This is a genomic window from Robertmurraya mangrovi (genome assembly GCF_034427655.1).
Taxonomy (GTDB): Bacteria; Bacillota; Bacilli; order Bacillales; family Cytobacillaceae; genus Robertmurraya_A; species Robertmurraya_A mangrovi.
Window position 1 is genome coordinate 1 of sequence record NZ_JAXOFX010000019.1, and the last position, 57,671, is coordinate 57,671.

At 36.6% G+C, this 57,671-nt stretch carries 60 protein-coding genes and 1 riboswitch; of the genes, 6 read left to right on the forward strand and 54 right to left on the reverse strand.

Features of this window, described 5'->3' with window-relative positions:
- Nucleotides 1-332: 332 nt before the first annotated feature.
- From abc-f to safA, 10 genes are all read right to left on the reverse strand, one after another.
- A complete protein-coding gene (gene abc-f / locus SM124_RS19980; protein ID WP_322448307.1) occupies nt 333-2,228 on the reverse strand; it encodes a ribosomal protection-like ABC-F family protein in 1,896 nt (631 codons plus the stop codon).
- 185 nt (nt 2,229-2,413) lie between these two features.
- Entirely contained in the window at nt 2,414-2,560 is a 147-nt protein-coding gene (locus SM124_RS19985; protein WP_322448308.1) for an RAxF-45 family protein, read from the reverse strand.
- 70 nt (nt 2,561-2,630) lie between these two features.
- Complete coding sequence (locus SM124_RS19990) at nt 2,631-3,023, reverse strand: (deoxy)nucleoside triphosphate pyrophosphohydrolase (RefSeq protein WP_322448309.1); 393 nt, start codon at nt 3,021-3,023, stop codon at nt 2,631-2,633.
- 155 nt (nt 3,024-3,178) lie between these two features.
- Complete coding sequence (locus tag SM124_RS19995) at nt 3,179-3,811, reverse strand: response regulator transcription factor (protein WP_322448310.1); 633 nt, start codon at nt 3,809-3,811, stop codon at nt 3,179-3,181.
- Nucleotides 3,804-4,850: a sensor histidine kinase gene (locus SM124_RS20000; RefSeq protein WP_322448311.1), complete on the reverse strand. Its 1,047-nt coding sequence runs from the start codon at nt 4,848-4,850 to the stop codon at nt 3,804-3,806. The genes SM124_RS19995 and SM124_RS20000 overlap by 8 nt, the downstream gene beginning before the upstream one ends.
- Nucleotides 4,847-5,584 carry a cell wall-active antibiotics response protein LiaF gene (liaF, locus tag SM124_RS20005; protein WP_322448312.1) on the reverse strand — a complete coding sequence of 246 codons (738 nt, stop codon included), beginning with the start codon at nt 5,582-5,584 and terminating at the stop codon, nt 4,847-4,849. Before liaF ends, SM124_RS20000 begins: the two co-directional genes overlap by 4 nt.
- Nucleotides 5,585-5,724: 140 nt before the next feature.
- Complete coding sequence (locus SM124_RS20010; RefSeq protein ID WP_322448313.1) at nt 5,725-6,372, reverse strand: PspA/IM30 family protein; 648 nt, start codon at nt 6,370-6,372, stop codon at nt 5,725-5,727.
- A 269-nt stretch (nt 6,373-6,641) separates the two neighbouring features.
- A complete protein-coding gene (locus tag SM124_RS20015; protein ID WP_322448314.1) occupies nt 6,642-6,986 on the reverse strand; it encodes a lmo0954 family membrane protein in 345 nt (114 codons plus the stop codon).
- Between the two features lie 490 nt (nt 6,987-7,476).
- Complete coding sequence (locus tag SM124_RS20020) at nt 7,477-8,028, reverse strand: glutathione peroxidase (RefSeq protein ID WP_322448315.1); 552 nt, start codon at nt 8,026-8,028, stop codon at nt 7,477-7,479.
- A gap of 167 nt (nt 8,029-8,195) precedes the next feature.
- The gene (gene safA, locus SM124_RS20025) at nt 8,196-8,807 is read right to left on the reverse strand and encodes a SafA/ExsA family spore coat assembly protein (RefSeq protein WP_322448316.1); all 612 of its coding nucleotides are present in this window, start codon (nt 8,805-8,807) and stop codon (nt 8,196-8,198) included.
- A gap of 147 nt (nt 8,808-8,954) precedes the next feature.
- On the opposite strand from safA, the gene SM124_RS20030 reads away from it, so the two are divergent.
- Nucleotides 8,955-9,905 carry a glycerophosphodiester phosphodiesterase family protein gene (locus SM124_RS20030; RefSeq protein ID WP_322448317.1) on the forward strand — a complete coding sequence of 317 codons (951 nt, stop codon included), beginning with the start codon at nt 8,955-8,957 and terminating at the stop codon, nt 9,903-9,905.
- A gap of 47 nt (nt 9,906-9,952) precedes the next feature.
- On the opposite strand, the gene rraA is transcribed toward SM124_RS20030, so the two are convergent.
- Nucleotides 9,953-10,429, reverse strand: a complete 477-nt coding sequence (gene rraA, locus SM124_RS20035) for a ribonuclease E activity regulator RraA (protein ID WP_322448318.1) — start codon at nt 10,427-10,429, stop codon at nt 9,953-9,955.
- Between the two features lie 173 nt (nt 10,430-10,602).
- Here rraA and SM124_RS20040 point away from each other — a divergent pair, with 173 nt between their 5' ends.
- Complete coding sequence (locus SM124_RS20040; protein WP_322448388.1) at nt 10,603-10,752, forward strand: hypothetical protein; 150 nt, start codon at nt 10,603-10,605, stop codon at nt 10,750-10,752.
- Nucleotides 10,753-10,797: 45 nt separating this feature from the next.
- Here the strand turns inward: SM124_RS20040 and SM124_RS20045 are convergent, their stop codons facing one another.
- Both SM124_RS20045 and SM124_RS20050 read right to left on the reverse strand, forming a co-directional pair.
- Complete coding sequence (locus tag SM124_RS20045) at nt 10,798-11,610, reverse strand: Fpg/Nei family DNA glycosylase (RefSeq protein ID WP_322448385.1); 813 nt, start codon at nt 11,608-11,610, stop codon at nt 10,798-10,800.
- Nucleotides 11,611-11,687: 77 nt separating this feature from the next.
- Nucleotides 11,688-12,371 carry a hypothetical protein gene (locus SM124_RS20050; protein WP_322448319.1) on the reverse strand — a complete coding sequence of 228 codons (684 nt, stop codon included), beginning with the start codon at nt 12,369-12,371 and terminating at the stop codon, nt 11,688-11,690.
- Nucleotides 12,372-12,508: 137 nt separating this feature from the next.
- Between SM124_RS20050 and SM124_RS20055 the strand changes: the two genes are divergently transcribed.
- Nucleotides 12,509-14,035, forward strand: coding sequence for an FAD-dependent oxidoreductase (locus SM124_RS20055; RefSeq protein WP_322448320.1), 1,527 nt, complete (start codon nt 12,509-12,511; stop codon nt 14,033-14,035).
- A gap of 69 nt (nt 14,036-14,104) precedes the next feature.
- On the opposite strand, the gene SM124_RS20060 is transcribed toward SM124_RS20055, so the two are convergent.
- Nucleotides 14,105-15,124: a serine hydrolase domain-containing protein gene (locus tag SM124_RS20060; protein WP_322448321.1), complete on the reverse strand. Its 1,020-nt coding sequence runs from the start codon at nt 15,122-15,124 to the stop codon at nt 14,105-14,107.
- A 244-nt stretch (nt 15,125-15,368) separates the two neighbouring features.
- Here SM124_RS20060 and SM124_RS20065 point away from each other — a divergent pair, with 244 nt between their 5' ends.
- Nucleotides 15,369-16,952, forward strand: a complete 1,584-nt coding sequence (locus SM124_RS20065; protein WP_322448386.1) for a bifunctional metallophosphatase/5'-nucleotidase — start codon at nt 15,369-15,371, stop codon at nt 16,950-16,952.
- Nucleotides 16,953-16,992: 40 nt separating this feature from the next.
- On the opposite strand, the gene SM124_RS20070 is transcribed toward SM124_RS20065, so the two are convergent.
- The 16 genes from SM124_RS20070 to SM124_RS20145 all read right to left on the reverse strand — a co-directional run bounded on the left by SM124_RS20070 (nt 16,993) and on the right by SM124_RS20145 (nt 34,215).
- Nucleotides 16,993-17,946: a DUF4097 family beta strand repeat-containing protein gene (locus SM124_RS20070; RefSeq protein ID WP_322448322.1), complete on the reverse strand. Its 954-nt coding sequence runs from the start codon at nt 17,944-17,946 to the stop codon at nt 16,993-16,995.
- Nucleotides 17,943-18,707 carry an HAAS signaling domain-containing protein gene (locus SM124_RS20075; RefSeq protein WP_322448323.1) on the reverse strand — a complete coding sequence of 255 codons (765 nt, stop codon included), beginning with the start codon at nt 18,705-18,707 and terminating at the stop codon, nt 17,943-17,945. The genes SM124_RS20070 and SM124_RS20075 overlap by 4 nt, the downstream gene beginning before the upstream one ends.
- Nucleotides 18,700-19,023, reverse strand: a complete 324-nt coding sequence (locus SM124_RS20080; protein WP_322448324.1) for a PadR family transcriptional regulator — start codon at nt 19,021-19,023, stop codon at nt 18,700-18,702. Before SM124_RS20080 ends, SM124_RS20075 begins: the two co-directional genes overlap by 8 nt.
- Nucleotides 19,024-19,213: 190 nt before the next feature.
- Nucleotides 19,214-20,104, reverse strand: coding sequence for an amidase (locus SM124_RS20085; protein ID WP_322448325.1), 891 nt, complete (start codon nt 20,102-20,104; stop codon nt 19,214-19,216).
- 43 nt (nt 20,105-20,147) lie between these two features.
- A riboswitch (cyclic di-GMP riboswitch) is annotated at nt 20,148-20,238 on the reverse strand.
- Nucleotides 20,239-20,634: 396 nt separating this feature from the next.
- Nucleotides 20,635-20,772 (reverse strand): protein YpzF, encoded by a 138-nt coding sequence (gene ypzF, locus SM124_RS20090; RefSeq protein WP_322448326.1) that lies wholly within the window; start codon nt 20,770-20,772, stop codon nt 20,635-20,637.
- A gap of 88 nt (nt 20,773-20,860) precedes the next feature.
- The gene (locus tag SM124_RS20095) at nt 20,861-22,327 is read right to left on the reverse strand and encodes an amidase family protein (RefSeq protein WP_322448327.1); all 1,467 of its coding nucleotides are present in this window, start codon (nt 22,325-22,327) and stop codon (nt 20,861-20,863) included.
- Nucleotides 22,328-22,465: 138 nt separating this feature from the next.
- Nucleotides 22,466-23,413 carry a carbohydrate kinase family protein gene (locus SM124_RS20100; RefSeq protein ID WP_322448328.1) on the reverse strand — a complete coding sequence of 316 codons (948 nt, stop codon included), beginning with the start codon at nt 23,411-23,413 and terminating at the stop codon, nt 22,466-22,468.
- Nucleotides 23,414-23,554: 141 nt separating this feature from the next.
- The gene (locus tag SM124_RS20105) at nt 23,555-24,691 is read right to left on the reverse strand and encodes a DEAD/DEAH box helicase (RefSeq protein WP_322448329.1); all 1,137 of its coding nucleotides are present in this window, start codon (nt 24,689-24,691) and stop codon (nt 23,555-23,557) included.
- Between the two features lie 109 nt (nt 24,692-24,800).
- The gene (locus SM124_RS20110) at nt 24,801-26,021 is read right to left on the reverse strand and encodes a Ger(x)C family spore germination protein (protein ID WP_322448330.1); all 1,221 of its coding nucleotides are present in this window, start codon (nt 26,019-26,021) and stop codon (nt 24,801-24,803) included.
- Between the two features lie 4 nt (nt 26,022-26,025).
- Nucleotides 26,026-27,603, reverse strand: a complete 1,578-nt coding sequence (locus SM124_RS20115; RefSeq protein WP_322448331.1) for a spore germination protein — start codon at nt 27,601-27,603, stop codon at nt 26,026-26,028.
- Nucleotides 27,600-28,715, reverse strand: coding sequence for a GerAB/ArcD/ProY family transporter (locus SM124_RS20120; protein ID WP_322448332.1), 1,116 nt, complete (start codon nt 28,713-28,715; stop codon nt 27,600-27,602). Before SM124_RS20120 ends, SM124_RS20115 begins: the two co-directional genes overlap by 4 nt.
- 1 nt (nt 28,716) lies before the next feature.
- Entirely contained in the window at nt 28,717-28,947 is a 231-nt protein-coding gene (locus SM124_RS20125) for a hypothetical protein (RefSeq protein WP_322448333.1), read from the reverse strand.
- A 256-nt stretch (nt 28,948-29,203) separates the two neighbouring features.
- A complete protein-coding gene (locus tag SM124_RS20130) occupies nt 29,204-30,142 on the reverse strand; it encodes a hypothetical protein (protein WP_322448334.1) in 939 nt (312 codons plus the stop codon).
- A gap of 154 nt (nt 30,143-30,296) precedes the next feature.
- On the reverse strand, nt 30,297-31,256 hold the full coding sequence (locus SM124_RS20135; protein ID WP_322448335.1) for a nuclease-related domain-containing protein: 960 nt from the start codon (nt 31,254-31,256) through the stop codon (nt 30,297-30,299).
- A gap of 244 nt (nt 31,257-31,500) precedes the next feature.
- On the reverse strand, nt 31,501-32,805 hold the full coding sequence (locus SM124_RS20140) for a methyl-accepting chemotaxis protein (protein WP_322448336.1): 1,305 nt from the start codon (nt 32,803-32,805) through the stop codon (nt 31,501-31,503).
- 144 nt (nt 32,806-32,949) lie between these two features.
- Nucleotides 32,950-34,215 carry an MFS transporter gene (locus tag SM124_RS20145; RefSeq protein ID WP_322448337.1) on the reverse strand — a complete coding sequence of 422 codons (1,266 nt, stop codon included), beginning with the start codon at nt 34,213-34,215 and terminating at the stop codon, nt 32,950-32,952.
- 109 nt (nt 34,216-34,324) lie between these two features.
- On the opposite strand from SM124_RS20145, the gene SM124_RS20150 reads away from it, so the two are divergent.
- Entirely contained in the window at nt 34,325-35,137 is an 813-nt protein-coding gene (locus SM124_RS20150) for an AraC family transcriptional regulator (protein WP_322448338.1), read from the forward strand.
- A gap of 14 nt (nt 35,138-35,151) precedes the next feature.
- Here SM124_RS20150 and tatC read toward each other — a convergent pair whose 3' ends face one another.
- The 19 genes from tatC to SM124_RS20245 form a co-directional block, all read right to left on the reverse strand.
- Complete coding sequence (tatC, locus tag SM124_RS20155) at nt 35,152-35,889, reverse strand: twin-arginine translocase subunit TatC (RefSeq protein WP_322448339.1); 738 nt, start codon at nt 35,887-35,889, stop codon at nt 35,152-35,154.
- A gap of 71 nt (nt 35,890-35,960) precedes the next feature.
- A complete protein-coding gene (locus tag SM124_RS20160; protein ID WP_322448340.1) occupies nt 35,961-36,143 on the reverse strand; it encodes a twin-arginine translocase TatA/TatE family subunit in 183 nt (60 codons plus the stop codon).
- Between the two features lie 9 nt (nt 36,144-36,152).
- On the reverse strand, nt 36,153-37,805 hold the full coding sequence (locus SM124_RS20165; RefSeq protein ID WP_322448341.1) for a PhoX family protein: 1,653 nt from the start codon (nt 37,803-37,805) through the stop codon (nt 36,153-36,155).
- Between the two features lie 300 nt (nt 37,806-38,105).
- Complete coding sequence (locus SM124_RS20170) at nt 38,106-38,264, reverse strand: DUF1540 domain-containing protein (protein WP_322448342.1); 159 nt, start codon at nt 38,262-38,264, stop codon at nt 38,106-38,108.
- A gap of 129 nt (nt 38,265-38,393) precedes the next feature.
- Nucleotides 38,394-38,837, reverse strand: a complete 444-nt coding sequence (locus tag SM124_RS20175) for a threonine/serine exporter family protein (RefSeq protein ID WP_322448343.1) — start codon at nt 38,835-38,837, stop codon at nt 38,394-38,396.
- Between the two features lie 29 nt (nt 38,838-38,866).
- The gene (locus tag SM124_RS20180) at nt 38,867-39,628 is read right to left on the reverse strand and encodes a threonine/serine exporter family protein (protein WP_322448344.1); all 762 of its coding nucleotides are present in this window, start codon (nt 39,626-39,628) and stop codon (nt 38,867-38,869) included.
- Between the two features lie 191 nt (nt 39,629-39,819).
- Nucleotides 39,820-41,649: a M6 family metalloprotease domain-containing protein gene (locus SM124_RS20185; RefSeq protein ID WP_407691431.1), complete on the reverse strand. Its 1,830-nt coding sequence runs from the start codon at nt 41,647-41,649 to the stop codon at nt 39,820-39,822.
- Nucleotides 41,650-42,043: 394 nt separating this feature from the next.
- Nucleotides 42,044-42,772 (reverse strand): CoA-transferase subunit beta, encoded by a 729-nt coding sequence (locus SM124_RS20190; RefSeq protein WP_322448346.1) that lies wholly within the window; start codon nt 42,770-42,772, stop codon nt 42,044-42,046.
- Nucleotides 42,769-43,602, reverse strand: a complete 834-nt coding sequence (locus tag SM124_RS20195; protein WP_322448347.1) for a CoA transferase subunit A — start codon at nt 43,600-43,602, stop codon at nt 42,769-42,771. The genes SM124_RS20190 and SM124_RS20195 overlap by 4 nt, the downstream gene beginning before the upstream one ends.
- A 29-nt stretch (nt 43,603-43,631) precedes the next feature.
- Nucleotides 43,632-44,963: a CoA-disulfide reductase gene (locus SM124_RS20200; protein WP_322448348.1), complete on the reverse strand. Its 1,332-nt coding sequence runs from the start codon at nt 44,961-44,963 to the stop codon at nt 43,632-43,634.
- A gap of 48 nt (nt 44,964-45,011) precedes the next feature.
- A complete protein-coding gene (locus tag SM124_RS20205) occupies nt 45,012-45,272 on the reverse strand; it encodes a EutN/CcmL family microcompartment protein (RefSeq protein ID WP_322448349.1) in 261 nt (86 codons plus the stop codon).
- 15 nt (nt 45,273-45,287) lie between these two features.
- The gene (gene pduL / locus SM124_RS20210; protein ID WP_407691432.1) at nt 45,288-45,905 is read right to left on the reverse strand and encodes a phosphate propanoyltransferase; all 618 of its coding nucleotides are present in this window, start codon (nt 45,903-45,905) and stop codon (nt 45,288-45,290) included.
- Nucleotides 45,906-45,988: 83 nt separating this feature from the next.
- Nucleotides 45,989-46,264: a BMC domain-containing protein gene (locus SM124_RS20215; RefSeq protein ID WP_322448350.1), complete on the reverse strand. Its 276-nt coding sequence runs from the start codon at nt 46,262-46,264 to the stop codon at nt 45,989-45,991.
- Nucleotides 46,265-46,304: 40 nt separating this feature from the next.
- Nucleotides 46,305-46,577, reverse strand: coding sequence for a BMC domain-containing protein (locus tag SM124_RS20220; protein ID WP_322448351.1), 273 nt, complete (start codon nt 46,575-46,577; stop codon nt 46,305-46,307).
- Nucleotides 46,570-46,926, reverse strand: coding sequence for a BMC domain-containing protein (locus tag SM124_RS20225; RefSeq protein ID WP_322448352.1), 357 nt, complete (start codon nt 46,924-46,926; stop codon nt 46,570-46,572). Before SM124_RS20225 ends, SM124_RS20220 begins: the two co-directional genes overlap by 8 nt.
- Complete coding sequence (locus SM124_RS20230; protein WP_322448353.1) at nt 46,926-47,213, reverse strand: BMC domain-containing protein; 288 nt, start codon at nt 47,211-47,213, stop codon at nt 46,926-46,928. The genes SM124_RS20225 and SM124_RS20230 overlap by 1 nt, the downstream gene beginning before the upstream one ends.
- Nucleotides 47,214-47,534, reverse strand: coding sequence for a BMC domain-containing protein (locus tag SM124_RS20235; RefSeq protein ID WP_322448354.1), 321 nt, complete (start codon nt 47,532-47,534; stop codon nt 47,214-47,216).
- 9 nt (nt 47,535-47,543) lie between these two features.
- Nucleotides 47,544-49,082, reverse strand: coding sequence for an aldehyde dehydrogenase family protein (locus SM124_RS20240; RefSeq protein ID WP_322448355.1), 1,539 nt, complete (start codon nt 49,080-49,082; stop codon nt 47,544-47,546).
- Nucleotides 49,083-49,115: 33 nt separating this feature from the next.
- Nucleotides 49,116-49,940 (reverse strand): class II aldolase/adducin family protein, encoded by an 825-nt coding sequence (locus tag SM124_RS20245; RefSeq protein WP_322448356.1) that lies wholly within the window; start codon nt 49,938-49,940, stop codon nt 49,116-49,118.
- Between the two features lie 357 nt (nt 49,941-50,297).
- On the opposite strand from SM124_RS20245, the gene SM124_RS20250 reads away from it, so the two are divergent.
- The gene (locus SM124_RS20250) at nt 50,298-51,059 is read left to right on the forward strand and encodes a DeoR/GlpR family DNA-binding transcription regulator (RefSeq protein ID WP_322448357.1); all 762 of its coding nucleotides are present in this window, start codon (nt 50,298-50,300) and stop codon (nt 51,057-51,059) included.
- Nucleotides 51,060-51,126: 67 nt separating this feature from the next.
- Here the strand turns inward: SM124_RS20250 and mtnA are convergent, their stop codons facing one another.
- The 5 genes from mtnA to SM124_RS20275 all read right to left on the reverse strand — a co-directional run bounded on the left by mtnA (nt 51,127) and on the right by SM124_RS20275 (nt 57,223).
- On the reverse strand, nt 51,127-52,191 hold the full coding sequence (gene mtnA, locus SM124_RS20255; protein WP_322448358.1) for an S-methyl-5-thioribose-1-phosphate isomerase: 1,065 nt from the start codon (nt 52,189-52,191) through the stop codon (nt 51,127-51,129).
- Nucleotides 52,192-52,204: 13 nt separating this feature from the next.
- Complete coding sequence (gene mtnK / locus SM124_RS20260) at nt 52,205-53,422, reverse strand: S-methyl-5-thioribose kinase (RefSeq protein ID WP_322448359.1); 1,218 nt, start codon at nt 53,420-53,422, stop codon at nt 52,205-52,207.
- 13 nt (nt 53,423-53,435) lie between these two features.
- Entirely contained in the window at nt 53,436-54,440 is a 1,005-nt protein-coding gene (locus tag SM124_RS20265; RefSeq protein WP_322448360.1) for an ABC transporter permease, read from the reverse strand.
- Between the two features lies 1 nt (nt 54,441).
- Complete coding sequence (locus SM124_RS20270; protein WP_322448361.1) at nt 54,442-55,947, reverse strand: sugar ABC transporter ATP-binding protein; 1,506 nt, start codon at nt 55,945-55,947, stop codon at nt 54,442-54,444.
- 157 nt (nt 55,948-56,104) lie between these two features.
- A complete protein-coding gene (locus SM124_RS20275) occupies nt 56,105-57,223 on the reverse strand; it encodes a sugar ABC transporter substrate-binding protein (RefSeq protein ID WP_322448362.1) in 1,119 nt (372 codons plus the stop codon).
- Nucleotides 57,224-57,671 lie beyond the last annotated feature (448 nt).

Sequence of the window (57,671 nt, forward strand, 5' to 3'; positions counted from 1 at the left end):
ACAAAAAAAGGGAACAAATATCAATCTTATTTGTAGATTGTCTTTTTTGCTCCCACAGCAAAATATAGATGTAAAATTTTTACTTAAATTCAAATTGATTTACAACTTTGCAAAGCCAGTGGGTCTCCCCAGCCCCGTGCTCCCGCAGGAGTCTTCGTGCCTTCCACTCCAATCAACATAGTGCACAATATAAAGATGGAACTTTAAAGGAGTATTTTTTATAAAGGCTCTTTTCTAAACTTTGTTGTTCCATACGTGTATTAATCTACCTATAAGAAATACATCTTCTATAAGGACTCCTTTATTTTAGGTACCTATCGGATAGCCCCTTTTTATTCCGCCAACAATTCTAAATCTGTGTAAAGTTCTTCCCACCGTGATTCTAAAGTTTCTTTTTCTTGAAACAGGTTTTGTAGTATTTCTAACTCTTTTTCAACGCTAAGGAGTGTATCTAATTGGGTTATTCTTTCTTCAATTTCATCTATTAGTTTTTGGAGTTCCTTTATTCGATGGTTGTTTTTAGGTTTAGGGTCTTTTTGAATAGGAACTTCCTTTATTTCTTTTGTTACTATTATTTCTACTTCTTGCTTTTTGCTATTTTTATGTTGAATCAGCTTTTCTTTTGCCCAGTTATAGTTTCCCTCAAAAGAATGTACCTCTTTAGAATCAATCCAATAGATTCTTTCAAATAACTTGTTTAAGAAGTATCGGTCATGGGATACGGCTAGTATCGTTCCATTGAATTCCTCGAGAGCTTCTTCCAAAACTTCTCTAGATTCAATATCGAGATGGTTGGTTGGTTCATCTAAAATTAACAGGTTAATGTCCTGATGCATGAGCTGTGCTAGTTTTAGACGCATTTTTTCTCCACCACTTAGTTGAGATACTTTTCTAAAAACCGTATGTCCGTAAAAAAGGAATCTGGCTAAAATGTGGCGTGCTTCCCCTTCTGTTACTCTTATTTCATTTCTAAAAGCTTCGATCATCGTCTCATTTCCAATGTCAGAAAACACATGCTGTGATAGATAGCCTACCTTGACATTACTTCCTAATTTTACCGTTCCAGTATCAGGTTCAACCTGTTTTAGCATCATTTTAATTAAAGTTGATTTCCCAGTACCGTTTTCTCCAACGATTGCGACTCGCTGCTTATAAAAAATATCCATATTCACATTAGCAAACAAGGTTTGATTGCCATATTGTTTCGAAACCTCTTTTAAAATAATGACATCATTTCCACTTCGATCAGCAGAGTCTATTTCTAAATTCATTTTCTTTCGATTAAGAATCGGGCGATTTAGCTTCTCCATTCTTTCAAGGGCTCTTTCCATATTTCTTGCTCTTTTATGAAGACCTTCATTTGGCGGATTTGCCCGATTAGCCCACTCTCTTAGTCTCTTTATGGCTTCTTTCATTTTCTTAATTTTTTTCTGTTGCTCTTCATAGGCCTGGAATTCTCTTAAGAGCTTTTCTTCTTTTTCCTTCACGAATCCAGAGAAATTTGTATGATACGTGTGAATTTCACCATCTTCTAAATCTAAGATTTTGTTAGCGACCTCATCTAAGAAATGACGATCATGGGAAACAACTACAACAGTACCCGAATAATCTTTTAAAAAACTTCCCAACCACTCTACTGCCATTAAATCTAAATGGTTCGTAGGTTCATCTAAAAGAAGAAAGGCTGGGTTTTTCAGTAAAATGAGCGCAAGACCAACCTTTGTCTTCTCTCCTCCACTTAATTCCTCAAAAAGCTTTTCTAATAGAGGTTTTATATTTAATCCATGAACGATTTTTTCAATGTTCGCTTCAATTTCATATCCACCTTTTAAAGTAAATTGATCTTGAAGATTCCCATATTCTTCAATCAGCTTGGATAATACATCCGTGTCCAGTTCCGATCCCATTTCGATTTCAAGCTCTTTCATTCTACTTTCAAGAGTTAGTAGAGGAGTAAAGGCTGTTCTTAAGACCTCTTTTGTTTTCAGGTCACTAGGAAACTTAGGGATTTGAGCTAAATAACCAATTTCTAAACCTTTTTTCCAATGGATTTGTCCGGAATCTGGCGTTTCTTCTCCTGCTAATAATCTAAATAAGGTCGTCTTACCTCCACCATTGCGGCCAACTAATCCTACACAATCTTGCTCTTGGATTTCAAAAGACAAGTTTTCAAATATTAAATTGCTTCCATACATTTTCCCGATTTTATTTACACTACATGCGATCATTTTATATTCCTCCGATATTCATTACTTGTTTTAGTACGCAAAAAAGCCATGGGAAACATAACAGTCCCATGGCACTTTTTAAATGTGGTTCAGTAGAAATTTAGTTTTATAGCACATTACCAACTAAATTCCATAAAAAAAGAGAGCACGAAAAGCCCCCTTTTAACCGTCCTTATAAAATGTGGTTAAGAGATGTTTTCACCGTTTTCATTTGCTATTAAGTTGTTAAAAAAGGGCAGACTTATCCCGTTAACAACTAAAAATGCAAATTTATCACGGAAAATATATAAGAATTCTTCCCAAAATCCGTGTAAAAAAACAGTGTTATTCATCTCTCTCCACCTCCGTTTCCATATAGTTATTTTTATTCTATAACTTTGTAAAAGGCTTATCAAGTTATTTTTACCAATTGTCGACTATTTTCTTTACAGTTGGCAAATCGGCTGGGGCCCAGTCTAAACGAGATAATTCCTGCTTTGTGACCCATTTCAGTTCTTGATGTTCCTTAGCCCTTGGTTCACCTTGAACTATTTCTGCTTTATATGTCAGTAAGTTGATGATGAATTTTTCTTTAGCAAACTTACTGTCTTCTATTTGCTCATACACTTTAATTGCGCAGCCTAATTCCTCTTGAATTTCTCTTATTAAGGCCTCTTCAGGAGATTCCCCCTTTTCAATCTTCCCCCCTGGAAACTCCCATACATTGGGTGAGGACATTTTAGGAGATCTTAGGGCACAGAGAATTTCCCCTCTTTCATACGTGATAACTGCACCTACTACTTTAATTGTTTTCATAGAATCACCTATATATTTATTAACCACTTTAAAAAGTATCTCCAAACATAATAAAAAATAAATGGCTGACCCAAGAAGTCGTTTTTAAACAACCTGTTGGGCCAGCCTTAGAGTCTAAATAAACACAAACATCCCTTAATCAAAGGGAATTTTATTTATTCAACTAATGAATGTTTAAAAGCATAGATAACTGCTTGGGTGCGGTCCTGTACTTGTAGCTTGCTTAGAATATTACTTACGTGAGTTTTTACCGTTTTTAAAGCAATAAACAACTCATCGGCGATTTCTTGATTTGTTTTCCCTTGTGCCATCAGGAGTAAAATTTCCATCTCCCTAGAAGTTAGTTCTTCATGGGGCTCTACATGGTTTCCTTGGCGCATTTTCATCATCATTTTGCCGGTTACCTCAGGTTCCAAAACCGATTGACCATGGTATGTTGCACGAACAGCATCAGCAATTTCGCTTGCCTTTGATGTTTTTAACATATAGCTTGTTGCACCTGCTTCTAGGGCAGGATATACTTTTTCATCGTCTAGGAAGCTCGTTACTATGATGATTTTTGCTTCGGGCCACTTTTCAATTATATTTCTTGTTGATTCTATTCCGTCCATTTCCTTCATAACTAAGTCCATTAATATAATATCTGGTCGTAGCTCTAATGCCATATCAATTGCTGTTCTACCGTTATCAGCCTCTCCTACTACATCAATATCCGGCTGAGCAGAAAGGTAGGAGGAAACCCCGATCCTTACCATCTCATGGTCATCAACAAACAGAACTTTAATCATTCTCTTCACCCTTTTCCATCATCATAGGAACTTTAACTTCTAAACGAGTTCCTTTATTTTTTACACTAACGATTTTGAACGTTCCGCCAATTTCAACTGCTCGTTCATACATATTTTGCATTCCGTATGAACCAGCTTTAGCCTCCTCAGCATCAAACCCTACCCCATCATCTACGACTCTTAAAATGATTAAGCCATCACGTTGGATTAATCGTACCTCGAGTTGTGTAGATTTCGAATGACGTAATGTGTTAGACACAGACTCTTGTAAAATTCTAAAAAGATGGTCTTCTACCCCTTTATCAAGTGGGAATTCTTCCACCTTCCAGTTAATCTTCATCGTTACTTTCTGCTGTAATTCGATTAATAACTCTTCAATTCCTTCTTGTAGAGTCTTACCTTTTAAAGCTGCAGGTCTTAGATGTAATAGAAGGGCTCTCATTTCCAATTGGGATTGGTGAATCATTGATTCTACCATTCCTAGTTGTTTTTTCTCCCGTTCGCTGTTCAGAGTTACGGTTTCATTAATTGCCGACATTAGCATAGATGCAGCAAATAACTGCTGACTGACTGAGTCATGAAGCTCCCTAGCTAATCGGTTACGTTCTTGTGAAATAATTTCCTGGATCCGATTTTCCTGGTCTTCTGCCTTTTCGTTTGCCAGTTTCTGTGAGAGCATGGCTTGGTCTGTAATCTGTTTAGATATTTTTAGAGCGCGGTTAGCAATAGATTTCATGTCATTAGTTGCACTAATTTCTTTTACATCAAGAGTTCTTCCTTCTTCTATTTCATGTAAAAGGTGATCAATAGAATGTAATTGTTTACGCCAATACAGTCCTGAACCAAATCCAAATATAATTCCTATTGCAAGACTCACACTAGGTACAAAGAAGATAAATGGAATATCCATTAACTCACGGTTCCATAGTTCTTCCCAATTATTTAAATGAAAGACCGTTATAAAGGATGCTGTGATTAAGATAAAGACAACGAGTGATAAAACGGTTCCCCAAATAATTTGACGCTGTACTATACTCATACTCGTTTCACCTCTAAATCTCCAACTAGAAACGAGGTGAATATTTTTACCTTTTGTTCTGCCTTCTCATATTCTTCTGTTTGAAAATGGATGGCTTGGTTAAATACTCTTCCATCTTCATGTCCAAGTATGTTCGCTGTTCCTGCCATGACAGAGTGACTTACATTTACTTCAATATCATACGGAATGAGTACCTTTACATTTCCAACAAAATTTCGAACGAAAATCACCGTTTCCCCTTTAGGTAATACGGTATAACTAAGATCAATGACTGTATCCCCTATTCCCGCTTGGATATTGATATCATTCCATTCGTAAACGTGCTCTGGAGTCCTTTGTTCACCAAATAAAACATTTTCAAAAAGCGGCTGTTTTCTTATGACAGGTGTTTTCGGATTTGGATCAATCACTTTTTCTTTTACAATTGGGCGAATTCGATCAGGATTTTTCTTCGATTTCGCAAACTGAATGAGAAGATGAATGAGAAGAGCTAGCAAAAAGAACTTCAATGTCATCATATTAACGATACTTATGAAAAAGGTGAGAACTCCTCCCCAAAAGAGGACCTTACCTGACGTTAAAGGCATTCTTTTTCGCCCGATATACATCATCCCAGTGGACACAAGTAATGAGAAGATTAGACCCCTATTGAAAAAAGAAACTTCAAGCAATAAGAATATAATTCCAAACAATAGAGCCCAACTAATAAAATCACTATTAATTCTAGATTTCATATTTATTCCTCCTCTCCTGTGACAAATGGGGCAATGTACATCCCAATACACAAAAATATTACTATGAAAAAGATTAATAGAATGAGCTTAAATGAATGAGAAACATTACAGGTAATATTCACCTGTAATGTTCTTTACTATTATAGATTAGTATTTGTTTCCTCTTTTTTCAATTGTTTTTCCAAGATGGCAATACGAGAATCAATGGTATTGCGGTAGTAAGAACTATTAACTTGGTGTTCTAAACGATCTAAGTAGGATTCAATTTCCTGGAATCTTGAATATGACTTATCTGAATATGTCTGATTATCTAGCACTTTGCTAATTTGATGGTTGGCACGAGACACATTTTCTCTTCCCATAAGTTCCATTCGACGAATATGCATATCCTTTAATTTGTGCTTCATTTCTTCATACTTACTTTCTAGTTCTGTTAATTGTTTTGTTGCTTCGTTTAAAACTTCCTTTAGGCGGACCGCACGTTCCTCGTACTGACTTTGCTCTTGCATAGCAAAGTTATACAGTTCCATTTCTCCAGCTTTTGAAGCAACTTCTGCTTGACGTTTACGCTTTTCAGCTAAATCATTTGCTTGGTAGAATTCACGTGTGAACTCTTCTTTTAAAGAATATTGTCTTTCTAATAACTTGCGAACTTTTTCTGTTTCTTGCTCACACTGACGTAAATATTGATTTAGCATCGCGATTGGATTTTTCTTTTCTTTCACATCTAAAGTTTCGTTAATGTCTGCTACCACCATATCTTTAATACGAGTAAATAAGTTTGCCATGTTTTTTTCTCTCCTTTAATTAACTTTTAGTTTTTTAAAAATTATGTTTGTTACTCTAAAAGATGGTTATTTTTTTGTATATTTCCCGTTCCTTTCCGCTCCGGGCACTTGCTTTCCGCAAGGAGGAAGTCGAGCCTCCTCGCCGTTCCGGCTGTGGGGTCTCGACCTTTCCTCTATTTCTTGCTGGAGTCAAGTGCCCTCCGCTACAATCCACTCAATGCTTCAAATGCTGTTAAAAGCAACAACCTTTGCGGAAAGAATCAAAGTTATTAATTTTTTAATTGAGACCATTGTTTTTCAAAGTTTTGGAATGGGTCATTGTCTTCTTTTACTACTGCTGTTTTTTCTTCGTTCCATTTTTTATAGACTACATATAGAATGTAAGCTGCTGCTACTCCGATGATGGCTGGTACATTAGATGCTGTAGCCATCAGTAGGATGAACCCTAGAATTCCTAATCCAATTTTTAGACCAAGTGAATCTGTTTTTAAGAACTGTTTGAAGACGAAGTAGAGAATCACCATGCTCACTACTAGCCCCACTAGTGGTCCAAGATTTGATAATAAAACTAATGCTGAAATGCCTCCTATTAAAAGCAACCCGAATTTTTTCATTTTTCGTTGCCTCCTTTCTTGATTTCATCTTACCTAGAATTTGAACTTCTCATAACGAGCCAGAGCTTTATTTTTCATTAAGACCTGAGGCTTAGAAGGTGTTAGGACTGGGCTGTAGTGGGCATCTTTAAGTTGTTTTTTACACAGAACTATACCTTACTTAAGATTTATTTTATTGAGGGCTAATTGGAATTCGACAATTTTTTCACATGAAACGACAAAAAACACGTTCCTTTTACGAAACGTGTGATATAAAACACTTAAAATGTTGGATTAGTCGCCATCCGTTTCCAGTAATCAGCGGTTTTAACAACATTTTTACATTATATATATGAACTTGAAAGAACTACCATGTGACATTTTTCGACAAATTTCTTATAATCTAATTAAGTAATGAGCGAACATTACTTTTTGATTGCTTTCTTTTTACTCATTTGATACGACTAGTGAGCTGATTACTCACTAGTCTTTTTTTTGCACATTTTTTCTTTTAAGAGTTCAATACTCTCTCTATATCTTGTTCCATATCAAGTGGATCAGTTGTTGCCTCAAAACGTTTTACTACATTTCCCTCACGGTTGATAAGAAACTTCGTAAAGTTCCACTTAATAGAATCTCCAATTAAATATTCAGGGTGTTTTTCTTTTAATAAAGGGATTAAAATTTTTGCAACTGGGTGGTTAGTGTCGAAACCTTCAAATGGCTTTTCGAATGTTAGGTAGTTAAATAATGGATGGGCATCTTCATCTCTTACATTGATCTTTTGGAACATCGGGAACGACACTCCATAACGTAATTCACAGAACGATTGAACTTCCTCGTTTTTACCAGGCTCTTGCCCCGCAAATTGGTTACATGGAAACCCTAATACAACTAACCCCTGTTCTTTATATTTTTCATAAAGTCCTTGTAAATCTTGATATTGAAAAGTAAATCCACATTGACTAGCTGTATTGACAATTAACATCGCTTTTCCTTCATACTCGCTTAGAGAAACTTCTCGTCCATTCATTGCTTTGGCTGTAAAATCGTACACACTCATGCTGAAATCCCCCTAGAATTAGTTATATATTCATAGTACAAAAATACTACTTAGAGACATTATAATAGGGATTTCATCAGTAGTAAATTATAATGCTTCTAAAATTATAATTATTTTTAATTAGAAAAAAATCCCATGGATCTATTATCCACGGGACTTTTCTTCTATTATTTAGATATAAACATTTGTGTCCAGTAAGGTCCTTTTCCACCTGTTGCATACCCTACACCGATATGAGTGTATCCTGCGCTCAAGATGTTTTTTCTATGTCCTTCGCTATTCATCCATGCTGTTACTACTTCTTGCGGGGTTCTTTGTCCCATCGCAATATTTTCACCGGCACTTCTGTAAGAAATTCCAAAGCTTCTCATCATATCAAAAGGAGATCCATATGTAGGACTTGTATGAGAGAAATAATTTTTGTCCCTCATGTCTACTGATTTGTATCTAGCCACTCTTGATAACTGCCAATCAGCAACTAAAGGTTTTAATCCATATTTTGCTCTTTCTTGATTAGTTAATTGGATTACTTGATGCTCGACATTTTTGACTGCATCATAATCCGGGATGGTGACTTTTTGTCCCGGATAAATTAGCGCAGGGTTTTTAATATGTGGATTAGCCTCAATAATCTCTGACAAACCGACTTGGTATCTTACTGAAATTTTCCACATACTGTCCCCTGGTTGGACGGTATATACTTGCTGTGCAAAAGAGATGGTTGGTAAGGCAAACATTGATACGATTAATGCCAAGATTGGTAATAGTTTTTTTAGCATTTTTCACTCCTCCTCAAATTTTATCATTTGAATAAAAGTAAGGAAAAAGTCTAGGTTATTTTTACTATTTTTAGCATGAAAGAGGAATATAAATAGAAAACTCGAATGTTTACTTAACCATACTAAATTAAGCTTGGAGGGAATTTAATGAGTAGTAGCTCAGTACCGGTTCCTGTTAAAAAGAGAAAAGCCTCTATAGTCTTTAGTTGGGGCTTAATGGCATTAGTAGTCATTTTTATTGTTATTTATTTTTTACCCGTTGAAAAGCGACCAATGAAAGCATTTTTTGAAGATATGAAAGCTCCACTTGTCATCGCACATCAAGGTGGTGAACTTCTAGCTCCATCCAATACGATGGTTGCCTTTGAGCAAGCGGTTGAACTAGGCGTAGATGTGCTGGAGTTTGATATCCATACCACAGAAGATGGACATCTAGTTGCTATTCATGATGCAACCGTTGATCGTACGACAAATGGTGAAGGAGTTGTAGCCGAACTAACACTTGAGGAGATTCAGAGTTTTGATGCTGGTTACCATTTTGTTGATTTAAATGGAGAGAATAGCTACCGTGGTAAAGATATCATTATACCGACGGTTGAGGAGATATTTAAGAAGTTCCCTCATATGAAGATGGTCATAGAGATTAAAGATGATAACCCAAGTGAGAGAATCGAAGAAATTTCAGAAAACCTTTGGAATCTCATTCAAAAATACCAGATGGAAGATCAAGTGGTGATTACAGCATTCGATCAAGACATAGTGGAAACGTTCAAAAAGGTTTCTAACGAAGGAACAGCTATAGCAGGCGGAAGACAGGAAATTAAAAAGTTTGTTATTTACCATACGATTTTTGCTCGAAATTTATATACACCGCAAGTAGATACTTTTCAAATTCCTGTTAGTGAAGCTGGAATAGATTTGACTAAGAGCAGTCTCGTTAAAGGGGCCCATCGAAGAGGAATCGACGTACATTACTGGACCATTGACGACAAAGAAACGATGAAAAAACTGATAAACGCAGGTGCTGATGGGATTATAACGAATCGCCCTGATATAATGATTGAGTTGCTAGAGGAGATGGGTTTACGGACAAAGTGATACAGTTAAAGCTTAGAGACCAAATCTCTAAGCTTTTTTAGTATATTTCACAGCTTTCTAGGTGAAACTACGACACCATCCTCATCCGCATATATATAATCGCCTGGTCTCCACTCTATCCCTAAAAAGGAAAGAACTTGATTAACCTCGCCCTTTCCACCCTTTTTACTCTTAAGAGGATTGGTTCCAAGAGCTAGAATTCCTACATCTAATAATGCTAACTCGGCAGAATCACGTACACATCCGTTTATGATAACGCCGGCTAATCCTCTTGACTCAGCAATATCTCCTAAATTATCCCCCATTAAAGCACAGTTTCTAGAACCGCCACCATCCACAACCAACACACTGCCTGTAGGGATCGTTTCAAGTGCTTGCTTGACTAGAACATTATCTTCATATACTTTAACGGTACAAATTGGTCCGAAAAAAGCTGTTCTTTTCCCAAAGGATTGAAGTTCTGAACCTAATACTTGAAGCTCATTTGAAAAATCATCACATAAATCTGCTGTTTTAAAACTCATTCTACCGCCTCCCTTTTATATGTTTAAAGGTATTCTTGAGAAGCGGAGATTTTTCCTTTTAGAAATAAAAATTTTATAACGTGCAAAATATATTAATTTCGCTCGGTGACTAAGTGATTTCGGAAAGATTGCCCCTTCCTCAGCATATACCTGTTAAAAAGGGAGGGATTTTCGTGGCTTACATGTGGACGGTTACTGTTGGTTTTATCGTGGGGTTAGGTTTAACTGGATGGGCTTTTGTTCATTTTTTAAAGGGTGCACTGAACTCAGAAGACTCCGTTAGAATAGATCCACTGCCAAAAGAAGATCAAATCTCTGAATAGCGCAAAAATAAATGGGCTAATGAAATGCTAGCCCATTTTTCCTGCTTATTCTCTTTGACAATTTGGACAATAAAACGTTTTTCTTGAGGATAACTCTTCTTTTACAATAGTGCCACCACATCTGTTACATGTTTCCCCTTCTCTGTCATAGACATAACAATGTTCGTTATACCCACCCGTTAGGTTATCTCCCTTATAAAGCGGCTGGTCCATGTATCCTCCAAATTTCAATGCTCTCCTTAAAGCTGATTGCATTCCATTGTAGAGCTCTTGCCTCATTTCTTGTGTAAGAGTATCTATCTTTTTCCCCGGTTGAAGTTTAGCCTCATAACAGATTTCATCAGAATAGCAGTTACCAATCCCTGATATAAACTGTTGGTTTACTAACGTCGTTTTAAGCATACCTCTTCTCGAATCTAATAGTTCATTAAATTTAGGTAAACTAAACTGCATATCTAAAGGCTCCGGACCTAAGTCAGAAAGTTCTTTTTCAAGCTCTGTTTCTGTTAATAAATGAAGATAACCTAGTCTTAACCCAATAAAATAGAGGCTAATAGGACCAAAGGTTAAAATCACTTGTTTTGTCCTCTCAGGATTATCTTCCTCGTCCCCTAAATACATCCATCCACCTAACATTAAGTGTAAAAGAAGACTTTTACCATTACTCAACTTAAAAATTAAATGTTTAGCTCTTCTATTAATAGCAATAATATGGGCATTTCCTAGCTCCTTTGTAAACTGTTCAGGAGCTACATTTATAGACTTTTCTCTATTTATGGTTACTTCAGCTATCGTCTTACCAACTATTCTTTCGCCTAATAATTTTTTGTAGGTTTCCATTTCCGGAAGTTCTGGCACCATATTCAACCCCTTTTTCTTCACTAATAGTTAGTATGAAGAAGTAGGGAATAAATAATGTAAGGCGCCTCCTGTTGCTAGTTTTTCAAGAAAGGTTCTATTTCCTCTGAAAGAATATTTGTACTCCAAGGATGCCAATAGTAGTTTCTTTCATCAAAGTGGATATCGTATTTATAGGCAATAGGACCATCAACATAAAGAACAAAAGTATAAGTAGTTGGGTCCTTTTCGAATGTGTTTGGCTGATAGTTTTCATCCTCTTTACTATCTTTGAGTAACTCAATAAAAACCTTCATATCCTGACTTTTAAGCTCTCTGATAAACTGATGGTTTTCACCTGGAACAAACTTATATATCAATATTTTCGTTATCTCCTCTAAAGGAACATCTTTAAAGTGCCAATCAAAGCCTGATTCGTTAGCTGCAAACACTCGATATTGATTAATATGAGACGAGTCTTTAACAACTATTAAATCTGAAAATCCTTTTACCTTATAAATTTGGGTCCCTTTTTCTAGAAAGGCTGCATCTCCGTGTTTAATTTTATAATTCGTATTCGTAATATTGTCCGCTACTTTAAATTTCACCTTCCCTAGTTTATCCCCAACATAGGTATCATCGGAAAGTTCCCCAGAGTATATTCCGTAGTAATGAGTGTCTTTCCAGACAATAAAATCTACCCACTCGATAATGGCGTTTCCAGCTGGACCGCAAGCTGTTAATAAGAGAAACATACTAAAAAGAACTATAATTTTTTTCATCTGACTCACCCCTTTAAGATTTAGACGTATTTTAGTAAAAACAGTTCCACCTTCCTAGTTAAATTCTGTAATTTTATACATATTTCTCTTTCAAATGGAAAAATTATGTACATGCTGTTTGACTGAGGAGGATTTCCATGACAAAGAACTATCAAATGCCACAGTTTCCAGAACCGTACTGGAGAGATATGGACTTACCAATCTTTAATAAATTAATAGAAGATACTCATTACGATGTGGCCATAGTTGGTGGAGGAATAACAGGTATTACAACAGGTTATCTTTTAGCAAAAGAAGGTGTTAAGGTCGCTATTATTGAGGCTGGCCGCATTTTAAACGGCACAACAGGACATACGACAGCTAAAATTACAGCACAGCACGGGCTTATTTATGATGAGTTTATTAGTCATTTAGGTGAAGAAGGAGCAAGACTATATTATGATGCTGCAACTGATGCTTTAAACTTCATCCGAAATACAGTAAAAGAGAATAATATTGAGTGTGACTTTAGTGAACAAGAAGCTTTTGTTTACTCTGTTTCAGATGAATATGACCAAAAAGTTAGAAAAGAAGCAGAAGCCTATGAAAAGCTTGGGATTAACGGTGGACTTGTAGACGGAATTCCATTTAACATTGAAACAAAATCTACACTAGTCATGCGTGACCAAGCACAATTTCATCCGTTAAAATATTTAAACTCGTTAGTTCAATCCTTCCTTGAAGCTGGTGGAGTTATTTATGAAAACACAACAGCGATGGATATAAATAACGGACCTGAAACAGCGGTTGTCTTAAGAAATGGTAAAAAGATTACATGCAAGCACTTAGTTGCTGCCTCTCATTTTCCTTTCTGCGATAAAAAGGGGCTTTATTTTGCAAGGATGTATGTAGAAAGGTCTTATATTATTGGAGTAAAAACAAAAAAGGAATTTCCAGGTGGAATGTACTTAAGTGCTGATTCACCAACTCGTTCTCTTCGTTCCACTCCAATGGATGATGGGCAACTTGTGCTCGTTAGTGGCGATGGTCATAAAACCGGGCAAGGTGTAGATACGATGAAGCATTATTTAGCCCTTGAAGAGTTTTCTCAAAATGTATTTGGTATTGACGAGTATTTATATCGCTGGTCTGCCCAAGATATGTACACGCTCGATAAAGTTCCTTACGTTGGGCCAATTACGAATGATGACCCAACCATTTTAATGGCAACTGGATATCATAAGTGGGGAATGACAAACGGTACGCAAGCGGCTATTCTCTTAAGTGACACCATTTTAAATAAAGAGAATCGTTACAGCAAATTATATGATCCTTCTAGATTCCACGCAGATCCTGACATTAAGAAGTTTGTTTCTATTAATGCAGATGTGGCGAAGCATTTTGTAAAAGGAAAGCTTGAATTCGTTCCAACAAAGTTTGAGGATATTAGTAATGATGAAGGTGCCGTTGTCATGGTTAACGGAGAACGTGCTGGTTGCTATAGAGACCAAGATGGAACGTTACATGTCGTTGATACTACATGTACTCACCTTGGCTGTGAAGTAGAGTGGAATCATGGTGACCGTACATGGGATTGTCCATGTCATGGCTCTAGATTCTCATATGACGGTGAAGTGGTGGATGGTCCTGCTGTACATCCATTGAAGAAAGTGGATTTGGAATAAGAAAAGCGGAAGCGCCTTGGTCAGTGAAGAAGTAAATTAAATGAGCTTGGAATTCTCCAAGCTCATCTTTTATTTAATATTTAGTTCATCTTCAATCCCAGTAAGAATATCAAACGCACCATCTGCTTGATTGGAACAAATGACAATTTTTGTATTTGTTTCAGGGTAAAAGGCTGCTCGAAAGTTTACACCAGGGTCATAACCCATTAGATAATATTTGGATATGCTCCTATTCTCATGTTTCATCCAGATTCCATAACCATATGAAATAGATTCATTAACACTCGCATGTGGAGTGAGTAATTGGTTAGTAGTCTCTTTATTTAATAATAGACCATTTAACAAAGCTTCCAATAACTCTGCCATACTTTTTGCTGTAACAAACGCTCCACCATCTGAACCTCCTTTTGCCGGTAAGGAGTATACATTCGTTTTCCATTTTCCATCAGGAAGGTCAATGTATCCAAGTGCAGTTCTTTCTGGTAATGAATCCATCTCAAAATAACCAGCATCCATTGAACATTTCTTAAATATATTTTTTTCTACATAATCAGTAAAAGTTACTCCACTTAACTCTTCGACAACCAGACCTAGTAATATGTAGCCAGCATTATTGTAGTGAAACATACTCCCCGGCTGAGATTTCATTGCTTCTAGCTCAAACATCGGTAAGAAATCTCTTAATCTCCTAATATGATACATCGGTCTTTGAATCCATAGTTCCTCAAAATCATCCATCACTTCTTCGTCAAAATAATCAGGAATCCCGGAAGTATGTGTGAGCAGCTGATGTATCGTAATACTCTCATCAAAATGCGGAAAATGGATATTTAGGCACTCTTTTAAACGGGTATTAAAAGTAACCTTCCCTTGTTCAACAAGTTGAGCAATAGCAATAGCGGTTAATATCTTACTCCCTGAAGCAATTCCATAGCGAGTGTTCGATTGATTTTCTATTTTTTCAGCTCGATTGGCATATCCGAAACTTTTATCAAAAATAACAGATTCTCCAGTTTGGACAAAAACGGTGCCTGAAAAATTCTTTTCTGCTTGGATTTGATTGATTTTATTTAACAGATTTTTGTTCATTGCGTTCCTCCTACTAGCACGAATGTATCCCACGTTTTAGAGATTGAATAAATAAAAACTTTTTAAATAATCCTATCTTAACATAAAATACCAGTAAGAGATTGTATAATGAAATCCGTATAATTTTCTATTCAGACTTCAAAGAAGTATAGTTTCTTTTACCTTAGGAGATAAAGACAGTATTCTATTGCCCTAGATTAAGAAGAAAATCTACCTTATGTTTAAAAGGAGGGACTCAGGATTGGTGAAGGAAGAATCTACTTGTACATTCGCACTTTTACAAACAAGTGATATTCACGGAAATATTTTTCCGACCAGTTACGGTAATCGTTTAAAGTTGAATGCTGGTTTAGGCAAGCTCGCCACGATTATTAATCAGGAAAAAGTCCAGTATGAATATCACTTATTAATTGATAACGGTGATGTCATCCAAGGTACTCCATTGACCTACTATTTTGCTAAGTTTGTTGCAGACAATAATAATCCCATCATTAGCGTACTAAATGAGTTAAAGTATGATGCAGCCGTCATTGGGAACCATGAATTTAATTTTGGGATGGAATTATTAAACAGTACCATCAAACAATCTTCTTTTCCATGGCTGTCTGCTAATCTCTTAAATCAAGAGACTAACCAACCTTTGTTTGGAAAACCTTATATGGTTAAAGAGTATCCGAATGGTTTAAGGGTTGCTGTTTTAGGTGTAACTACACATTACATACCAAATTGGGAAGACCCTAAGCATATAAAAGGAATTCTATTTCAAGATGCCTTGGAAGCAACGAAGCACTGGGTGAAATATATTCAAGAAAAGGAAACCTATGATATTTTAGTCGTTTCCTATCATGGTGGGTTTGAGCGGGACCTTGTTACGGGTGAGCCAACAGAAGCGTTAACAGGTGAAAATCAAGCTTTTGCTATGTGTCAAGAAATTGATGGAATAGATGTTTTATTAACAGGACATCAGCATCGGAAAATTGCTACAACTGTGAATGGGAGATGTGTCCTTCAACCAAGTTTTAATGGTCAATCTTTAGGAAAAGTTGAAATCCAGTTGAAACGTCTGGATGGAAAATGGCTTATAGGAGATACAAAGACGGAGTTACTAGATGTAACTGATTCTGTTGTTGCTGACGAAAGAATATTAGCACTATCTTACGAACAAGAAACGCGAACTCAAACATGGCTTGATGAGCCAGTCGGAAAAATTAGAGGAGATATGATGATTAGGAGCGCAAACGAAGTACGACTCGGTGATCATCCTTTAATAGAATTCCTAAATAAAGTACAGATGAATGCTGCACAAGTAGATATTTCCTGTACAGCACTACTAAATAATGAATCTCCTGGTTTTAGCGAGCATGTAACTATGCGTGATATTATTTCAAACTATATCTATCCAAACACGTTAAAAGTAATACGTATTACAGGACAGGATATTAAAGATGCACTCGAATTAAGTGCTAGCTATTTTACTTTAGATAACGATAAAAAGATCATTGTTAATCCTGATTTTATTGAACCAAAGCCACAACATTATAATTATGACATGTGGGAAGGAATCGAATACGAATTTAATATTAGTAAACCTTTTGGTGAGCGAGTTGCTAATTTGCTTTATCAAGGAAAGCCGGTGGGGCTGAATAAGGAATATGAAGTGGTAATGAACAACTACCGGGCAGGTGGCGGCGGTAACTATACCATGTATAAAGGGAAACCAGTTGTAAAGGAAATTCAGAAAGATATGGCAGAACTGATTGCTGAATATATTTCAAAAAAAGGTACCGTTGAGGCCACTTGTAATCATAATTGGAGAGTTATTTATTAAATCAAAAAGGGGTGGTCTGAATTAGACCACCCCTTTTTGATTAACGTAAGACAAAGTCTCCAGAAGAAGCATTTACTCGTACGGAATATTCTCCAGTACCAATTTTTCCAATAATACGATTTTCGGAATTTTCCTCATAAGTCACTCCATCTAAATTCACAACTCCATCACCAGAGCTTGCGTGAAAATCAATGGCAAGAGAAGTAGGTTTGTTTCTAAATTCCACCTCTACATCACCGCTTGTGATATCAGCTGTAATGTTACCAGATACTTCTTTGTTTGATATGGAAATACTTCCTGACGAAGCCTCCAATTGGATATTTCCTGTTACATCCGTTAGTTGCATATCACCTGACGAAACAATAAAAGTAGACTCCTTCGAGTTTTGATCTTGAACAATGAAATCTCCGCTACTGGCTTCAAATTCAATTTTCTCAGCGGTAGTATTCTTTGTTCTAATCTCGCCACTAGTAGCACTAAATTTCATTATTCTTTCCGCTTTTAAATCTTCAGCAATAATCTCACCTGAGCTCACATCTAGAATAAAGTCCTTTGATTGAAGCCCTTCAATCGCAATCTCTCCTGAAGAAGTGTGAACATTTATAGATTCATAGATTTTTTCAGGCAATAAAACGTTTACCTCGGTTTCAACAATAAGAACTCCAATATTAAACTTGATTTGATCTTCCCCTGACAATGATATATCTAAAGTATTACCCTTTTCTTTAACATCAAGTTTCAAATCATTTTTTAACCTCTTACTAATTTTTCCCTTTAATTCTACTGAAATCTCATTTTCTGATGTAGGTAGTACAGTAATGTCAGTTGATGATAACTTGATGTTGATATCATTAATATTTTGATTATTAACCGTTACCTTATCGTTTACATCATATTTTTCTAGGGAGAATCCACCTGACACATTTAGAGTAACAAGTGTTCCTGCGACTCCAATAACAAATAGTACAACTAATGTTAGGACAAATTTTTTCAAGCCGCTCTACCTCCTCTCACCATTCTAACGTTTAATTTTGTATACCCTGCTAATCCCTTAAATAAATATTTTCCAACATACATCATACCGATTCCCATTAACATACCTAAACTAGTTAAAGCGAGTGATACGAAAAAGTTTACCGCTAAACTTTCGTGGCTAAAACCTAGAAACGAGGAAGAAATAAGCACTAAAGGTGACAAAGTAAACACAAGGGCTACTGCACAAATAGAAATATAAGCTGCAAATATTCCTGCTGCCGGTCCTACGATAAAAATAAGATTAAACAACAGTAAACTCATTCCTACCATGAAAGAACCAAACGCACTACGACCTGATGTTGATCTTGTCGGCTCAGATGTTCCCATCGGAGTTGGAATAGGTGCTGGTTTATAGAGTGCAGCTTTAAGTGCTGCCAGCTCTGCTTTTTCATCCATAGTTAATTCTTTACTGTTTACTTCTTGTTGGCTAGGTTGCGGTTGTTGTTCTGGTTGAATTTGTTCTTGAAAAGGTTGTACTTGTTCTTGAACTTGCTCCTCTGTCTGTTGTACAACTTCATCCTTACCTACTCGATAATCAGCCAGTAAATCTCTCGCTATGACATACGGATCTCCTAATTCAGCCGTTAACTCTTCCACACTTTTCCCATTGGCTAAACCTATTTGAAAGTGTTCCTCATAATCGTATAGCATTTCCCGTCGATCACTTTCTGGAACTTTACTTAACAGTGTCTCAAGTCTTTTTAAAAATTCATTATTCATGATGAAGTCCCTCCTCAATAAATTGATTTACTGCATTAGAGAATTGCTTCCAATCATCTACTAAATCTTTCATATATTCGTTGCCTTTATCTGTAATTGAATAATATTTTCTAGGAGGTCCTTCAGTAGATTCTGCTAAATAAGTTGTAAAGTAATCCTCTTTTGTTAACCTTCTTAATAACGGATAAAGTGTTCCTTCAGCCACCTCAATCTTATTCGAGATATTTTGAGCTAATTCATATCCATACTGATCTTTTTTTGAAATCAGAATTAACACACACAACTCGAGAACACCTTTTTTAAATTGCACATTCAAGGAATACACATCCTCTACTCTGTTTTAATCACTATTAGATATTAATCAATAGCCACTAATACTTAGTAATATTTTCCACAGCTACTATAATAATATACAGTAGTGAACATTGCAAGGTAGTAGATAATAAATTTTGGTAATTTTATTATTTATTGCCAAAAAAAGAGCCAGACCGTATCCGGCCTGACGTTTACTGCTTCATTGCCATCCAACTATCTACATAGTGAATCGCAAACGATACATTTCTAACTTTAGAGTAAGCTGATTGAACAAGCTGTAACTGATTAAACATATATGCTTGCCCCTCTTCATAAAAGCTCACATATTGAGCTTCATAGGATTGTCCTGTTTCAACTCCGATGATGATAGCTTTTCCTAGTTTATTTGCTAGGTTCACTTCGTTTTTTACTAACTCAATAATTCCATTTGGACCTACTGCTTGATCTCTATAGGCCATAATTGAGATATAATGAACATTTCGAATGACCCAGCTCGCTAAGTCCCCTTTGCCGTAAGAATTATTGTACATTTTTTCATCAAACCAAAAGGGGATATCTGCTCCAAGAGGTAATTTTAATTGCCCCGAATAGACCTTGGCATTAGAAAGCATTTTTTGATAAGCCAGTACTGAGTTATCATAATCCGAGTTCCAACTAGAATGTAAATATGGTTCAACATCAAGATGAACACCGGAAAAACGTTCTTGTGGTAAAGCTTGTCTTTGATAAGCACGAAGCCAGTCAAACATGCTTTTTAAATGTTGTCCACCATTTGGTGAGACCCAATCAGGTGCCCCATCTAATGCATGAACTTTTATATATTTTCTAGAAGCTTTGCTTATAAACTGTTTATAGGCGGATACGGGAATTTGTGAGTTGACTTGTAGGTATACTTGTTTCACATTTTGCTTTTCTAAAAAGCTAAGTATTTCATCACCTTTAGTCTGGATTTTAGCTGTATCCCATAGCCATGTTGAGAGTGGTGCCCTAACGTTTGCTTCTGCTTTTGAAGGTATGGTTGATAGCATTAATCCAAGTCCTAATAAGAAAATGAGGCTAAGTTTGTTGATTCTACTGTTCATGTTGTCTACTCCTCCATTGATGCCAAGACATCCTTTGAAGGAGTCCGGCAGCTTGGCAACCATGCAAGCAACATTGCTCGTTTAGGCCCATAGCTTTGCGTCCTTGCTTTTCAACAAGTTTGCCTTTTTCGGTTATTTTTTCTAATTATAGCTGATTATGGACCTATTTAACATGGACAAAACGTGAATTTGGATATCCATTATATGGGTTAAAAGTAAGTTATTAGGGCGAAATTGATAAGTAAAAAGTTACCAACCTTTCTATTTCTAAAAGACTTAATTATGTTGCCCGTTCCTTTCCGCTCCAGGCACTTGCTTTCCGCAGGGAGAGATGGGAGCCTCCTCGGCGTTACCGCCTGTGGGGTCTCCCATTCTCTCTATTTCCTGCTGGAGTCAAGTGCCTTCCGCTACAATCAACTCAGGTGTTCTAATGTAGTTAAGATTAAAATCTTAAGAAAATGGCCCTAAAAATATAACCATATAGTAAATAAAATATCCCCTCCAATTATGAGGGGATAAAAATAACGATCCTATTTCCCTACTGGTTTGTTAGGGATGATTTCATCTTTTTCTGTTGTTGAGAATTCAACTAGTTCTGAGCTAGTTTTTCCTCGTTTTTTGTTATTGTTCCTTTGTGCGTTAGCATTTCCAAGTTTGGTTCTTCCCATGTACCTCGTCTCCTTTTTGGATACTTCAATGGTAGTATGGGTTACCGAGAATCGCCTTATACAATATTGCTATAGACCAGATTTTAACTTATAACTCAGGTGGTTTACGGTGGTTGGTCCCTTGTTCAAATGCATATCCTAGCTCGATTAACTTTCCTTCACTAAAAGCATGGCTAGTAAAAGTAATTCCCACTGGCTCTCCTTCTTCTGTATAACCAGCTGGGACGGTGATGGATGGATATCCAGCTTTTGCTGGGATACCAGCACCAAAGTTATTAGGGAACAAAATTGCATCCAACTGGTGTTCTGCTAATACAAAATCAATTCCTTGTTCAGTGGAATGGTATATATCTTGTTCTAAAGCCTGAAGATATTTTTCCTCTGTCAAGGTTCCAGATGTAGCTTCCGCTTCTTCTAATATTTTTTGGCCATACTTTAAAGTTCGCTCACTGTTTTGATTATTAAAGTCAATGACATCTTTAAGCGTGCGTACACGGACGTACGACGGAAGGCCCTTAAGGTATGCATTAAGATCAGACTTGAATTCATACCCAAGTACATCATAGCTCCACTCATATTTGGTGGAAGGAATCACTATATTTTCAATAACGTCAGCACCAAGTTCTTTAAGCTTCTCAATGGCTTGCTCCAACACTACCTTCTGTCCATCTTTTAAGTAGTCAAAATACGTTTCTCTTGCTATTCCTACACGTGCCCCTTTTAATCCTTCAGGGTTTAAAAACTGAGTAAAGTCTACATTGACTAATTTCGCATTCGTTAATGTAATCGGATCTCTATCGTCATGAGCCGTTAAGACATTCAGTAAGTAAGCTGCATCTTTTACCGTTCTTGTCATTGGTCCAGCCGTGTCTTGGCTATGAGCAATAGGAATGATCCCTCTTCTGCTTACTAAACCGACTGTCGGTTTAATTCCGACTAAGGAATTTTGACTTGCAGGACTTAAAATCGAACCTGAAGTTTCCGTACCTACTGCAACGGTAGCGAGGTTTGCCGCAATCGACGCACCGGAACCTGCACTTGACCCACCTACATCAAATTTCCCTTGTCCATACGGGTTTAAGACTTGTCCGCCCCTAGAGCTATAACCGCTAGGCATTCCTTCAGTCATAAAATTAGCCCATTCTGTCATATTCGTTTTCCCTAGAATAATGGCCCCTGCCTCGCGAAGTAAGCTAGCAACATGCGAATCTTCAAGGGCATAAGAGTTCTCAAGAGCAAGAGAACCTGCACTAGTATGCATGTGATCAGCTGTATCTATGTTATCTTTTACTAGCACCGGTATTCCGTGAAGAGGGCCTCTTGGACCTTTTGTTTTTCTTTCTGCATCAAGAGCTGCTGCAATGTGTAGTGCTTCTGGATTTACTTCTAAGATAGAATTAATTTTGTCTTTATCATACTGGCCAATTCGATATAGATACATTAACACTAGATCTTTTGATGATATTTCACCATTAGCTAGTTTCTCTTGAATTTCATCTATTGTTGCTTCAACTAGCCATTCATCATGTAATTTCTTTAGGCGTGAGTTTTCCATAGTAAAAGTGTTCCCCTTCATCTTGTGATGCTTTATTTATAAAATATTCTAGCAATTCCGTCAAATAAAAAATACTGGATACCTACTCAAAGCTAGAAAAGGACATCCTTATTATATGGATGCCCTCTAATATACTTATTAACGGGATAAGATGGTTCTCACTTCTTCAAGTGTTGGAAGAGCTGTCATAGCACCTTTCGTTGAAGCAGCTAAAGCCCCTGAAACACTGGCAAAGCGACCTAGCTCTTTCATTTCCTCTAGACTCCAATCCTCTAAACCTTTTTCTCGCTCATGAAGACAATAAAGCATCCCAGAAACAAATGCGTCTCCCGCACCCGTTGTGTCCACAGCCTCCACCTTCATAGCGGAAACCTCCACTTTACCCGCTTGCGTTACTAGAACACTTCCCTCTGCCCCTAAGGTAATGGCAATAAAGGGAATATGATAAGGAGCCAGCTTTTCAATTCCCTTGTCAATTTCTTTCTCACCTGTTAAAAATTCTAGCTCTTCTTCAGAAATCTTTAAAATATCTGCCTCAGATAGAAGCTCCATAATACTCTCTTTGGCCTGTTCTTCACTTTCCCATAATCCCAATCTCAGGTTCGGGTCATATGAAATGAGCACACCGTTCTTCTTGGCAAGTTCTATAGCTTTTAGCGTAGCGGACTTAGATGGTTCATGAATGAGCGAAATGGAACCAAAATGCAGAATTCGAGCAGAGTTGAAATCACTTTCTTTTATATCACCCGTGGATAAAAAGGTATCTGCACTTGGGTTAATGTAAAAGTCAAAGCTTCTTTCCCCGCCTTCACCAAGGGTAACGAATACAACTCCTGTTCTAGCTTCCTCACTCATGGCCATTGTCGTTGTATTTACTCCATAACCTTCTAACGTTTCTTTTAAAAATTTGCCGAGAATATCTTGTCCAACTTTCCCTAAAAATGCTGAAGGCAGTCCTAGTCTGGCCACTCCTACTGAAACATTCGCAGGTGCTCCTCCAGGACTTTTTTGATAGACAAGGTTTGTTTCATCCATTGGGATAAAATCAATTAATGCCTCTCCTAGACTAATTACTCCACTTTTCATATTGATTCACCTCGAATTTTTTTCTAACAGGCAGACTGTAAAAATTTATGTACATTAAACGGAACTAATAGCAAATAGACCCCAGGAAAAGAGACCCCCAAGGTCCATTGAGCACGTATTTCATTATTTATCAAACATGATTTAAGCTTGGCTATCCTCTATTTGACCTTTATAAAACCTCTTCTTCTGAGGTTCCACATTTATCTCACGGCAGTACTTCTTTAGTTCTCTTTCTTCACGCTCAGTCACTAATGAAATAACAGTTCCCTCTGCACCAAAACGGCCTGTTCTTCCTGAGCGATGAACGTACTGAGAAAGGTCCTTTGGAAAATCATAATGGACAACATGTGTAACACCTTTAATATCTAACCCTCTAGCTGCAACGTCTGTTGCTAGGAGCATATTTGTCTTTCCTGTTCTAAAGTCTTTAAGTGCATTTTTTCTTTTATCTTTATTTAAATCACTATGAAGAAGCGATGCATGAATGTCACTAAAGGCAAGCTTTTCATGAGTAACAGTTAAGCTCCCAATATCTTTAATAAACACTAATGCCTTGACTCCCTCAAGACGGGAAATCTTCTCTAGTAATTTAATTTTTTCTCTTTGCTCAGCAGGAAAATAAATATGACCCACAGCTGCTGATTGTATGGTTTCATCCTTCTCAATTTTAATCACTTCGGCATCAGATGTTAGTTCTCTTGCTATTTTTACAGCATGGTCTGTCAAAGTGGCTGAGAATAAAACTACTTGCCTGTCAGCAAGGGATGACTTTATAATCTCTTTAATAGTTGGCAAGTGCTCCGGAGTTAATAACTGGTCTCCTTCATCCAACACAATTGTTTTTACTTCGTGCATTTTAATCTTCTTTTGCTTTATCAGTTCTAGCGTTCTACCAGGAGTCCCGATAATAATCTGAGGACTTTTCTTTAATTTCTCCAGCTGTCTCTTAACATTAGCTCCTCCGATGAATGAAGCGGCACGGATACCACTTCCCTCTCCCCACTTTTGTACCTCTGATAAAATTTGCATCACTAGTTCTTGTGAGGAAGCTTGGATGACTGCTTGAACCGTTCTCTTCTCTGGGTCAATTTTATTTAAAATAGGTAATAAATAGGCTAGAGTTTTACCTGTTCCTGTTGGAGATTCAGCAATAACATCTTTCCCTTTAGAAATGACAGGGATTGCAGCTGCTTGAATCGAAGTAGGCTGCCCGAATCCTTCTTTTTCCCATACCGCTTGTATAAACGGCTTTACTTCATTTAATATAGCCACACTCATAAAAGTACCACCTTACTTGTCACTCGTATATTTGTTCCGAGACATGATTAAAAACTATTATTGATACTAGCCTATCATACAGCGGATGTCTACCAAAATCAGAGGAATCCTACTCATTCTCTTCTGTTTTAGGCAAATCCGTTAAAAATGATTTCGTTCTTATACCCGACCTTCTTAAGAAGATATCAACATCTACTTCTACATCTGCTCTCCTAAACTCTTCATTCCAATCATCTTTCACTTGTTTGTATTTTTTATTATCACTTCTATGAAGAGCCTCTCCGAATCCATAAATGTCTACACCAAACTCATCTTGAACCTTGATTATTGTATTTCTAATATTTTCAGCCACATACTTCCCTGCATCTCTTTCATACTCTTTATACGTTTGTAATTGAGTTAAGTCTTTTCTACACTGCGTCGTCAATAATTCGGTATCAGCATTTACTTGGACCTTTACAACTGGCTGACTTCCACGATATTCAACATTAATCTTAGAGTGTGTATGTACTACTTTAAGAGCATTATAATTTTCCCCCTCTTCTTCTCCATCATCACAAGGAATACTCAAGGTTGTTTCTTCGAGTTCTTGTGTCCAGAAATAATTTCTACTCTCCTCTAGGGTAAGAAATCCCTTTAGCTTCTCATTATCAAAAACAGCAATACCCTCCATTTCTACCAGTGCCTTTGGTTCAAGGTTGGTATTGTTTTCATTAGTTGCCCCTTTATTTACATCTCCCTTTAAGATTACTGACCCCGTTACTGGTGTTCTCCCTTGTGATGTAATTGCTGAGACAAAATCGGTTAGTCGAATATTTGGATCCCCTCCCCACTCCTTTACGAACGTCTGAATTTGTTTATGAACCTTCATAGAGGGTATTTTTTGAAGGGGATACGTAATCTTCAAAAAATCACGTGCAGGTTTTCCTCTAGTAATTAGAATATTAAAGTCATTTCGAAATTCTCCACTTCTCTCTAGATACTCTAAAAAACCAATAACACCTTGCCTTGCTATCTCTTCACTAATAAATAGTACCCTTGTATGAGAAAAAATTAGTTGCCTTGTTACACCAATATTCATTCTTTGTAGAATTTCCGCCATCGTATCGCCTTCTAAAGTAAAAGTGATAACCGGAGCACTATCTCCGCCGCCTTGTTTCGAAAAGGGAGGTGCATTCACAATCTCAATCGTAACCATATATCTTTTTTCTTCACCTGGGTCAACGGCAAGACCTGATACAATTGAAACATCATTGAGTTCAACACGATCCCAACATCCTGCCAATATTAATGTCGCCAAAGATATAATCACCAATAGCTTTCTATTCATTACATCACCCATTATCTGAGGTTGGTGGGGAAGGAGAAGGATTCCCTTTAATCTTTATAGGAGATTTGGTTTTTAAATAAGTAGGTCTTCTTTTATTTGACCAAATAGGAAATCTTACAAAAACATCCTTCTGCTCGGTTAGCTGAAAAGGTGCTACTGGAGTTAAATATGGGATCCCAAAAGAACGTAAACTTACTAAATGGATAACCATTAGAATTAAGAATAAAAGGATTCCATATAAACCAAGACCTGCCGCCATTAAGATTAATATGAATCTTAATAATCTAGTTGATATTGAGAAGTTATAAATAGGTGACACAAAGCTTGCGATAGCCGTTAACGCAACAATAATGACGAGTACATTTGAGACTAGCCCTGCTTCAACAGCAGCCTGTCCGATAACTAAGGCCCCAACAATGGATACCGTTTGTCCAACAGCCCTTGGCATTCTTATCCCCGCTTCTCTTAAAATTTCAAAGGTAAGTTCCATTACTAAGATTTCGATTACTGCAGGGAATGGAACTCCCTCTCTTTGGGCTTGAATACTAATTAATAATTGCGTTGGCATTAATTCGTGATGATAAGTAGATAGGGCCACATATAAGGACGGTAGAACTAAAGCAATCATAAAAGAGATATAGCGAACCATCCGTATAAAGCTCGCCATAAAATAAGGTTGATAATAATCTTCTGACGATTCAAAAAAATCTACTAGTACTCCTGGAACTGATAGGGCAAAAGGGGAACCATCAATCATAATGGCAACCTTGCCCTCTAATAAGTGGCCGGCAATTGTATCTGGTCTCTCTGTATTAAAGACTAGTGGGAAAGGAGTAAGGGTTTTGTCGGTAATGAATTCTTCTATGTTTCCAGAATCTAAAACTCCACCCACTTCTATTTTTTTAATCCTTTTTCTTACTTCATCCAAAATATCTTGATTGGTGATATTTTCAATGTAACTAATGTTGACAGTCGTTTTTGTATCTGTACCAAGATGGTATCGTTCAAATTTTAGTCTTGGATTTTTTATTCTTTTTCTTATTAAACTAATATTTGTACTAATGTCCTCTATAAATCCATCTTTTGGACCCCTTAAAATAGTTTGAGTACTTGGTTCCGTAATAGCTCTCTGCTCTGTACCCCCGATTTTAAAAGTGAGAGCTTTCGTAATTCCATCCACTAATAAAACGGCTTGACCATTTAACACATTCCAAGTAACTTGATGTAGATTTTCAACGTACTGATAAGGGACGGTAGGGAAGAACTCATCTCTTACTGTTTCAATATCATTAATCTCATGTGAAATCGATTTATTAATAGAGTTTAGCACCTTATTGGATAACTCGTTCGTATCCAGCATCGACTCAAGATAACAAATACAAGCTTTTTGTTTCCCTAGCTTTATATCTTTCATTTCAAAGTCAAACGTTTGTACAAATAACTTGTTTATTTCACTTTTGTTGGTCTCTAAATCTCGATAAAAATTTTTCTCTATACTCTCATCCTGGAATAATTCCTTCTCTGTGGTTTTATTAGCCTGTTTATTTTTCTTCCTCCTAAACAAAAGCTGACGCAAACTCATTGCTGTTTCTCCTTTTGTTGTTTTTTGATTTTGTAGATTAGAAAAGGCAATAGGGTGAGTGGAAATAAGAATTGAAAAGGTATATGCAAATACATGGGAACAACTTTTACCCCTTCTTGTATATGCTCAGCGTAATTTTCACTTATAACAATAGTAATAAAGGCAATGATGGCTCCCATTGGTACAACCATTGTTCGATATGGCCGGTTAAATATGATTTCAAGCCCCTTTAATCCTCCAAAAAAGAACACACTAACCTTCACAATAATTCCGAACATAACGATAAATACAACGACTAAATCGACCCGTTCTATAAAATCAAGCAATGAGATTTCTCTAGCTGCTGATAACGTTGGAAAATTAGCCCGTTCCCTCATCTCCGGTCCAAGTGTTGTTAATTGAAGAATCATGGTATAGACTAACGTTATTCCACTTGCCAAAACAGCTATCATGCTAGTTTTTCCTGCATTCGCAAATTTTGTTGCATACGGAATGATAAGAGTAAACGCAATCATCTCTCCATAAGGAAAAGTAATGAATCCAGGGAAGACGACTTTTAAAATGGGGCCAAATCCCTCCCCGAATATAGGCAACAAGTTGTTAAACTCTATTTCACCAGTCAAAAAAACTAATAATCCAATAATAAGAGCAAACGAGAAGATATAAGGGATAAAAATTTCACTAGTTCTCCCCATTACCTCCAACCCTAAATAAATCATATAAACAATGACCATCATCATTGTCAGAGCGATGACTTCGATAGGTGTCTTCTCAAAAATCGTTGATGACATCAATTCACAAAAGTCTCTTAACACCCTTGCAGCAATATAAAAAAAGTAAACGATATAAAGGAAGATAACCGCTCTGCCAATCCATTTCCCAAATGTAAAAATAAGAATTTCAAATAAATTTTTACCCGGTAACTTCTTTAATATATACACGTAAAAACCGGTGATTCCTACTCCACAAACCGTCCCAATGCACTCTGCTATCCAGGCATCCTGCTTCGCTTCTCCACCAATTCCTACAACTACCGCACTACCTAATTCAAAAATATAAATAAGGATAAATAATTGAAATAAGGACACTTTTTCGACGAGATTGTTCTTCATATTAGTTATTTTTATTTAATCCTTTTTCTTTTTTTAACCGATAATCGACTATCAAACTAGAGATGAGTCCAATTCCTAGTCCAAAATAAACCATCCATTTATTCGTCCCGGGATTAATCCTCAAGATTGTTAGAAGTGGGTATAGGAAAGAGCTCTGATAAATAAATGTATCTATAATCGCTATTAAACCAATTAAGCAAGTTAATAAGATTGCAAAACTAATGGTTACCATTATAATCATCCTAAAAATTAGTAACTGGCCATTTAGACAGCCTGATTTCATAAATTTAGTTTTTACAAAATCATGGACTTTATGCTTATAAATGGTATTGATGTCAATGTCACACTTCCCAGAACAAAAGCGCTGGAGCTGGACGTGGACAATTAATATAAAAAATTATCTACAATGCGAGAAATTTATACTAAACAAAAAAAAAGAGTAGAAGCTTTTGCTTTTACTCTTTGAGAGTTTTTATTATGAAAATAGCCTATTTATAAAAGTGATGATGGTGATCCTTTTTATTTCCCCAAAAGAACTCATCCTTTTTTTGAAAAGGAAATAAATTTAACTCTTCAGCTCGATCTCTGTGCTTTGTCATGATTTCCTCAAAAAGTTCCTCAGTTGTTTTACCTTCAATGTTAAGTCCTAGTTCCGTAGCTGTTTTTTGAATTTTTATTTTCTGTACTTCTTTCACAAGCTCTCTTGTATCTTTACCGTCTGTTTTAATTCCTAGCTCTTTGGCATCTTTTTTAACTTGGCCATCTATCACTTCGCGCATAAGAGTGTGATAATCTTTTCCTTCTGTCTTAATTCCTAGCTCTTTGGCTACTTTATTAAGTTTGGTTTCTCTAACTTCCTCCGATAGCTTATCTAATGATTTTCCCTCGGTGGTAATTCCTAATAATTTCGCTTCATCCGTAACCTCTTTTGTACGAATTTCCTTTGCTAACGTATCTGTGTCTTTACCGTCTGTTGTGATTCCTAGTTCTGCAGCTTTCTTCTTAACGATATGTTTTCTTACCTCTTGAAATAATTCTTTACCTGTCTTTCCTTCTGTTTTAATGCCTAGTGACTCTGCTTTCTTTTTAATAATGGCCTCTCTAATTTCTTTTGAAATTGTTTCCGAGTTCTTGCCTTCTGTTTTTATTCCAAGTTCTTTTGCCTTCTTTTTAAGCCATTCCTCTCGAACCTGTTTTGCCAACTCTTCCATTTCTTTTCCTTCAGGATTAATGCCTAGTGTTTTTGCCTTTTCTTCTAAATGTTCTCGAGACATACGGTGTTGGTGATGGTGACCATGAGAAAATTCATCCTTCTCATTTGTTTGGGCAACCACCGATAGATTTTTCGACGCAAACACCGGAACAGCATTAAACACTCCACCCATCAAAACCGCTGACAAAGCAAACATCATTGTTTTTTTATTCATAAAAATCCTCCTTTATAATTGGTTACTTGCATATTATTTCCAAAGGTTATGAATTAACTATGAACAATTTATTAAAGATGTGTGAAGAGGTTGTTTTAAGTCAAAAATTGCTTAAGAAAGGATCACTTCATGCAGCCTTATGCGAAAACAAGCTTTATAAATTCAAGGTGTAAACTCTGCCTTTATTTGTTCCAGTATAGGGTAAATTCATAGAGGAGAGGATTCTTCTAGCTAAATTCGCTGAATCGTTTTGTAGAAAATCCCGCAGCTCACTATTAGTTATCGAGGAATTTATTAAAAGTTGATAGTCCTTTAATGCTGCTAGATGACCGTCTTTAGTGGTAGAAGTGCATTGGGGACAAATCCATTTATTGTTTGCTCTTTGTAGAGGGATGAAAGAACATTTTTCGCATTGAATCCCTTTAATTAATTGGTCTTTTGTGAGCTTAAACTCTTCTAAAATAGCTGGATTTTTTGGAGTATGTTGTTTTTTTAATTGACGGATGATCGATTTTATTTCTTTTTCTGTAAAAATCGTCTTTTGAAAGGACTTCTCTAGTTCTTCTATCTTTGTGGGGAGATAATCACGGTGGATTACTTTTTGAGGTAAATGCTTTCTGTCTGTCGAATCAATGGTTGTGTTAGGGTTGCTAATGACTACTAGAGCAACAATCGGACTTATAGGGACTTTATTCAGTTCCAACCACACTTTCAATCTCTTTTGTTGATTGCTAGTCTGAATTATAGGATCGGAAAAGGCTTTTTCAGTGTCATCTTTGTAGCGAACCAGTTGGTGAAAATCTGTATCAAATACGATTTTACCTGCCATGTTTTTAATTTCGATTATGACGATGAATTTTTGCGATATAAGCATTGTATCAGTCTGGAAATAACGATTTTTTACGGGGAGACGAAGATCATGGAGAATGTAGTAGGTTTTTTTGGGTAAAAAACTTAGTGGATAATCAATCGAGCATTCACCTTTATAGCCAGCCATCGCCCGATTATATTTATCTTTAATGTGGGGATACTCTGGTAACGTTTTAGGAACCCTTTTATACAAAGCTTCCAGTTTTTGCAGGTAAATAGGCATTTCTCTTGGTTTTACGATCATCTTATCACTCCTTTAAAATTTTTCTCCAAATAAATTCGTTATTTCATAGATTAACTCCTTTAATTTTTATGAGTTTTATCTAGAGATTTAGAGATATCATCGTTTTCGGCTTAGATATCATCAGTTTTGAGAATATATCATCGTTTTTGAACTACATATCATCGAATTTTTAAGAATATCGTTTTTTCGACATAATCCAACAAAAAAATCCACACCGGTCCATGGAACGGACCGGTGCACTACTCTAGTTTCGCCCTTCCTCCGCCCTCTCTAATAGTGTATTAGCTAGGACAGAAAGGTTCGTAATAGTTTCATTAATTTCTTTAATCGAGCTGACAATCGTATCTAAATCCAGTTTGTTTCGGTCAAACATGTCCAGGTATTGTTCCATCTCCATTTTTACAGTTAGTAGTCCTGTTTTTACATCCTGGATTTTCGTTTTTGATTGTTGAGTGGACTCGTTCATGGAACTTAATAGTTTCAATAGGTCATTGATTTGATGATCACTGTCATCAATTAGTGATTTAATTTGGCTGCTCATACTTTTCGAGTTTTCTGCTAGTTTTCTAACCTCTGTTGCGACAACAGCGAACCCTCTGCCCTCTTCTCCCGCTCGTGCAGCTTCAATTGATGCGTTCAGCGCAAGTAAATTGGTTTGGTCTGCAATGTCCTCAATCCCCTTGGTCATCGTAATAATTTTACCCGATATGCTTTTCAAAGATTCTATTCCACTTAATGATGTGTCGACCTCATCTAAAACTGTTTCAAAAGTCGTAAACATTTCGTCCATTTGATGTTGATTCATGTTTGTTAAGTTTAATAGATTTTTACTGCTTTTCTGCGTCATTTCCGTTTCACTCTTAATCTGCTCTGCTTTTCCGCTCGTTTCACTTATTGATGCCTCTGTCTGTTGAACGGAAGCTGCTACCTCTTGACTGATGGAATTTAACTCCCTCTGCAAGCTTTCATTCGCATCATTGAGCTGTTTCAAGTCCGTGATTCTCGCTTGTAAATAATTGTCTACTACTAGTTGGGAGTCTAAGTTAATGACATGGGTGACAGCTAATAAAACAGTCGTTAGTTTTTCTGGTTCTCTATGGAGGGCTTCTACAATTTTAGGTATGAGAAGGGTGCTGATGGCTGAATAGGTTGCGATAAACCATTCAACAGGAAGGCCCGCTCCCATATGTGTTCCGCCGATTCTTTTACGCATGGCAAAGTATGCATCATCCAGTTCCCCACTTAATAGACTTTTAAAATAGTGAAAAAATACGTGGTATAGACGATCGCGACTCGTTTGGCTTGTCGCAATTCCTTTCAGAAGTGGAAACTGAAACAAGTGATCTAACACTTTATTTAATAGTTCATCTAACAGAGGTAACACTACTGGCTGTGCTTCCTGTAAGGCTATTAAATGCTCTTTTGCAAAACCCATGTATTGGGTACGCTCTGCAATTTTATGATTTTCTATATGTAAAATACTACTTTTTGCCGGAAAATCCATGGATGGAGCATAAACTTTGTCATTTTTCTTTAATTGAAAAAACATACGACGATCCTCCTACGAGTGTAAAATAACATTTGTATAACTTATGTTTAAATTATGTACAATTACCTAGTAAATATCAACTATAAACTCTCACATTTTTATAGACAAAAAAGGAGACGAATATTTAGCCCCCTTACCAATAAATTAAGTTGATGATTCACTCCGTACAGCCATATCAACTTCAACCAACTGCTTTCTATCCAAGATCATAAATGGAATGTGAACAACTGCTTTTAAAACTACACCAATTCCAAGGATGACAATAGATACGATTAGGGAATGCGAATCAAATAGATACCCAAACAACTGATAGCCTAGTATTTGACCGAGTGCGAATAATAGTGACATGACTGAGAAAAAGCGTCCTAGTTTACTCGCTTCTACGTTTTGCTGGTAAAAGGCTACGAAAAATGCACCGTAAAATCCCCTTACCCAGAACATACCGAATGTCACGATTGAGAAAAAGACTAGATGTCCCATGGGAACTCTACTTATATAGCCCACTACTGCCTCTATCCCTAATAAGAACAATGGAATCACCGTCACAATCATTCCAATAATTCCGTAAAATATCCCATGCCCCACTGTAATTTTGTTTTTCACAGCTGTAACAGCAAAGACACTTAACACGATTCCGATGGTTGCAACACTTTCAACAACCCCCACATCGAGATCGGATCCATCAAAAACATTCTTTATCAAAAATGGAAATCCCATATAAAATATGGCGGTTAAAAAGATATGTGTTAACATTCCATTGATTACTAATGATGTTAAACGGCCGTCACGAAAAACGGTGAACCCTTCTCTTAAATCCGTCAAAATGGAGTTCGAGTTCTTTTCTGCTTCTTTTGTTTTTATCTGTAAATCTTTCAACACAAAAGCTGAAAATAGAAAAAATAAAGAGGTTAGTAAGATGACCATCTCAATTCCTAATAGACTATAGAGCAATGCTCCTAGAATGGGAGCAGCCACTTTTCCACCTTCTAAAACGGTATTCTTAATGGAATTTCCTTCTACTAAATCTTCTTTATCCAGTATATTTGGTAAAACTGTTACGAAGGCTGGGGTAAAGAACACGTTACAGGTTCCTAAAAATAATAAAAGTGCGTAAATCGCATATTCATTTAAAGGCAAAAAGAAAGCTACTCCAAGTACAACTGCACGGAGTAAATCCAAAAATACGAGAAGCTTTTTCTTATTTATTTTATCAACTATTACTCCTGCAAATAAACCAAACACTAAAGCAGGTGCGGTGTTAATAATAAAAGCCGAAGCAAACTTTGTCGCCGACTCGGTGATATCTAGTAAAAATAATGAAATGGCCATTTGTAAAGTAAAGTAGCCGAATAGAGCCAGCGTTTCTCCTAGCAAAAATCTTGTATAATCCTTATTTTTCAATATCCTCATAATAATCCCTCCACCTTAATTTTAAAGAAGGCAAGTGTACATATCTCGGCATTTTTTACCATTAAAATTTGTTATAATTTGCTTAAAGACTTACAAGTGAGGGATTAAAATGAAATTGTTATCAGTCAACTTGCCTCAATCTTCTTTATCCATTTATCAATTAAATGAAAATACCGCAGATGAGTTTCACGACCATGGGCCCTTTTATCAAATTAGTATTCCTTTACTTGGTGAGCCTTTTATGGAGTTTCATGGGGAAACGAGAAAATTGGAGGAACGAGCGGTTACGATGGTTGGGGAAGAGCACCGGAATTATGCTAATCATGAGAAAATTAAACTTCTTCTCATCAGTCTAAATCAAGAGCTTCTCACTGATGTTCTTGCGGATAAAACTGGATTTTCAAACAAAATCGAATTTGCAAAATGGGGTCAAAATTCTTCAGAGCATTTAAAGCGATTAGGTAAGAAAATCATTAAAATGATTTCGGAGGATTCTCTTGAAGACATGGAATTAAGCGAAGTTGAGTGGGAATTAGCTTCCCTATTGCTGACTATACAAGAGGGAACGCATTCAACCATCTGGGAAAAAGATCGTGCTATTTTAGGGAATCCCGCTTTACAAAAAATTATTACTTTTATCCATCAAAACTATCAAGAGAAAGTCTCTAACAAGGAGCTTGCTTCTCAATTTCAAATCAGCCAGATGCATCTCTATCGTCTGTTTCAAGAGCATCTTGGCATGACACCTAATGAATATATAAGGGAAACTCGATTAAAAAATGCAACTAGTCTTCTTCAAAAAAGTAAGAAGGACATTACAACCATCTCCCTTGATTCTGGTTTCGGTAGTTTAAGTTCCTTTGAACGATCCTTTAAAAAGAAATACGGAGTTACACCAAAAGAATTCCGTTCAAAAACATAGAAAAAGAGAGTTCATCACATTGAACTCTCCTGTGTAACGACCGTATTCTTCATTTTTCTGTTATAAACCATTTTGGATAAACTAATGCTCGCTTCATAAAGAAGTAGCAACGGTATCGTTACAAGGAAATCAGAAATAAAGTCTGGCGGTGTAATTAAAACAGCTGTGACAATAAGAGCAAAGTAAGCGTATTTCCTTGATTTTTGTAACATAACTGGATTAATAATGCCTATCGTTGTCAAAAACATAACAACAACTGGCAGCTCAAAAAGAAGTCCAAAGGGCAAAGTTAGATGAATTAAGAAGGTAAAATACTTTTCCGTTGTAAAAAATGTAGTGAACATATCACCAGATAGAGTGATTAGGAACTTAAGCACTAGTGGAAAAAGAATAAAATATCCAAATGAAATACCAGTTATAAATAGTAAAAATAACGCCGGTATGTAGGATAGTGTTAGTTTTCTTTCTTTTTTTGACAAAGCTGGTTTTACAAATAACCAAAGCTGATGAGCAGCAACTGGAATGGTTGCCGCAATTCCAACTACAGAGGCAAGCATAAAATACACCCACAAAATATCACTTGGGCCAAGGACAGCTAATTTAAAATCTAAACCTTTCACTAAAAAGTGATAAATATCTTTTACAAAAACAAATGAAACCATTAAAAACAGTAAGAAAGTAATCGCCGTAATCATTAACCTTTTTCGTAACTCTTCAAAATGGGCAATCACATGTATATCTTTATCTTCCATCTCAAAACCCCTCATATGAAAAGGAAGACATAAGAATGTCCTTATATCTTCCTAGATTATTTTCTTCAGTTTTAAGCTTCCTTCTTCTTTTTCTCATCTGTCTCGTCAGAAACTAATTCCCGAGTAGACTTTTTAAATTCTTTCAAAGTGGTTCCGAATGCTCTACCGACTTCTGGTAATTTTGATGGACCAAATATGATAAGAGCTAGTACCAATACTAAAATTAATCCTGGGATTCCGATATTTGATAGCATAACTGCCTCCTATTTTTTGAATCCTGTGATGGCTACCACTCCTGGTCTTGGCATCGTATCGCCTTTACGATGAGGCCATTTACTAGTTAGATTATTTAAGTTCTCTGTTTCCTCACCTGGATGTTGTACTGCTAAGAATAAGGTTGTTTCATCTGGAGTGAAGCTTGGTCCAGTTAATTCTGCTTCAATAGGAGCAGATGCGAATTGGTACGCTTCTCCAGCGTCTTTACCCATTGTTGGAATAACGAACATTCCGTTATTTGCGAAATGAGTATAGATACCTTGGTTTAATTTACTAGAAGACATATCTGTAACCGTCCAAAGGTTCCCATAGCTATCGAACGTTAAGTTATCAGGTGCACTGAAGCCGCTCTGCTTTCCACCAGCAGCGAAAATTTCAAAGTCAAATGTTAATGAACCTAAATCACTTTTAGCCTCGATGAAACGAGTAATATGACCGTGGAAGTTCCCGTGACTATCATTATTTGTATGAGCAATAAATACCGTTTTATCGAATGGAGAAATTTCTACATCTTCCGGACGGTCTGTCGGCGTACCACCTACTAATAGTGCAGCTTCATGACAGAATACTACTACATCCGCTTGAGTTTGGAACTTCTCTAATGCAGCATTATTTTTCTTATCTGTAGCCGCTTTACGAACCGTTTCAACCGTTAGTGGCACCCATGTACCTTTCCCCATGTTCGCTACATAAAGAGTCCCCTCTTCTAAAAGGTCACTATTTGCTTTCCCTCGAGAAGCTACATACTTGTTCTTACTAATAAATTTGTATACACAAGCATCCTTCTTATCATCACCCATGTAAACAACAACGCGGCCATCATTCGTTAAGCCCATTGCTGCATTTTCATGGTTAAAGCGTCCTAATGCTGTATGCTTACGAACTTTAAAGTTTGGATCGAACGGGTCTACTTCAATAATCCAACCATAGTGAGTGTCGTTTAACCCAGCATCTTTAGCGGTATATTCAAAGTTTTCTTCTGCAGATAAAACCGTATTCCAAAGAGTCTTCCCACCAGAACAGTTTGCAAATGTACCTTGTACATCGGTTGCGCTGTTAACTGTTTTTGAGCCTCTTGCTGGTCCTGTTAATGAGAATGGAGTTAGCCCCGTAACACGACGAGCGTATTTTGAGCTTGTATCCAGTTTCCATGTACCTTCTTTTCCATCTCTATATACTTCAATGATAGATCCACCTTGGTTATATAACATTTTTTCAATTTGAGCTGGTGTGTATTTACCGTCAGCTCCACGGGCACCATGTACGAATAATTCACTTGAATACTCATGGTTTACCCAAAGTAATCCTCTTGTATTTGAATTGTTAATAGGGAAATATAAAGTAAAGTCATTGTTAAAACCAAATGTATCTCCCTTAGCATTAATAACATCACCGTAAGCAGCTACTACATCATACTTGTAGCCTTGTGGCAGAACTACATCGTCCTTACTAGTAGGAGCGATTGGCTTAAAATTTAGACCTGATACTTTTTTATTAAATCCAAAAAGCTCATTAGCTGCCTCTTTTCCTTTTGCTTCAACTTTTGGAGTTAAAGCGCCTAGTCCAGTTGAAGCCACAGTTAAAGCAGTAACACCTGTTCCAACATAAGTTAAAAATTTACGACGGTTTAATTCAGTCATGATTTTTACACCTCTTTTTAGTTTTGGAATTCAAGTTATTTACGTTATGTATAGTAGTTTCATTCACAATTACTAGGTTAATAGATTAATATTAAGCTTGTACTAAGCTTGTTTTAACTTTTAGTAAAATAAAGTAAATTTTATTAAAATTTGTAAAACCAATGTTAATAAAAAATAACCACCTCCAGCAATGAAAGTGGCAAAAATTAATATTTATCTGAATAACAATGATTATTATTATCAATACTATAAATAGGAAATAAAGAAGACAGCCCCGTTTAGGCTGCCTTCCGTATCATATTAAAGTCCTTGTGGTTCGAAAGTTTTGCAGTCAGTTTCGCGGCTATTGTCTGCCTTGTTCCCTCTATGACTAACTACGAAGATTTCATCTGCACCGCATTTTTCTCCGCCTTCATTGTGTACACAGTTACTTACTTCACATAATACGTCTAATGCCATCGTTTAACACCTCCCTAACTTTTATTGTGGGCATCTTTCGTTTGTTTAATTCAGGTTGTTATTGAATAAAACTTTTCCAAACATATAGAAAAAAACTTGCCTTTGTTGGGCAAGTTATAAGAGAAATATTTAATTCTTGGGTGATAATTTTGCGTTTCTAATTATTTGATTAATTACTTCTGAAACAACTAACCCCATCGCAATAGAACCAGAAATCATGAGGGCTTTCGCAGCTAAATTAATTGCCGTATTATAATCATTCTCAACAAAGTTTCTCATAGCGTCGTAAGCTAATCCACCCGGTACGAGTGGTATCACCCCTGCTACACTAAAAATAATAATAGGTGTTTTATACACTTTAGCAAAGATTTGACTGGTGACAGCCACAATGACAGCTGCCACTAATGTAGCCAGAATAGGATCGTAGCTTTGAATCGTCATAATAATATAGATAATCCAGCCTAACATTCCTACCAATCCACACTTAATTAGCGAGGATTTCGGAGCATTGAATATAATTCCAAAGGCCGCAGAAGCAATAAAACTCGTAATGAGTTGTTCAACAATCATCATAGTTAAAAACCAACCTTACTTGTATAAATTTATAGAAATGATACAACAACCGCTATTCCAGAGCCGATTGCAAACGCAGTTAAGAAGGCTTCAGCACCTTTGGATAGGCCCGAGACAAGATGACCGGCCATTAAATCCCTTACAGCGTTCGTTAGCAATAGTCCAGGGACAAGTGGCATGACAGCACCAATAATAATTTTATCGAGTTCCTGACCGATTCCTGTTTTCACAAAAATAAACGATAGTAGTCCAATAATTAAAGAAGCTAAAAACTCAGAAAAAAATTTAATTGGAACAAGTCGATGGATATAGATAACGCTCCATAGACCTGCCCCTCCAGCAATAAAAGCAGGTAGGAAATCCACCCAATCGCCTTGAAACATGATCAAAAAACATCCGCTAGCCAAAGCGGCCGCTAACACTTGTATCTTAATAGAAAATGTTAGATTGGCTGTTTCAAGTTCCTTTAGTAAATGGTAGGCTTTCTCTAAAGTGAGTTCCCCACTGCTTATTTTACGTGAAATACTATTAACTCTAGTCACTTTATACAAATCGGTTGTCCTGTCTGTGATACGAATCAACTTTGTCTTAGTCGGCTCTGATCCTTCTATGGAAAAAATAATACCTGTTGGTGTTACATAACTATGTGATTCTTTTACACCGAAGGATTCGGCGATTCTCATCATTGTATCTTCTACACGATAAGTTTCCGCTCCACTTCGAAGCATAATACTCCCAGCGAGCAAACAAACCTCCATGATGTCATATGTAAGCAGTTTATTATTATTCATTTACCTCTCCTAAAGAACATTAATACTAAAAAGTTTTTTTTACAGTTTATCTATTATAGATTGTTTTATCAAGGCTCATTTTTATATAACGTACTGATTTCTTTCTACTAAAACTATTCTTAGTGGGATAATAAAATGCATCTAAAATAATAAACCCGGTTCCACAGGGGAGCCGGGTTACATGTAAGATTTTATTTAGCTGCTGTTTTGCTGTAATAGAATTTAGCAGTGATTGAACCATCTGCATTTTCTACAATATCTGTAACATGGATTCCGGAGTCTGCTGGAGTCTTAGTCATACCTTTCCAGAAGTAATAAGAACCTGTATGAACATTAGAAGAATTTGGAGTTAACTTGCTTCCAGTTTTAAAGAAGTCTCCTGCATCTCCACGGTTTAAGTTCTTTTCTAATTCATATTTTCCATCTGCTTGCAGTACAGATAAACCATAGTGTGTTACGACTGTCCCATCACTAGCTGTCTCTGATTGATTATTTTGGAATCGTTTATTCATCCAGTTCTCAACATTATTTGGACGGAATCCAGCTGTTTGATAAAGGTTAATAATGTTTTCATCTACATGCCAAGCAAGTAACCCATGTGCATCACTGCCCTGACGGTTAAAGCCTTGGTTAAATCCATCTTGTTGTACATTTTCAAATAAGAAATACTCTGTACCATTTGATCCCGGTACTTCCATCTTTACAATTCCATTATTAGCGTCTGCTTTGTTGATTGGAGGAAGAGTAATCTCCGTAATACCTTGACCTGGAGTAACTTCAATTGGATCTACCCATCCTAAGAAGATTTTTGAAAATGGATCAAAATGTGCTGGCGAGTTTCCTGAATATGCACCGTTATCTGGATAACGTAACCAAGATCCACCGGCCATCATTGAATAATTCCCTACCCCTTCAGAGGAGTAAACAGTATCATAAAAATCAGGTAATCCTAGTGCATGGCCAAATTCGTGCGCATATACACCGACTTGAGCCGGGTATGGACCTGTTTTAGCTGCATCCTCGTAAGCACCTGTCGCAGCATTAAATCCAGATACGTTCCCACCAATTGCTGGTTGGATATTGTAATTATCTAATACTACACCATCATATGTCATCTCTTCTTTAACCGTTTTTTTAATCCATTCACTTTGAGTCATTCCTGCTACTTCATCTGCTGGTTTACCAGTTTCATAGTATTTACCATAGTAAAGTGCACTTAATAAACTCCATTTGTGTGACCAAATCTGAGCAGGGTCTCTACTCCATTCAGCTCCCGTACCCTCGTGGACAACGAAGATATTTGGCACTTCACCATTTTCATCCGCGTAAGTAGAGAAATCGATTTGCTCATCTGCTGCTTTTAGTAGGTCTCTTACAAATTCACCTGTACGTGCATCACCGTTAACATTTCCATATACAAATTTTTCCGACTGCTCTAGGTAGTAAGAGGCACCTTGAGGAAGCTCCACCCAAACAAATTCGGTATTTTCATTACGAACGAGATTTGTTTTTCCGTAACTAGATTCCTTGTATGCGTTTTGCATCGTTCGGTCTGTTGGAGCTTTCACACCTTCTAACTCACCATATTGCTTAAAATAATCTAATTCATAAGGATTATATTCAGTACCGAAAATTAAATCGTCATAGTATTTTGCTGGAACTTGCCCTTTTAAATCACCAACTGGCTCGTCCCCGTCTTTGTATTTAGCTAAGATAACTAATACTGGAATGTCGCCTGTTGCTTTCTTGTAAGCTACATGATTATCTCCAGGTTTTTGAAACTTCTTGCCATTTTGCTTAGCAATTTTCTCTGCTGGATCTACCTTTGATAAATCAATTCCCAATTCCTTTGCTTTATCAGCAAGTTCAGGTGCCACCCCCACATAATGGGCAGAACTTAAATCGTATGTATGCTTGTCTTTTTCAGGTGATGAATGAGAGTCGACTCCACTAAACGCCACACTTCCTAGTAAAGCTAACGATAGAGCGGAACTAGATAATACCTTTAACAAGTGTATCACTCCTAGTAGTTTGATAGTTTCTTATAACATATCAGAATTATCAGTATTTTCTCAATATGACAAAAGGCTTGTAGAAAAGCTGAGTGAGTCTTGTTTTATAGGTATGAAATATTTATTGTATTTCTATTGGACTAGTAAAGGATACATATGTCTAATGCTATTTTGATGATTTTTATGGAGAAAGATTTGTATAGTGGGCTTCTCATCTAATGTGTCATTCTTTTATAAAAAAGGACATTCACATGACTAATTACCTCTTTCGATAAATTCTTTAGGCAATTGGCATTAAAACAAAACCTTTCATATTACCTAAAGAAAAATTTCGGGAATAGAAAAGGTTTAGGGAATCCACAAAAAAAAAGAAAGAAACCTGAACCTTTTTATCAGGTTTCTCTTATAAAAACTCTATTGAACGGCAATCATACGGATCAATTCTCTTTAACATATTTAACTCTTTTTGAGTTGGAAGTTCTGTAAATTTTAATTCATCATACAATAACTCAAATCCTGTGTTAGCTTTTACTTCTTCTAATGAAGAAGTCGGATGAATACGATCTAAATGCAGCTTTCCGTTTTTAAACTCAAAAATACAAAGCGGTGTAACAATCTTCCAAAGGTTCCCCCTCGTTGTAATGAAGTCCACTTTTTCAACAAAGGTTCTTATATCATGTTTGGTTCTCCAGATGATGGCTTTTTTTGCTGTGGGAATTAATACAGCACTTCCAGCTCCACCAGGTAAACGGACTTTTGGTTTATGATAATCTCCAATAACAGAAGCATTTACGTTTCCGTTCATATCAAATTGAATTCCGCCTAGAAAGGCTACATCTAGTTTTCCTCTCATCGATAGATCGAAAATTTGCTCTAACGGGAAATAGGCTTCACCACTAGCAACTAAATCAGAGCCTGCAGAGGAATATCCTGCTTGCTTAATAGACGTTGGATTCACCCCACCAGGAATGTTTAGATGAACTAGATTAGGTGCATGCATATTCCTCGCAAGATTCATGGCAACCATAGGCATGTGTGAAGAAACACCATGAAAAACTGTTTCCTCATCAGCAAGTAGATTAGAGATGGCACATGTCATAATATCGCTTACTCTATAAGGTGATTGGTTCATATGCGCATCATCCTTTCTCCTGCGTAATCTAGTTTTTCATAACCTTTTAGGTAACTTTGAATTTCTTCTTTTGTTTTCATTGATATAAAAGAAGTTAGTGATTTGTCATCAATATCATACTTTTTATAAACTGAGCAGGGACTAGCCCCACGTGGTACATGAACAATATGATTGACTAGGAATCCTGGTATATCTATGTTTTCCTCATGCAGTTTCATTTTCGTTTCTGACACGATCTGTTCAGTTGTGATGATAACCTTCTTAGCTGCTCGGCTGATAAGGATATCTTCAAACTTTGGACCATAGATTTTTGCATTACCCTTTGCGTCACATTCTTGTACATGGATAACAGCAACATCTGGTGTTAACGTTTTTACGAGTGTAACGGGCTCTCCTCCAAACGGGTCCTCAACCACAACAAAGTAATCGTTCTTTAGAAGCAAGTCCCCCGCATTTAGCCCTTTTACTGGCATAAATGGTACGTTCATGGTCGCCCCTCTTAAAGCACAAATCACAGTGTAACAGGCATGTTCATTCCCTATGATTTGGCCACTTTCAACCCCTTTTCGATAGTGGGTTGCTAGACCATATTTTGTTTCATAGCTTACAAAACCAGCATCTACCGATTCAACACAACCCATGGCACATAGTAGGTCAATATCTTGTGCACCGGCTGTCTTCACGATTTTTAAGTTTTTCTTTTCTTGCCTTGCCATTTCTCTGACGAAAGCCATCGGTGCCCTGTGTAAAACATTTCCGCCGAACGAAATCATGCTTCCATTAGTAATATGAGAAACAGCCTCTTTTAAGCTTATCGTCTTTTTCAACATTAGCACCACCGTTTCTTAAACCGGTAATTTTATTTTACTGCGTTCGCTGCGATATGAACCGCATCCCACACTCCAGCAAACGGAGGGGCATAACATAAATCTAACATTCCTAGTTCATCTGCTGTCATATTGTTATGAATCGCCACAGCAAAAACGTCTATTCTTAAAACAGCACCCTTTTGTCCAATGGATTGAGCTCCTAGTATTCTTCTAGAGCGCTTTTCACAGATTAGTTTAATCCAGATTGGCGTTTGGTTAGGATAGTATCCTGGATGATCGGCACTTTTTACAAAAACAGTTGTGTAATCAATCGCCAAGTTCTTAGCCTCTTCTTCAGACAAGCCTGTTCTACCCATCTCAAGATTGCAAACCTTAATGGCAGCACTTCCTAGAGTACCTATATACTTCTGGTGACTTCCTGCTATATTCGCACCGGCAATTCTTCCACATTTGTTCGCATTTGTACCCAACGGAATGAATGTGTTTTCTTCCATTACCTTGTGGTAGACTTGAGCACAATCTCCAGCAGAATAAATATCTTGAATATTTGTCCTCATCTCTCGGTCAATAATTACCGCTCCATTTGAAGCTAAATGGATTCCTGAACCGTCTAAAAAAGAAGTTGCTGGCTTTACTCCAATAGATAATAGAACTAAATCGGCTTTGTATGTTCCTTGATCGGTTTTAACTGCTTCTACTTTCTCTTGACCTAAAAAGGTTTCTACTTTTTCACCAAGGTTTAATTTTGTACCATGATTTAACAGTTCTTTTTCTGCTAAGTCCGTTACTTCTTTATCGAACGTCTTTAAAATACGATCGGATAATTCTACTACTCTAACGTTTTTTCCTAAGTGTAACATCGCTTCGGCTACTTCAATTCCAATATAACCTCCACCTACAATGACTACATCTTTAATGTCCGGTCGAGATGCAACCTCTTGAAGGCGAATACCATCTTCTAATGTTTTAAGGCCATGAATATTGGATAGCTGTATACCTGGAAATGGCGGAATGATAGGAGATGTTCCTGTTGAAATCATTAGTTTATCGTATTGATCAATAAACAACTTGTTATTTTTTAAATCTTTCACAAGAACTTGCTTTTTATCTGGTACGACTTTTACCACTTCATGATGAAGGAAGGTCTGTATTCCCATGTTTGTAAATTGTTCCTGCGTTCTCGCAATCATTTTTGTATAGTCATTATTTTCACCAGAAACGTAATAAGGAAGACCACAAGCCCCGTATGATAAAAAACCACCTTTTTCATACACAACGACTTCTGCATCTTTGTTAACCCTTTTAAGTTTAGAGGCAGCAGACATTCCTGCTGCCACCCCGCCAATTACTAATAGTTTCATAGTTTGCTCTCCTATGATTTATTCTTTTAACCCATTAAAATGACGAGCTTACTCTTTAATGTTTGGTTCACTATCAATGATTCCTACAACAACAGCATCTATTGGGGCATTTCTTTTTAATGCGAATTGTGCGGGTGACCCTTGTGATACTAAAACAAGTTCCCCAATTCCTGCTCCAATTTCATCTGCTGCAACGATGTAGTCTTTATTGCTACCATAGGTAGGCTGGATTACTAAAAATTTATAGCCTTGTAGTCCCTCATACTTTCTTGTGGATACTACATTGCTTATAACCTTACCTATAATCATGTTTAGGAACCTCCATTATTCCAAAATTAATTTTAATTGTTCTGTTCCGTTTAAGCCAAAAGCGTTGGCGTCATCTGTGTCGATGTGCATATCTAAGGCGTAATTAGGTCTAACTCGAATGGTTACTTTCCCCATTACTCCGGCTTTTTCACCTTCTACAAGGACTGACACTTTTTGCTTATCAACTACACCAAAGCTTCTTGCATCTTCTGGAGTCATATGAATATGACGGTCGGCAATAATACATCCTTCTTGTAACTCAACAACACCCTCAGGTCCAATAAGAGTGATTGGAGCAGACCCTGCTACATTACCTGATTCTCTTACCGGTGGATTTACCCCTAACTTTCTCGCATCTGTTCGGGCTACTTCAACTTGAGTTTTTGGTCGGATAGGTGCAAGAACTCGAACATTCTCTATCGTTCCTTTTGGACCCTGTAACGTTACTTTCTCATTGCAGGCAAACTGCCCTGGTTGAGAGATGTCTTTAAACTTTGTTAGTTGATGTCCTTGACCAAAAAGGATATCAATATGTTCCTGGCTAAGGTGGATATGCCTAGCAGAAATGCTTACAGGAACATGGCTTTTTCGTTCGTTCGATTGAATTAGATTATGTTTTTGAAGCTCTAGAATGACTGATTTTGTAATCTCCTCTAGAAGTTCATTTCGATTGAAATCCTTCAGACTACTCACCACTTTGCTATAAAGTTATATCCTTATTTTAAAAATGGTAATAGTTTTTCAACATCTGAATGTGGTCTTGGGATAACATGTACCGCTACTAGTTCTCCCACTCTTTGAGCCGCTTCTGCTCCTACCTCAGTTGCTGCTTTTACTGCACCAACTTCTCCTCTAACGATAACAGAAACTAAACCAGATCCGATTTTTTCGCTACCTATGATTTCTACGTTCGCTGCCTTTAACATTGCGTCTGCTGCTTCAATTGCTGCTGTTAATCCTCTAGTTTCGATTACTCCGATTGATCCACTCATTTTATTTCCTCCTCGTTTTCTATCAATTTATAAAAATGTTTTACAGGTTTGGAATTAATTTTTTCACATCGCCATGTGGTCTTGGAATGACATGTACGGCTACTAGTTCTCCTACTCTTTGTGCTGCCTCTGAACCAACTTCAGTTGCCGCTTTAACTGCCCCAACATCACCTTTAATGATGACAGATACTAGTCCTGAACCGATTTTTTCACTACCTACGATTTCTACGTTTGCTGCTTTTAGCATTGCGTCTGCCGCTTCAATTGCTGCAGTTAATCCTCTAGTTTCAATAATTCCTAATGATTCATTCATTGTTTTTCCTCCTAGTATTTCGTCTTGTTTTTGGTTTTGTCGTTACTTCCTCTTCCTTAACAGAAGATGGAATTATATATCGTAATATCTCAGGATGTGGCTTAGAGATAACAATCGCCATTTTTAATGGATTAGTCTCTTTCTGCTGACACACTTGCTTAACCGTTTCAACGGCAGCTGCCACATCAGAAATACTTCCACCTACTAAAAGCGAAACTAATCTTCCACCTAAATAATTTTCGCTCGTGATGAATTCTACGTTTGACGACTTACACATTACGTCTAATAGTTCAATGGCAATGGTATAGTATTGGGCTTCAATAACTCCTATAGCTTCATACTGTTTCATTATGAATCACCTTTTTTCTCTGGAGAAATGAGGACCTCTAACCCTTCATAAGGTCTAGGAATAACCGAAAGTCCTGCGACCTCTCCTAAACGGCTAGCTGCCTCGGCTCCAATTTCAATGGCTACTTGAACGGAAGCAAGATCTCCTCTTATCATGACAGCAATTAAACCTGATCCTGTTCTTTTAATTTCATGCACTTCAACAAAAGCAGACTTAACCATTGCATCAATACAAGAAGATGCGGTTGCCATTCCAATAACTTCAATAATGCCTAGTGATTGATTCATCTACTTCACCTTTACTTTCCCAAGCGGAAGCAGTTTCTGTAGTTCCTCGGATGCTGAAGGAATAAAATGAGTTAAAATATCCTTTTCGTCGATATATTTACTTGCTTCCTCTTTTGCTACTTCAAGTGCGATTTTCACATCTGAAATACTTCCGGTAAATTTCACTTGAATCACAACTGGAATAGGTGCTGAGTCTCCTAAGGTTGGATTGTTACAGTCCATTCCTTCTATATGAATATCAGCATTCTTACACGCTTTATCCATAGCAGCAAGTGCGACACTATATCCTTGAACTTCTAATAGTCCTAACGCTTTTGACATCGTTCCCACCTACCCTATTATTCGAAATCCGCCTTCTGCAAGAACACATCTTCTTTGTCTAGTAAACGTTCGAGCTGATGTAATTCCTTCTCCAGTAGGACCTGCTATTGTCATCGTTGCATGTCCTTCTCCTCCAAAGCCTACACCTGCAAGAGAAGAAGCATTTTTTACAAAAATCGTCGTTTCTATTGCTCTAGCAAACTTCGTTAAATGATCGACATTTTTAGAATGCATAATGGCCGTATGTCTGTTTCCATGTTCTGCTTTTACCGCCAAATCAATTGCGTCGTCCAAATTTTTCACTCTAACAATTGGTAAAACAGGCATCATCTGTTCTAATTGAACGAACGGATGGTCAAAGTCTACTTCACAAATTAATAGTTTTACATTTGAAGGGGCTTGAACCCCTAATTTTTCTAAAAATAAACCTGCATGTTTTCCGACCCAATGTTTTGACACATGATATTCACGTTTGTTATCAAGGCTACACCCTTGCGCCACTTGCTTCTCATTCTCTTCCAAAGCAAAGCTCATCACTTGCTGTAGTTGATGTTGATCAAGCATGTATGCACCGTTATTTAGCATGTTAAAGATTAAATCGTCTGCAACAGAGTCTAATACAAATACTTCTTTTTCTGCGATACAAAGTAGATTATTATCAAAAGAAGCACCATTAATAATAGATTTAGCCGCATTCTCCATGTCTGCTGTGTCATCGACGATTACTGGAGGATTCCCTGCCCCTGCACCAATTGCTTTTTTACCAGATTGTAATAGGGCCTTAACTAAACCAGGTCCACCCGTTCCAACTAACATTCTGACTTTAGGGCTTTCCACTAGCACGTTCATCGTGTCTAATGTAGGATTTTTAACCATCGTTACTAGATTTGCTGGTCCACCTGATTCTTTAATGGCTTTATTGATTAACTGAACAGCAAAAGCACAAACATTTTTACTAGAAGGATGGACGTTAAACACTACAGCATTTCCAGCTGCTAGCATTCCTATTGCATTATTAACAACCGTTTCCGTTGGGTTCGTTACAGGTGTTACAGCCCCAATTAACCCGAACGGTGCTTGCTCTACAATCGTTAATCCATCATCCCCTGAAAAAGCAGCTGTTCTTAAATCTTCTATTCCAGGAGTTTTTGCTGCTGCAAGTTCATGTTTCGCAATTTTATCTTCATAACGTCCTAGCTTTGTTTCTTCTAATACCATTCTAGCTAACGTTTCTTTTTCCGATAAAATAACGTTACGAATAGCTGAAATGATTCTTTCACGGTCCTTCACTTGAAAGCTAGAAACATACTCTTTTTGTGCTAGAAAACTAGCTTCAATCGCATCTTCCATTCTCTCAAACACACCTAGTTCTCCTACTGAACTAGAAGAATAGTGTACTCCTGCATTTGGAGTTTCATATGATACCGTTTTCATTTTTATGGGGGCAATCTCTTGTGCTTGTTGTGGAGATTGCTGCCCTATGACCGTTTCAATATTTTGCATAACAGATTGAATAATCGTTTGGATATCTTTTTCACTCAAGCTCATATTTAGGAGTACCCTCCTTTCTATTTTCAAAAATTATTTAAGATAATGTTTAAGGACATTCTCCGTCACTTTACGAACGATACTTTCAATTAGTTCGTCTTTATCACTGCTTATTGATTGTTCTTGTTTAACTGACATAGAATTCACTGGTTCAGGATTTGTTGGTCCACAATCACATGGCGGAACTCCACCTGTTGTGATTCCTAAATTTTGTCTGATATCTATTAAATCTGAAATTTGCGAGCAATTTAACTCATTCGCTTTATTAATAATATTGTTTGAGTACATTAGCATAAGTGCATAGTGCTCTAACGATTCCATTCGATAATAGGCTTCAATTAAATCTCTTCCCCAGGTAAGTGCTCCATGATTTGCAAGTAGAACGGCATTATAGTCTTTGCAATATGGTGCAATAGAGTCAGGAACTTCTTGAGTCCCAGGAGTTGCGTATGGAGCAACTGGTACGGTTCCTAAAAGAACGACTGCCTCTGGAGACACTGGCTTATCCAAGCTAATTCCAGCTATTGCAAACGATGTTGCTACAGGTGGATGAGCATGGACTACCGCATTAACTTCTGGATTCTCGTTATACACTCTTAGGTGCATTTTCACTTCAGACGATGGCTTCATCTTTCCAGAAATCACATTTCCTGAAAGGTCCATTTTGACCATCATATCGGGAGTCATAAAGCCCTTACTTACTCCTGTTGGTGTTGTCCAAATAGTACTCGGACCAACCTTAACGGAGATGTTTCCGTCATTTGCCGCAACAAAGTTTTTATTATAAATTCTTCTACCAATTTCACATATTAGGTTTTTCGCTTCATAATCTGAATAGTATTTTTTCTTGTTGATCATGTAAAACCACTCCCCATTACATGGTTTTTACGTTCTTTTTCGTTTGGCAGTAAGATTTCAATCTTACTTAGAGTTTGTAAAAAACCAGTATAAATACATCAATTTTCATAACTTAATTTTCTTATTTTTACTGTATTTTGTCAAACTTTATTTTGTTTTGTTTGGGTTTTTGTGTTGTTTGTTTTGGTTTTCGGTGAAAATATAAACACACTTTTCTCATTTATCATGGATAACGGTATGTACTTTCGCATTTCTTGTGGATAATTCTTTTGAATACCACAAAATGTATGGTATTATTTTTAGAGGGAAAATTGGTACTATTTATAAACTAAACACTTAACAATTCGGAGGAGCACCATGCTACCTATTGCTAGAAAAAATAAAATAAAAGAAATAATTATTGAGAAAAAGAGTGTGACAGTAGCAGAGCTTACTGAACTTTTTCAAGTAACTGAAGAAACAATTCGTAGAGACTTAAAACAACTTGAGGATGAAGGTATTCTTAACCGTACATACGGTGGAGCATATATCTCAGAAGGTGTTCAGAGCGATGTAGATGTGAAGCTTAGAGAGTTTATACATGTTGAGGGAAAAAAGAAGATTGCTTCTAAATGTCTCTCTTTTATAAAAAGCGGAGATTCTATCTTTTTGGATGCGTCAACAACTTCGTTAGTGATTGCTAGCATGTTAAAAGATCATAAACTTACCGTTGTAACTAATTCTATTAAAGTAGTAACTACTTTAATGGATAGTCCAAGCATTCGCATCGTTGTTATTGGCGGAACATTATCTAACTCTTCATTATCTAATTTAGGAAGAACAGCGGAAGATAACACAAGAAAGTACTTTTTTGATTCAGCATTTATTTCTTGTCGCTCAGTTAGTATGCAGCATGGAATTACAGATTCGAACGAACAACAAGCGGCCATTCGTCAAATTGCTGCTGAACATGCAAACAACGTATTTTTAGTTGCTGACTATACGAAATTTGATAAAACTTCATTTGCTAGCATTTGTGGCTTTGAAGATGTTAATGCGATTGTTGTGGATAACACCCTTTCTGATGAATGGCGTAAATTCCTTGAGGAGAAGAATATACAGTTGTTGGAATGCGAGTAATGTTTGTTACATAATAAAGCCAGAGTGGTTATTACCCCACTCTGGCTTTATCTATATTGCGAATAGATTATTTTTTAAACATTTTAGGCAGACTTTCTGAAAATGGTGCATAAGCAATTCCATTTTCCGTTACAATGCCCGTAATAAACTCGTGATCTGTAACGTCAAAAGCTGGATTATACGTTTGAACATCTTCTGGTGCCATTGGTTCACCATACCATTTAGAAGTAATTTCTTCCGATGGTCTTAGTTCGATATGGATGTCCTCTCCTGTTTGACACTCTAAATCAACTGTGGATAGAGGTGCGCAAACATAGAACGGAATGTTGTAGTGCTTCGCTAAAATCGCTACACCAGATGTACCAATTTTATTAGCTGTGTCACCATTTGCTGCTACACGGTCACAACCTACTAGTACTGCTTGAATTTTACCTTCCTTCATTACAATCGATGCCATGTTATCGCAGATTAATGTTACATCTACACCAGCTTGCTTTAATTCCCATGCCGTTAAGCGAGCCCCTTGAAGTAATGGTCTAGTCTCGTCAGCAAATACTTTAAAATCATATCCTTGTTCTTGGCCTAAATAGATTGGAGCTAAAGCCGTTCCATATCTAGCCGTGGCAATTGTTCCCGCATTACAGTGAGTGAGAATCCCCATTCCTGGTTTTAGTAACGTAAGAGCATGTTCACCAATTGATTTACATACCTGCTCATCTTCTTCTCTAATAAGTTCCGCTTCTTCTTTAAGAGCTAATTTTACTTCCGCAACCGACTTACCTTCTTCTTGCTTGAAGCGCTTGTCCATACGGTCCAATGCCCAGAACAAGTTAACAGCAGTTGGACGAGAAGATGCTAAGTATTCTTTCACTTTCAAGAAATCAGCGTACAACTCTTCATATGTGTCAGCTTCTGATTTTTTCGTACCTAGATAAACGCCATAAGCAGCAGCAATTCCGATTGCTGGTGCACCACGTACTCTTAAATGGTAGATGGCATCCCACACGTCTTTCATTTCTTTTAATTCTAAAAATACCTTTTGATTTGGTAATACTGTTTGGTCCAAAAGGATTAGCATGTCGTTGATATCATCAAGTCTTACCGACTGAATTACTTCTGTTATTTTTTCCATTACTACGCCTCCTCTAGAACATTTCTACACTTTCACGAATTACTTTAACGTAGTCTGACCCATCCTTAATGGTTTCCCTATTAAGAATAAACCTTTTACCTGCCGTTAAACAAATTTTTTCTGCATTTACTCTATATTCTTCGTGAGAGATAGACGTAATATCTTTTACATGAGCAATACCAATAATACGTCTGCATAGCTCTAAGCCTGTTACTGCTGCAGTGTCTTTTAAGATTCCGTCTAAGTAAAACTCTTTAAACCCTTTGTAACTAGCTACTTTTTCAGTTGCTTTTTCATCCCAAAGCATTAAGAATTTTTCCTTATAAAGGTCTACAATATCACGAATAGAGTCTTCAAGATAGTTCATATAATCTAGTTTTTCATTTTCAATCGTATACTTCGCACTCACGTAAGCAAAAGTTAAGTTAGCAAGAACATTTCCGATATCGTATCCTGCAGGACCAAAGAATGCGAACTCTGGATCAATGACTTTTGTTGAATCTTCTTTAATAAAAACAGAACCTGTGTGAAGATCCCCATGTAGTAGAGACTGCGCATTTGTCATAAATTCGAACTTCAGTTTAGCTGTCTCTAACTTTAACTGCTCGTCATTCCAAATATGCTCTTCAACAAAGCTTCTTGTTCCTTCTGTTACATCGTTACGAGGGCAATCAAAAAATGGCTCTGTGTAAACTAGATCCTCTGTAATTTCACAAAGTTCAGGGTTTGTAAAATTTTTAACTAGTTCTTTCTTTTCTTTATGTTCTAACACTATATCCGAGGTTAACAACAAAGTGTTAACCATGAACGTTGTAATATGCTCTGCAAAAAGCGGAAACTTTTTATGTTGCATTAATGCCGTTCTCATAATTTGATGATCAGATAAATCTTCCATTGTGCAGCAGTTCATAACCGGATCATATTTATACACTTTAGGAACAAATCCAGGCGCTAATTTATATTGAAGTTCAAGAATTTCACTCTCAATTCGATTACGGTCTGGAGATAATTTAAACTCATCTGAAATTCTGGCCACAGGACCCGCTTGTTTTACAATAATAGATTTCTTCGTTTTCTCATCTACTAATCTAAAAACATAGTTTAAATTTCCATCCCCAATTTCTTTACAAGTAAGCTCTGCATCAGCATCAAATACATCTAAAACTATTTTTGCATACTCAATAGCATCTTCTTCATTCATTGTAAAATAAGCTGAAGTAAAGTCTCTCATCTTCAATACCCTCCTAAGATTTCATCTTATAGTATGTTAACGCAAGTGCGAATGCTAAAACGGTTCCTTTTACGATATCCATAGAATAATATGGAACCGACATCATGACTAACCCGTTTTGAAGGATCCCGATTAAAACAGCACCAACAAATGTACCAAATGCATTTGGTTTACCTGCACCTAATACGGAGAATCCGATAAACGCTGCAGCAACAGAGTCCATTAAATATGGAGCACCTGCATTAATTTCCGCTGTCATAACACGTGAAGCTAACACGATACCACCGATAGCGGCAAATAGAGCTGACATTAAATAAGCCATTACTTTATATTTATTTACAGGGATACCAGATAGTCTTGCTGCTTCTTGATTCCCGCCAATTACGTACATGTATCTGCCATGCTTTGTATACGTTAAGAAAATATGAACGAGAACAACAGCTACTACCATGATAATAATAATCCATGGAACTTGGCCAAGCTTTGCAAAGAACGGGCTAATAACACCTGTAGAGAAAGTCCCATCAGGCATAATCATGTTTTGTGAGACAGTTGCTCCCTTTGTATAGGTTAGAGCAATACCTTGGATGATGAACATAGTTGCTAGAGTCATTAACATATCAGGTATGCGCATTTTTACAATCATAAATGAATTTAGAGCACCAACAATTAATGAAGCAGTAATAGCAGCAATAATAGCCACTAATGTATTTTGTGAAAACCATACAAACATAGAAATAACAATAGCATTTGATAACGACGCTACGGAGCCTACAGATAGGTCAAATCCGTTTACTGACAAAGAAATAGTAATACCAATGGCAATAATAGTAACGATAGAAATGGATCTTAATATGTTAATGATATTCGATCCTTGCATAAAAGAAGGATTAGCAACCGAGAAAACAATCACAAGTGCAAGGATTGTTATAATTGTTCCGTATTTATATAGGAAGTCAAACAGTTCAAAACTCTTCTTTTTAGGAGTTTCTTTTTGAATGGGATTTGCAGCATTCATTTTACTTTCCTCCTGTTGAGTAAAATAAGATTTCTTCTTCATTTGTTTTATTTGTATCAAGCTCTTTTACGACTTCACCATCGTATACGACGTACACACGATCCGTAATTCCGATAATTTCCGAAAGTTCACAAGAAGCATAGATAATTGCTTTCCCTCTCTTGGCAAGTTCAGAAATTAGATCAAATATGTCTTTTTTTGCCCCTACGTCAACACCCTTTGTTGGTTCATCGAAAATATAAACATCAGCTTCTGTAATGAGCCACTTCCCAATCGCTACTTTTTGTTGATTTCCACCTGATAAATTTTGTACCTTTGTTTGTTCAGATGGAGTTTTAATACCTAGACTCTTGACCATTTCAACAGCAGTTTTCTTTTCCTCTTTAAAATTTAGTAAGCTGAAAATGTTCGTGAATCTCTTCAGGTTAGCAGAGGTTAAGTTTGTAGCAACTGATTCTAGAACTAATATTCCTTCTTTCCTTCGCTCTTCTGGAACTAAGGCAATTCCTTGTCTCACCGCATCATGAGGATTTTTAATTTTAAGCTTTTTCCCATGAAGATAAACATCACCAGCCGTAACTTTTGTTGCCCCAAATAAAGCCTTACAGAATTCTGTTTTTCCTGCCCCTACAAGTCCAGCTACTCCAACAATTTCTCCTGCTTTTACTGACATATCAATGCCTCTAATTTTATCTATATCATGAAGTCCTTTAACATCCAGGACTGTATTGCCAATATTCACATTTTGTTTAGGAAATTGCTCTTCAAGTTTTTTGCCTAGCATTTGCTCGACAATTCTATTTTGAGTTGTCTCTGCAATTCTTTCTTTTGAAACAAATTCACCGTTTCTCATCACGGTAATATCATCACATATCTCAAATAGCTCTGGTAATCTATGCGAGATAAAAATAATTCCTACGTTTCTGTTTTTTAAATCTGTAACAATTCTAAAAAGTTCATTGGTCTCTGAGTGACTTAATGGAGCGGTTGGCTCATCTAAAATTAGAAACTTACAATCTTTCATAATAGAACGAGCGATAAGAACCATTTGTTTTTCTGCCAAAGTTAATTCACTAACTAATTTTTTTGAGGACACATTAATTTTCATACTTGCCAAAATTTTTGTCGCTTTCTCATGAATGGTTTTCCAGTTAATTAACTGCTTTTTTCCCATGTCGTTAACGGTTTCGTTTAACATTATATTTTCACCAACCGTTAAATAAGGAATCAATGCTGTATCCACTTCTTGATAGACAATCTGAATCCCTAGATTTTGAGCATCTTTTGGTGAGGTAATGTTCACTTTTTGACCATCTAAAAAAATCTCTCCAGTAAAGTGGTTGTACGCACCTGATAATACCTTCATTAAAGTTGATTTACCTGCACCATTTGCTCCTATAAGAGCATGAGATGTACCTGTTTCCGTAGTAAAATTAACTTCATTTAAGGCCTTTACACCTGGAAATTCAATTGAAATATTCTTCATTTCTAATAGAGTTATAGCCATGTTTGTGACCTTCCTTCCAACTAAATGTACATTCATGACTCGAGCCCGAATCGGATGGAGTTTTAATTTGGTTTAGCCATGCGAAAGAGCCTAAAACAGAAATCATATAAAAGGGCCTGACCCTCTAAACGAGTCAAGCCCTGATTAAGGTCATAAATTACTTTTTGTAGTATTCTTTTAACGTTTTCATCCACTCTTCTTCAAATTCTGAAGATTGCCCCCAGCCCGTAACGATGTTCGCAAGGTTCACCATGTTAACTGGATCTTTAGAAGTTTGAAGTTGTTCTTGAGAGATTAATGATGCTTCTAAATCATAAGTGTCAGGAGTTTCTTCACCAGCAATCTTCTTAGCTAAGATTCTCATATCGATAGCACCAATTAATTTCGGATCAACTGCAGCTGTATACTTCCAAGGGTTACCTTGTTCTTGCATTAATTGAAGGTCAGCGTTTGATACGTCAATACCATAAATTTTAATTTCATCTCTGCCAGCCTCTTTAAGAGCACGTGCAGCACCAATAGCAAAAGCATCCCAAGTTGCAAAAATTGCGTCAATTTCACCTTTTGGATGTTTGTTTAACATAGCCGCAACAGCATTTTGAGTTTGTACAGATGTGTCTGCTGCTGCAACACCAAAGCGTCCTACTTCCTTAATTCCTGGGTTACTAGATAATACTTCTTTGTAAACATTGTTACGTCTTACCATTGGTGGGAAACCGTCTACCCATAAATAAACTACTTTTGCTTCACCGTTAAAATCCTTTACTAATTGATCTAAAGCTAATTTCGCTAAAGCTTCATCATCTTGTGAAGTTAAAGTTACCCCTTCCGCTCCTGCAACATCAGGATTTGAATCAAACGTTACTACTTTTTTACCTTTAGCTACTAAGTTTTTAACAGCATCTACAGTAGCAGCATCATCACCGTGTGAGATAATGAATCCATCATAATTTTCTTCTGCAGATTGAGCGATTGCATCATGGAATTTAGCTGTATCTCCATTAGCAGTAAATACGTCAACTTTGAAGCCCATAGCTTCTCCCTCTTCTTTAGCACCCGCTAAAAACTGAGCCGTATGATCGTCACCGCCAATTTTTCTAATTACTTTAATTTTTACTTCTTTACCATCTTTGAATCTTTCTGGAACGTTTTCTAATGAAACATTTGTATTACCTTTTGGTTGATCGGATGCCTTTTCCCCTGATGAGCAACCAGTTAGCATTAAACCTGCGGCAATGACTGAAATCATTGTTCTTTTGAAGAAACCTTTTTTCATACTAGCACTCCCCTTTTTACATAATGTAAATGATTATAACTAGTATTTTTTATAAATACTAGACTTTAAAACTAAGTAAAGCGCTTACAAAATCAATTATTTGAAATTGTTGAAATTTAATTAAATTTTATCACCAATACGATGTTTATACAATATAATTTTGGTTTTTAACTATATTTGTTTGGTTTTTTGTGAGAGTTATCTATTATTTTGTTTGTATTTATGTTAGTTTTAATTTACATTATGTTATTTACCAATAATATACATGGGTATTGTTTACAAATATAGTTTGATTTACGTAAAAAACCTTTATAAATAAGATAAATTACATATTTTTACACAAAAAACCAACGATATAGTTAATCATTGGTTTTTTATATTGCATAAAAAGGCTGAAATCTTGATTTCATTCAAAGTTTTCAGCCTTTTTTAATTAAATGTTATTTAT

Bases quoted from the DNA above. Each gene is read 5' to 3' on its own strand.
- SM124_RS20220 (WP_322448351.1), bottom strand. From the start codon at position 46,577: ATGAATGAATCATTAGGAATTATTGAAACTAGAGGATTAACTGCAGCA.
- SM124_RS20150 (WP_322448338.1), top strand. From the start codon at position 34,325: ATGAAATTGTTATCAGTCAACTTGCCTCAATCTTCTTTATCCATTTAT.
- SM124_RS20215 (WP_322448350.1), bottom strand. From the start codon at position 46,264: ATGAGTGGATCAATCGGAGTAATCGAAACTAGAGGATTAACAGCAGCA.
- SM124_RS20010 (WP_322448313.1), bottom strand. From the start codon at position 6,372: ATGGCAAACTTATTTACTCGTATTAAAGATATGGTGGTAGCAGACATT.
- SM124_RS20170 (WP_322448342.1), bottom strand. From the start codon at position 38,264: ATGGCATTAGACGTATTATGTGAAGTAAGTAACTGTGTACACAATGAA.
- SM124_RS20120 (WP_322448332.1), bottom strand. From the start codon at position 28,715: ATGAAGAACAATCTCGTCGAAAAAGTGTCCTTATTTCAATTATTTATC.
- SM124_RS19985 (WP_322448308.1), bottom strand. From the start codon at position 2,560: ATGAATAACACTGTTTTTTTACACGGATTTTGGGAAGAATTCTTATAT.
- SM124_RS20110 (WP_322448330.1), bottom strand. From the start codon at position 26,021: ATGAATAGAAAGCTATTGGTGATTATATCTTTGGCGACATTAATATTG.
- SM124_RS20200 (WP_322448348.1), bottom strand. From the start codon at position 44,963: ATGAAACTATTAGTAATTGGCGGGGTGGCAGCAGGAATGTCTGCTGCC.
- mtnA (WP_322448358.1), bottom strand. From the start codon at position 52,191: ATGGAAAAAATAACAGAAGTAATTCAGTCGGTAAGACTTGATGATATC.
- abc-f (WP_322448307.1), bottom strand. From the start codon at position 2,228: ATGATCGCATGTAGTGTAAATAAAATCGGGAAAATGTATGGAAGCAAT.
- rraA (WP_322448318.1), bottom strand. From the start codon at position 10,429: ATGAGTTTTAAAACAGCAGATTTATGTGATGATTTTTCAAATGAGCTT.
- SM124_RS20055 (WP_322448320.1), top strand. From the start codon at position 12,509: ATGACAAAGAACTATCAAATGCCACAGTTTCCAGAACCGTACTGGAGA.
- ypzF (WP_322448326.1), bottom strand. From the start codon at position 20,772: ATGGGAAGAACCAAACTTGGAAATGCTAACGCACAAAGGAACAATAAC.
- SM124_RS20130 (WP_322448334.1), bottom strand. From the start codon at position 30,142: ATGAATAAAAAAACAATGATGTTTGCTTTGTCAGCGGTTTTGATGGGT.
- SM124_RS20225 (WP_322448352.1), bottom strand. From the start codon at position 46,926: ATGAAACAGTATGAAGCTATAGGAGTTATTGAAGCCCAATACTATACC.
- SM124_RS20275 (WP_322448362.1), bottom strand. From the start codon at position 57,223: ATGAAAAAAGGTTTCTTCAAAAGAACAATGATTTCAGTCATTGCCGCA.
- SM124_RS20235 (WP_322448354.1), bottom strand. From the start codon at position 47,534: ATGTCAAAAGCGTTAGGACTATTAGAAGTTCAAGGATATAGTGTCGCA.
- tatC (WP_322448339.1), bottom strand. From the start codon at position 35,889: ATGGAAGATAAAGATATACATGTGATTGCCCATTTTGAAGAGTTACGA.
- SM124_RS20095 (WP_322448327.1), bottom strand. From the start codon at position 22,327: ATGGAAAACTCACGCCTAAAGAAATTACATGATGAATGGCTAGTTGAA.
- SM124_RS20100 (WP_322448328.1), bottom strand. From the start codon at position 23,413: ATGAAAAGTGGAGTAATTAGTCTAGGAGAGGCATTAATTGATTTTATC.
- SM124_RS20265 (WP_322448360.1), bottom strand. From the start codon at position 54,440: ATGAATGCTGCAAATCCCATTCAAAAAGAAACTCCTAAAAAGAAGAGT.
- SM124_RS20195 (WP_322448347.1), bottom strand. From the start codon at position 43,602: ATGTTGAAAAAGACGATAAGCTTAAAAGAGGCTGTTTCTCATATTACT.
- SM124_RS20105 (WP_322448329.1), bottom strand. From the start codon at position 24,691: ATGAGTGTGGCTATATTAAATGAAGTAAAGCCGTTTATACAAGCGGTA.
- SM124_RS20165 (WP_322448341.1), bottom strand. From the start codon at position 37,805: ATGACTGAATTAAACCGTCGTAAATTTTTAACTTATGTTGGAACAGGT.
- SM124_RS20125 (WP_322448333.1), bottom strand. From the start codon at position 28,947: ATGGTAACCATTAGTTTTGCAATCTTATTAACTTGCTTAATTGGTTTA.
- SM124_RS20270 (WP_322448361.1), bottom strand. From the start codon at position 55,947: ATGGCTATAACTCTATTAGAAATGAAGAATATTTCAATTGAATTTCCA.
- SM124_RS19995 (WP_322448310.1), bottom strand. From the start codon at position 3,811: ATGATTAAAGTTCTGTTTGTTGATGACCATGAGATGGTAAGGATCGGG.
- SM124_RS20180 (WP_322448344.1), bottom strand. From the start codon at position 39,628: ATGAATAATAATAAACTGCTTACATATGACATCATGGAGGTTTGTTTG.
- SM124_RS20135 (WP_322448335.1), bottom strand. From the start codon at position 31,256: ATGATCGTAAAACCAAGAGAAATGCCTATTTACCTGCAAAAACTGGAA.
- SM124_RS20250 (WP_322448357.1), top strand. From the start codon at position 50,298: ATGCTACCTATTGCTAGAAAAAATAAAATAAAAGAAATAATTATTGAG.
- SM124_RS20190 (WP_322448346.1), bottom strand. From the start codon at position 42,772: ATGAACCAATCACCTTATAGAGTAAGCGATATTATGACATGTGCCATC.
- SM124_RS20115 (WP_322448331.1), bottom strand. From the start codon at position 27,603: ATGAGTTTGCGTCAGCTTTTGTTTAGGAGGAAGAAAAATAAACAGGCT.
- SM124_RS20145 (WP_322448337.1), bottom strand. From the start codon at position 34,215: ATGAGGATATTGAAAAATAAGGATTATACAAGATTTTTGCTAGGAGAA.
- SM124_RS20060 (WP_322448321.1), bottom strand. From the start codon at position 15,124: ATGAACAAAAATCTGTTAAATAAAATCAATCAAATCCAAGCAGAAAAG.
- SM124_RS20230 (WP_322448353.1), bottom strand. From the start codon at position 47,213: ATGAATCAATCACTAGGCATTATTGAAGTTATTGGAATGGCAACCGCA.
- SM124_RS20245 (WP_322448356.1), bottom strand. From the start codon at position 49,940: ATGATCAACAAGAAAAAATACTATTCAGATTATGAAGCGAAAAACCTA.
- SM124_RS20050 (WP_322448319.1), bottom strand. From the start codon at position 12,371: ATGAAAAAAATTATAGTTCTTTTTAGTATGTTTCTCTTATTAACAGCT.
- SM124_RS20030 (WP_322448317.1), top strand. From the start codon at position 8,955: ATGAGTAGTAGCTCAGTACCGGTTCCTGTTAAAAAGAGAAAAGCCTCT.
- mtnK (WP_322448359.1), bottom strand. From the start codon at position 53,422: ATGAGAGACTTTACTTCAGCTTATTTTACAATGAATGAAGAAGATGCT.
- safA (WP_322448316.1), bottom strand. From the start codon at position 8,807: ATGCTAAAAAAACTATTACCAATCTTGGCATTAATCGTATCAATGTTT.
- SM124_RS19990 (WP_322448309.1), bottom strand. From the start codon at position 3,023: ATGAAAACAATTAAAGTAGTAGGTGCAGTTATCACGTATGAAAGAGGG.
- SM124_RS20015 (WP_322448314.1), bottom strand. From the start codon at position 6,986: ATGAAAAAATTCGGGTTGCTTTTAATAGGAGGCATTTCAGCATTAGTT.
- SM124_RS20140 (WP_322448336.1), bottom strand. From the start codon at position 32,805: ATGTTTTTTCAATTAAAGAAAAATGACAAAGTTTATGCTCCATCCATG.
- liaF (WP_322448312.1), bottom strand. From the start codon at position 5,584: ATGAAATCTAGAATTAATAGTGATTTTATTAGTTGGGCTCTATTGTTT.
- SM124_RS20020 (WP_322448315.1), bottom strand. From the start codon at position 8,028: ATGAGTGTGTACGATTTTACAGCCAAAGCAATGAATGGACGAGAAGTT.
- SM124_RS20085 (WP_322448325.1), bottom strand. From the start codon at position 20,104: ATGAACAGTAGAATCAACAAACTTAGCCTCATTTTCTTATTAGGACTT.
- SM124_RS20175 (WP_322448343.1), bottom strand. From the start codon at position 38,837: ATGATGATTGTTGAACAACTCATTACGAGTTTTATTGCTTCTGCGGCC.
- SM124_RS20000 (WP_322448311.1), bottom strand. From the start codon at position 4,850: ATGAGTATAGTACAGCGTCAAATTATTTGGGGAACCGTTTTATCACTC.
- SM124_RS20160 (WP_322448340.1), bottom strand. From the start codon at position 36,143: ATGCTATCAAATATCGGAATCCCAGGATTAATTTTAGTATTGGTACTA.
- SM124_RS20240 (WP_322448355.1), bottom strand. From the start codon at position 49,082: ATGAGCTTGAGTGAAAAAGATATCCAAACGATTATTCAATCTGTTATG.
- SM124_RS20075 (WP_322448323.1), bottom strand. From the start codon at position 18,707: ATGAATAATGAATTTTTAAAAAGACTTGAGACACTGTTAAGTAAAGTT.
- SM124_RS20205 (WP_322448349.1), bottom strand. From the start codon at position 45,272: ATGATTATAGGTAAGGTTATAAGCAATGTAGTATCCACAAGAAAGTAT.